Genomic DNA, 57,671 nt, shown 5'->3' with positions numbered 1-57,671 from the left:
ACAAAAAGATAAATAATTATCGCCTCAGCTATTTCAGACAATCTAAATTCTGATCACTTTTTCACTTGTCGTTTACAAAAAATATACTGGTCTGACTTGATAGGTTTTAACCGTCCCTCTAATATTACTTGGATCAGATAAAACATTTCTAAATATATTCAATGAATTACGCTAAAAAATAGAAATATCTTTTTGTTCAAATTTACTATCCTTTAGTAATTGATAGAAGTATTTCAATAACTGGATAATGATATGAAACTATTCAACAAGACAAGTATAGCTGTAGCGATAACTTTAGTGAGTGGGCAAGTATTCGCAGCAGGATTTCAGTTTAACTCCCAGTCCGCAACAGGAATTGGGCGAGCTCTATCAGGTGATGCAGCCATTGGGGATAATGCATCAGTTCTCGCACGTAACCCTGCTGCAATGGCTTTATTCAACAAATCAGCATTGTCTGGTGGTTTAACTTATGTTCAAACAGACGTCAGAGTTAAAGATGTCGAGTCTGAAATATCAGGGCAAGTGATTGGTCACTTAGATGATGCGGCAGCAAATAAGTTTGTTCCTAATTTTTATTATATACACCCTGTGAATGATAAATTTGCGTTTGGTATAGCTGCTTTTACTAATTTTGGTACCGGAACAAATACGACTCCTATTACTACTCGATATAATGATGCGTTCATCCGCAAAGATGGTCAAATACATCCTCTTCCATTTGATCTTCTCGGGCAAACTGATGTTGAGACGATTACATTTAATGCAAGTGCTTCATACCGTATCAATGAAAATTTAAGCCTCGGCTTAGGACTTGATAGCATTTATGGTTCAGGAAAACTTGTAAGACAAGGTGTCATAGGTAACTTACCTAAAGATGTGGGTGCCGATATCACAACACCACTGTCTGCCGCTTACGTTGATGCCGATGGTTGGGGATTCGGTGGTATCGTTGGCCTATTGTATGAATTTAATAAAGATAACCGTATTGGTATTAGTTATCGTAAAAGCCCAGATATCAAAGTAGATGGTCAATTAGAGAAGCTTGACTCAACAACTCTTCACCAAAAGGTGTTCAATAAACTTGAGATCCCACTTCCTGATATTTTCCAAATTGGTGGTTTCCACCAATTAACAAATCGATTTGCAATTCACTACACAGCTCAGCTAACAACGTGGAAGAACTTTGACCAAATCACGTTAGAAGATGGTGAATTGGCAGGCGCTAAAGTTCCAAATGAGCCGCTAAAAGAATATCACTGGAAAGATTCTTGGTTATATTCTGTTGGTGCAACCTATATGTTGAATGATCAGTGGACAGTGAGAGGTGGTTTACTCTATGACAACAAGGGTGTAGATAAGCTCACTTCAATTTCCATCCCTGACTCTAATCGAATTTGGTACTCTGGTGGTGTTAGCTACAAGCTAGACAATCACAACACCATCGATTTAGGCGTTGCGCTAGTAAGGGGTCAAAATACTCGTGTAGATGAAGCAAGCTTATTAACGGGTAATACCGTGGCTCATACACACGGAAATGCGATTTATTACGGACTTCAGTACAACTATCAATTCTAAATAGTCGCAAATCAAAAAACCGCCTGCAATGGCGGTTTTTTATTTTAAGTGAATCGCCTTAGGAAAATTACAAGAAGTTGCATAAACCAAAACATTTGCGGATAGAAAGTCATATGCTTGGTTTTTGATGAACTTATTTCTCGCAGCGTCTCTGCGAATGAGTTCATTCAATTCATGAGGGATTTCATCCTCAAAATAAACATCATCTATTTGCTGTAAAATAGGTAACACCGATATTGGAAGCTTCAAAATATCTTGTGCTGACTGAATGTAGTATATGTTGGTGACCGTTGGCTCTAATACATCATTACTTTGATCGAGAGTTTGCTGAAAAACATTTGGAGTTATTTCGCTATATTCAAAACCATTTCGATTAAAAAATTGATACCAAAATTGTCTTAAACCAATCCCCTTATTCAGCGTTTTTTTTAACGAGCTTCGAGTACTTGCGGCAAATTCGATTAATTGAGAAACGGACTGGGGCAACCAAGATTCAATCTTAGTTCTGATCAATCCTGCAATTACGGGGGCGGCCCCACTACTGCTGATAGCAATTTGTAGTTTCCCTCTATCTACAATCGCAGGAGTAATGAAAGAGCAGTTTTCTGGACTATCGACAACATTGACCCAAATATTCTTTTGAGTGGCTAAAGTCGCATACTGCTGATTAATGCTGCGATCTGCTGTAGCTAAATAAAGCAGCTGAATCTCTGCAATGTCGTCTTCATTGACAAGCCGATGTTCCAATTGGATTTGCTGTGTTTTTACTAACTCAGCAACCTCATCGCATACTTTATCCGCAATTACGGTTATCTTGGCTTCAGTCCTTACCAGTAAAGCAAGCTTACGTGCTGCGACTTCTCCTGCACCAATAACCAATACATTTACGTCTTTAGTATCAACAAATATAGGAAAATACTGCATTTAATTTATTCCGGGGCTTCTGTGCCACATTGCCAGCATAGTTCAAAATTAGACTCGTTTTTCTCGCCACACTCTCTACAACACCATGATTCACCTTGCTGTTGCATCGAATCTAATATATTTCTGGCATGATCAATCTTGTTTTTTCTCACCCAAACTTCGGCATATGAAGCATCCAATCCAAACTCACCAGTAGCGCCGAGCAGTGCTTCCCCTTTTAATTCAACCTCAATATCTTGAGTTTCTAATAACCCTTTCCATGCATGTATTTCAATTAACGTCCCTTTAGCAAGTAGACACTTGTCTGACATGCGGCTCTCCAACTTGCTGAATAGAAGAAAAATATAATAACTTGAATGGAGGGAAATAGAAGTAGAAATTAGATTAAAAACAAAAGAAGCTGCCAATGGCAGCTTCTAGGGACAAATCTAAATGATTAGATTATAGCTCTTCAGCATTTCCAGCTAGGTAGCTTGCAACGCCTTCAGGGCTTGCTTGCATGCCTTTTTCACCTTTGTTCCAACCCGCTGGGCAAACTTCACCGTGCTCTTCGTGGAATTGTAGTGCATCGATCATACGTAACATTTCATCTACGTTACGGCCTAGTGGAAGATCGTTAACCACTTGATGACGAACCATACCTTCTTTATCTACTAAGAATGAACCACGGAAAGCTACACCAGCTTCTGGATGCTCAACATCATATGCTTGGCAAATTTCGTGTTTAACGTCTGCAACCAAAGTGTATTTAACTGGACCAATACCGCCTTCGTTGATTGGAGTATTACGCCAAGCGTTGTGAGTGAACTGAGAATCGATAGAAACACCGATAACTTCAACACCACGCTTAGTGAACTCTTCCATACGGTGATCAAATGCGATCAACTCAGATGGACATACGAAAGTGAAATCAAGTGGGTAAAAGAAAATTACTGCTGGCTTACCTTTGATCGCTTCAGCTAAATCAAAGTTATCAACAATTTCACCGTTACCAAGAACAGCAGCAGCTTTAAAGTTAGGGGCTTTACGACCTACTAATACGCTCATTTTAGATCTCCATCTAAAGTTAATCATAATGCTAGTTATCAATGCCTTCATACGAAGTCATTTGCTAGCAAGTTCAAATTAACAAGCATTATATGAGCTTGATCACATCAAGCAACCTATTTCCCTGTATTTCGCTCAAGTTTTACAAAATTGATTGGCGACTCGACAAAAAATCAACAAAATTCGGCCTTTACACATACAAAAAACACGGGCATAAATAATAGCGTCATATAAATCGGAAAATAAAAATAATGAATTCAGTGGTTATTGCAGTCAGCTTAATGATGCTACTCAGCTTGTTTAGAGTCAGTGTTGTTATTTCTCTTACGGTAAGTGCGGTTGTTGCCGGCCTATTGGGTAATTTAGATATCAGCACAACCATTAATGCTTTTAATAATGGTTTGGGCGGTGGAGCTAAAATCGCACTCAGTTATGCCTTACTCGGTGCATTTGCAGTCGCTTTATCGCACTCTGGTGTAGCTGATTGGCTTTCAAGTAAAATTGTTACAAAGTTAGGTAAAGATGCTGACGATAACAATTTATTTTTCATTAAGTGGTTGATGATATTCAGTATTCTTTGTATGGCGATAGGCTCACAAAATATCTTACCAATTCATATCGCTTTTATTCCAATTATGATCCCACCTCTTTTAGGTGTGATAACAAAGCTGCACATTGATAGAAGACTCATTGCCTGTGTAATTACTTTTGGCCTTGTAACAACGTATATGATTTTACCCATAGGCTTTGGTGGTATTTTCTTAGATGATATTTTGCTAACGAACCTGAACAACAATGGACTGAACGCCGTTCGCTCCCAAGTGCCACAAGCTATGTTTATTCCTGCCATGGGGATGATTTTAGGCTTGCTCGTTGCTGTATTTATTAGTTACAGAAAACCAAGAGTTTATAAACAAGCTCAAGAAACGGCTGCTACGGTTACAGAAATAAGCAAAAAAAATATCCTTGTCGCTGTTATAGCAATAGTAGCAATGTTAAGTGTTCAATTGACGACTGAATCCATGATCTTTGGCTCACTCGTGGGTTTCATTGTATTCAGTCTCTCTGGGGTGTTAAAAAAGGTAACCGATCAAGATATTTTCACTCAAGGCGTGAAAATGATGGCTAACATTGGATTCATTATGATTGCTGCAGCTGGCTTTGCCGCCGTTATCAAGCAAACGGGTGAGATTAATTCGTTAGTACAATCTATTGATGCGATGATCGGTGATAATAAAGCCCTTGCAGCCATGTTGATGCTGGTCGTTGGTTTGTTAATAACCATGGGAATTGGCTCTTCATTTTCAACGGTTCCGATTATTGCAGCTATTTACGTGCCATTAGCTCTGCAATTTGGTTTTTCTGTGCCCGCTACCATTGCACTGGTCGGCACCGCTGGAGCTTTAGGTGATGCTGGCTCACCAGCCTCTGATTCTACCCTTGGCCCTACAGCAGGTTTAAATGTAGATGGTCAGCACGACCATATGCGAGACAGCGTTATTCCAACCTTTATTCACTACAATATTCCGCTACTTATTTTTGGCTGGATAGCCGCAATGACGCTCTGAGCGTAAATAAAAGAACTAAGTATCAATAGGGCCTATTTGAGTTTAGATAGGCCTTAATTTCAACGTCAATGTTAACTTTTATTTCCCACAATAATGAACTCACATCACCTATGAGCACTAAGCGGAAAGATACTGACAGTTTTAGCCCAGGTACTCACTTATTCAAAGTAATTAATTATATAATTATAAATTTTTAGAAGAGGATAAAGCTAAGATTTAACGTCTCTCTGTCATTCAAAAAAGACACTAAAAAAATGAAGTAGATATTAATGTTTTTTTATATTCATCGCTTATTTGGGTTCTAGTTTATAAACTCATGTTCAACGTTCTCTCGCATGGTAAAGCTCATGGCAATTAAACCAGAATCAACGCCTGACTTGTGTTATTTATATGACCCTGAGCGTGGGCTTAGTGAAGTCCCAAAATCTGGAATATGCTCTCAATTAAAAGAATCATGGAGCACATTTGAATTTACCAATAAACATGATAACAAGTTGCGCTCGTATAAAATTAGGAAGATTCCAAACGCACAAAGCGAAAGTGGCTATGTCTCAGAGGTTAAAATTACGACAGCAGCTTTTGAAACTTTTAAAGGAACCCCACTTGAGTGGCTTTGTGGGGATAGCGATAAAGAAAGTAAAGCCCTGAATATCCAGCTTTCAGAAGAACTAAAAGGCCACAAAGAATATAAAAAAGATTATCGTCCCCCAGAACCAAAATATAACCCTTCCAAACTCACAGACCTCGCACAAATAAAATTTTCTCATTCAATTGAGAATTTAAACTCTATGGAGTTAACTCAAGAAGAATTAATTGAGTTAAGTAAATTAGTTTCTGAAAAGTTATCCTCATTTCTTTTAGCAATAAACACTCCACCTCATTCTGTATCATACGAATCACACAAAAAAGTATTTAAGCCGTTCGATAGAGTATATCAGCGCATATATTGTTCAACTCTCACTTTAAATGAATTAACAGAATTCCTTAAAGAGAACCTCTCATTATTACCCAAAAAAGATTCAAGCAATGGTTTATCAGATAAGCATATCGATTGGATTTATAAAAAATTTATGGCTGAGTTTTGCGTTCCGCTCAAAGAAGCGAGTATGTCTGAAGATGTGAAAACTGGAGATTATGGTTCAGCGTTGAAAGCTATATCTTACTATTGCGGTCTGCAGACAGAACTTTCACAAAAGCTCCTCGCTGGAGCAAAAAACACTTAACTCTAATGTCGTGCTATGAATAGTATTTTTTCTTCCATAAATGTGTAATTGCTGACCTCAAAAAAGTTCATCGAACTCAACAGAGAGGAAACTGTAGCCGTTGGAAAGTCACGCACTTGCTACTTGAGTTCAGGTATAACGTTATCACTCTTTAGCAACAGCTTTGTTTAGGTCATCCAGATACGAGTTAGCCAATTGTTCCAAATCAAAAAAGAGCTTATTGACCACACTCTGAGATGGCGTGGCTAAAAGCCTTGGTGTGGTTATCATCAAGTTCCAGCTTTAAAATATCCTTCTCACTTAGATTACATTTAAATATTGATTAACTTGTCGATGAGTGCTTCAAAAGCTATTTTTAGAAATAGTCTAATCCAATTACGGTCTAAATAGTGACTCTATATTTATCTGAATCTCCAACAGCATCCTGGAGTGGCGAAACTATTGGGATAATGGTTCTTGAATGCCATTATCCTTTTATTAAAGGTAATGTCGCTAATGCTAGGACTTTCCCCTATCCAGTCCGCTATGCCTTAGTTCAAGGTGCTGATGTTCAACGGCTACTGTATCAAGCCGATCCGACTTTAATCGATCCCTTTATCAAAGCTGCGAAGGTATTAGAACAAGAAGGTGTAAAAGCCATCACGGGGGCTTGTGGGTTTATGGCACTATTTCAAAAACAACTACAAAACGCAGTGAATATTCCAGTTTTTGCTTCTAGTCTACTACAACTCCCATTTATGCATTCAATAACCAACAAGAGAGTAGGTATTGTTACCGCTGATAGCCGTTGCCTAAAGCCGAAACACTTCGAAAGCGTTGGTGTAGCCCCTAGTGTGCCTATTGCGACTATAGGTATGGAAAATGAGCCAGCATTTGTTGACTGCATACTTGAAGGCGGAACGGTATTAGATGACGAAAGAATTAGAACGGCTGTCGTATCAAATGCCATGACATTAACTCAACAACACAAGGATCTTGGCTCAATCTTATTAGAGTGTAGCGACTTACCTCCCTATGCTAAAGATGTTCAAGAAGCCACCGGATTACCCGTCTTCGATTTTATTACTATGATTGATTTTGTACAGAGTAGTTTAATGAAGAGACATTTCTAAATTGCCAAAAATAGAAAAGGAGGCTCATGCCTCCTTAATAAATTGTTACTTAGTACCAAAAATCTTATCACCTGCATCACCAAGGCCGGGCAGAATGTAACCTTGCTCATTCAGGCAATCATCAATGGATGCTGTGTATAACTCAACATCTGGATGCGTTTTCTTTAGCGCTTCAATGCCTTCAGGTGCAGCAACTAGCACTAAAGCTTTAATGTGCTTACAGCCACGTTCTTTAAGCAGGTCGAGTGTCGCAATTAAAGAGCCACCTGTTGCCAACATTGGATCAACTACCAATGCTAAACGCTCATCAAGATCACTGGCTAGCTTTTCAAAATAAGGCACTGGCTCTAATGTCTCTTCGTCACGGTAAATACCCACTACAGAAATACGTGCACTTGGCATGTGTTCAAGCACACCATCCATCATGCCTAAACCAGCACGAAGAATCGGTACTACTGTGATTTTTTTACCCTTAATTTGGTCAACTTTAACAGGACCGTTCCAACCTTCAATGGTTACTTCTTCAGTCTCTAAATCAGCCGTCGCTTCATAAGTTAACAGGCTACCAACTTCGGCTGCTAATTCACGAAAACGCTTAGTACTGATGTCACCCTCACGCATCAATCCAATTTTGTGGCTAACTAGTGGGTGTTTTACTTCAACGACTTTCATAGAGTACTCCTGGATTTCTTTTTTGTCGGAAAAAGGCAAATTGCACGGATAATACCGAATTTATCCCGTTAAAAAAACAGATAGTTTCACAAATCCACCGAATCGTGACATAGATCGCTAAGCACCTGAATCGAATGACGATTAAACCACCAGTCAAAGCAAAATTAACGTTGATCGTTCGCTTTCGGCAAAGCCAATAAACTGATAGAATTGCGCCCGAAAAATTCAATGTGCGAAGACATTGTTCTTTGTGCAATATATTAAAAATAATAAGTACCTTAAAGTACTTTGGTACCCAAAGAGGAACCTCTGTGACCACTCCTACCTCTCTGAGCTATAAAGACGCTGGTGTAGACATCGACGCAGGCAATGCACTAGTTGATAACATCAAATCTGCCGTAAAACGTACTCATCGCCCTGAAGTTATGGGTAACTTAGGAGGCTTTGGCGCATTATGCGAATTGCCGACTAAATATAAGCAACCTGTTTTGGTTTCGGGTACAGATGGTGTAGGTACTAAGCTTCGCTTAGCCATTGATTATGCTAAACACGATACTGTTGGTATCGATTTAGTAGCAATGTGTGTAAACGACTTGATTGTTCAAGGTGCTGAACCTTTATTTTTCCTCGACTATTACGCGACAGGCAAACTGGATGTAGATACTGCAACATCTGTTGTAAATGGTATTGCTGAAGGTTGTCATCAATCAGGTTGTGCACTCATTGGCGGCGAAACAGCTGAAATGCCGGGTATGTATGAAGGTGAAGACTACGATCTAGCAGGCTTCTGTGTTGGTGTTGTTGAAAAAGCGAACATTATTGATGGCACGAAAGTTAAAGCGGGTGACGCTTTAATCGCATTACCGTCAAGTGGCCCACACTCAAACGGTTATTCACTTATCCGTAAAGTGTTAGAAGTAAGCCATGCTGATCCACAACAAGACCTTGCTGGTAAGCCGCTGATTAATCACCTTCTTGAACCGACAAAGATTTACGTTAAATCTTTGCTGAAACTTACAGAGCAAGTTGATGTTCATGCGATGGCACACATTACTGGTGGCGGATTCTGGGAAAACATTCCACGTGTATTACCGAGCAACGCTAAAGCGGTTGTTGATGGTGCATCTTGGGAGTGGCCGGTCGTCTTCAATTGGCTTAAAGAGAATGGAAACATCACTGAGCACGAAATGTATCGCACCTTTAACTGTGGTGTCGGTATGATCGTTGCTCTGCCATCAGACAAAGTCGATGCGGCACTTTCTCTTTTAAATGCTGAAGGTGAAAACGCATGGCTGATCGGCACGATTGCTGAGCGCAATGGTGACGAAGAACAAGTGGAGATCGGTTAATGGAGTCGGCTAAGGCTTGCCGTATTTTAGTTTTAGTTTCAGGTAGCGGCAGTAATTTACAAGCCGTTATCGATAGCTGTGATGACCACCTTTTAGGTGACGTTGTCGGCGTTATCAGTAACAAACCAACAGCGTATGGGTTAACTCGTGCCCACCAGCACGAAATTGACACCAGTTGTGTGATTGCACGAAAAGATGAATCACGTTCAGATTACGATACTCGTTTAAAGCGTGCCATTGATAAATACCAACCTGACCTAATTGTATTAGCAGGTTTTATGCGTATTCTCACTGATGAGTTGGTTAATCACTATTTAGGAAAGATGGTAAACATTCATCCATCGCTGTTACCTAAATATACCGGATTAAACACTCACCAACGTGCAATTGATGCTGGAGACAGTGAACATGGCGCAAGTGTTCATTTTGTTATTCCAGAATTGGATGCTGGCCCTGTTATTTTACAGGCTAAAGTTCCTGTCTATGACGGTGATAACGTGGAAGAGTTAGCACAACGAGTGCATGAGCAAGAACATGCTATCTACCCACTCGTTGTAAAGTGGTTTAGCCAAGGCCGATTAAAAATGGAATCTAATCAGTGCTATCTTGATGGGCAAGCTTTAGGCCCTAATGGTTACGCTTCGGATTAAATGATAACCAAACCCAACGACTTTAAAAAAGAGGCTTCGGCCTCTTTCTTTTTCAAAAAAGTAGCTGAAGGTTAGTTTCTTCAGAGTTGTGTCGTCCAGATATGGTGCAGTACAAGGCGCAATGTAGGGCGCATAGCCGTAGCTATGTAACCGAAATTGCAACGCCGTAGAGTGCTATATGTGGGCGTCAGAAAATGTTAGAAATCTAATATTCAGCTACTTACAAAAAAGGAGAAATAATGAGAACTCCAATCCTTATTAGCGCTGTAGCCATGCTGACAGCTTGTGCCGCTACAAAACAACCCGTCCAGCACAATACCAATGTTTCACTAATTACCGCTTCACAATTCAACGAAACTCAGTTTCGAAAAGACATTAAAGTCTTGTCATCTGATGAGTTTGAGGGACGTGCACCTGCAACTGAGGGCGGGAAAAAAACCATAGCTTACCTCACTCAATCTTTTAAAGACATGGGATTAGTAGGTGCCAACAATGGTAGCTACTTACAAGCTGTGCCAATGGTGAGTTACACCACCAATGAAGATACTGCTAAAGTTACCTTAGGCAATATGCCACTAACTTACCGCAAAGATGTGGTAGTAAATACTCGCATTAATGAAAAACACATTTCAATTAAAGACGCCCCGCTTGTTTTTGTTGGTTACGGCATCAATGCGCCAGAGCATAATTGGAATGATTACGCAGGCCTAGATATGAAAGGCAAAGTAGCCATCATCATGGTTAATGACCCTGGCTTTGCTCGCCCTGATGCTGGTGTATTCAATGGTAAAGCCATGACGTATTACGGCCGTTGGGATTACAAGTTTATTGAAGCATCAAAGCAAGGCGCAGTTGGCGCTATCATCATCCATGATACTGAACCAGCGTCGTACCCTTGGTCTGTAGTAGAAAATAGCTGGACTGGCCCACAACAAGATTTAGTTCAAAAAACGACAACTGATAACAATAAAGTTAAAGTCGAAGGTTGGATCACTAAAACTACTGCAGAGCAGCTATTTAAAAAATCTAAGTTAGCCTTAGCTAAATTGATGAAGCAAGCAGCGTTAAAGCCTATTCACGCCAACCTAAACCAATCTGCCAGTTTTGAGTTAGATAACAGCATCGACTATGCCGATAGCCACAACGTAATTGCTACCTTGCCAGGTACCAGCCAGAAAGATGAGCAATTACTGTTTGTTGCCCATTGGGATCACATTGGTAAAGACGAAACGAAAGAAGGCGACCAAATCTATAATGGTGCTTTAGATAATGCTTCTGGCACTGCTGGTATTATGGAAATCGCACGTATCTTTGCAGAAAAAGCCGCTAAAGGTGAAAAGCTTACTCGCTCACTGACTTTTGTTGCTGCAACTGGTGAAGAACAAGGCTTATTAGGTTCTCGTTATTACGCTGAACACCCACTTTATCCGCTTGATAAAACCGTAGCGGTCTTCAACTTAGACAGTACCAATATCTATGGAAAAACCAAAGACTATACCATTGTTGGTAAAGGTAAGTCTCAACTTGAGAACTACTTAGCAGATGCTGCGAAGAAACAAAACCGAATAGTGAAATCAGAAAAGTATCCTGAAGCCGGTGGTTTTTTCCGCTCTGATCACTTTAGCTTTGCCAAATACGGCGTACCAGCAGTATTCGCAGGTGGTGGCAGTGAACCAATTGATGCTGCAACAGCGCAGTACAAAAAGAAAATGCAGGAAATTCGCCGTGGTTGTTACCACAGCGTTTGTGATGAATATCGTGAAGATTGGAATCTAGACGGTGCGATTCAAGATTTGGCTATCTATGCTGATGCTGCCAGAGTCTTAGGTAACTCTAAAGACTGGCCTGGATATTTTAAGGGTACTGAGTTTTATCAATTGCGACCTGCTAAATAGATAAATTTCATTATATGAAGAAGGAGCTTTTAGCTCCTTTTTTATTAGGTTATTAATTAGTTATTAAAAAAGGTTAACTAGGATAGAAAATACATTTTGATAGAATTAATTTCTCATTAGTTATCATTGTGGAAGAGGAGTAATCCAATGTTTCCTAGATCTAGTCCGATTCCTATTCCGAATCAATACAGCAATGATGAGCATTCGAGTCGAAAAGGAATAACTAAACCTCCAAACTCACCTAATTGTGAAATGGCTACAGAGCTGCCTAAAGAAAATCTAACTCAACTCCAAGCAGCAATAAACTCACTTAGTTTTAGTATGAGTAAATCTAATTTTCAAGAAAAAAAATATAACGTGTCCACACCAGACAAAGCGGAATCTCCAGCTCACTCAACAATAGCTGAAAATGGAAGCCCTTTTATTTCTTCATCATCAGCTACTGATTTTTGGCTTCAAAATCGCCACTCTGATTGGATAACTGATGAATCAATGGATACAAGCTCAACAAAAAAATTTACTGATGAAGGAACCAAACAATCAGGGAGAAAAAGGTCAAGAAGCTGCATGGAACCAAATACTGAAGTTCAAACACAAGCAGTAAATCCCTTCGGAGAAACCAATGGAGGTTACGTATATAAAAGAATGTGCTCTGAAGAAGACACCGGAGGTTTATTTGGATTCCATTCGAGGTCAATTCGCTCATGCTCAGATCCACAGGTGGGTTTTAACCTTCAAGCGGAAAATAAAATGGATCAGAGCTAAATAAATTAAAAAGCAGTGTTCAAAAAAGACACTTGAACTATTCTTATAGGAGCTCACTTAATATAAACAGATATGACTGGAAAGACTCCCCCAACTGGCTTTGTCCTACAAGACGTTCCACTTACTCAGACTCCCCTTGGAGACTCAAAGACAGTACCTGATTACATTCACCCTAGAGACTCTGGCGAGGTAACATCAACAACACCTGATGTATTCAAAGACTATGTTATTGCTCAAGCAGAACTCCCATTATCTAATCAGGAAGATGATGCATCAACTCGACTGTGTTTATTCCAAAGCAGTGCACCAAAAGACATAAAATCTGCTGATAAAAAATTCAAGACTAAACTATTGGCAACAGAAGATAGATTAAGAGCCTTTCATATTATAAAAGAGCATAACGAGCATCGCCACACTCTCTTCAGTCACAAAAAAGACTATCACTATATAGACACACCAACACAGCTTGGATGTTATTTAAACCAAACAGGCTTAACGATTAATAAAATTCAACTTAACCCAAAAAGTATTCTTCAAAGAATTAATGATGATGTAAAACGTGCTAATGCAGATACAAAATCTGATTTCGAGATGGACTTTAAAAGAGGTTGTAGAAAATCAACATTTCATTTCGTTGACAACAAAATAACAACCGACACAAATGAACTAGAACGTTATTTTGGTGAACAGTTCAGATTTATTTATCCAGTTATATACCAACGAACCATAGGAACACTAGCTGAAGTAGCAAAAGAAATGAAACCCGAAATATCTTTTGCGTGCCCTACTTCACCAGTAACGGTCTATCACCATAAAAAGCTAGATAATGGGGCAGCAATGATAAAACTAAAATCTAGCCTAGATATATATTTAGCTTCGACTCCTGAGCAACAAAGCTTACAAATTGAAGCCATGAAAGCCGATCGTCAAAATTTACAATATCTATCATTTGAGTTAGAGCTTGAATTGAGTGATGGAAAATATAAAGTGATTAACGCTCAGGTATCTTATATTAGCCAAAGCCTAGCTAGATAACTCTTGTACTATTTGTAAACAATTACCTCTTAATGCATCTAACTCAATATTTGATAAATTCACTTTACTGAGTAATGTACTTTTTAATGCCAAAGCGCTCTCTCGAATCTCTTTACCTGAAACGGAAAGCTTGATCACCTTCTTACGCTCATCTTGGCTGTCTTTTTCACGACTAAGAAGCAATTTCAATTCAAGACGTTTTACTATCGGTGTTAACGTGCCTAAATCCAGCCCTGTTTGCTCCGATAGTCTCGTTAGACTTATTTCATCTTCACACCACAATGCTTGCATTACTAAATATTGAGGGAAAGTTAAGTCATACTCTTCAAGCAATGGTTTATAAGCTCGAATAATCGCATTGTTTGCAGAGTAAACAGCAAAACACACATTATCAGAGAGTTGAGGTTGGTCTTTTAAATTCATATCACACTTTTAAAATACTTTGCGCACAAAGTATTTGTTTTTGATTTTTTTCAGGCGTATAGTTTACCACAATTAATTAGCGCGCAAAGTAATTTCAATTGAGAGATAAATAAATATGAAAGCACATCAAATTATTCTTAAATCACGCCCAGAAGGTATGCCAACTTCAAATAACTTTGACTTAACCTCAGTTGAATTACCAGCTCTACAAGATAATGAAGTTTTAGTTAAAAATCTTTGGATGTCAGTCGATCCATACATGCGCGGTCGAATGATTGATCGTAAAAGTTATATCGCCCCATTTCAAATAGGCGAAGCTTTAGAAGGTGGTGCAATTGGTGAAGTCATTGAGTCAAATAATTCTGCTTTGCCAGTAGGAACTAAAGTAAGCCATATGCTCGGTTGGAGAAGTCACTTTGCTTCATCAGCAGAAGGTTTGACGCCTCTTCCTGAAACAGCCATTGATGCTTCTCACTTTCTTGGTGTAATGGGTATGCCGGGAATGACGGCTTGGGTTGGTCTAAATCGCATTGCAAAACTAAAGCAAGGTGAAACATTATTCGTGTCCGCTGCATCAGGTGCGGTGGGTAGCATCGTCTGTCAGTTAGGTAAGATGATGGGGGCTAGAGTAATTGGTTCAGTTGGGAGCGATGAAAAAGCTGAAACATTAAAAGCACTAGATGTAGATGCTGTTATCAATTACAAGACTTGCGGTGATTTAAATCAAGCTTTAGCTGATGCTGCACCTGAAGGTATTGATGTTTATTTTGAGAATGTTGGCGGTGAACACTTATTTGCAGCACTAAATAACATAAAAGACTATGGTCGAATTGCTGTTTGCGGCATGATTGCTCAATACAACGATACGACACCAACACCTGGACCAAATAACTTAGCTCAAATCATCATGAAAAAGTTACGTGTTGAAGGGTTTATCGTATTCGATCACTGGGAACATTATGGTGAATTTGCACAAGAAATGGGGCAATATTTAGCTGCAGGTAAAATTAAAGCAGAACAAACTGTCTATGAAGGATTGGAGAAAGCACCTGAAGCCTTTATCGGATTGTTTGAAGGCAAAAATAAAGGAAAGATGGTGGTAAAGCTTGCATAGGCTAACGTTAAATTAGTTAACGTAATCCCTCTCTATGCTGATGGTCTACTCTTTCTCTTCGTAAAAAAGGTGAAATTAGGCCACCCACAAATTGATTTATTTCACCGGAAGCGGTTTCTAATTGCTGTCTGACATTCGTTGTTTCATAAAGTATAGGTGTATCACCAAATACGCCATGGTTAACAATTTGAGGTTGTATTACAGGGGGAGCAATTCGGTTATCTCTAAGCTGTAATTCGCCAGCAGGTATTTGACTACTAGGATATGCTTGCTGCTGATTAATAAAGCGTAAATTTGCTACTTCATTCGCAATATTTGCACAATTAGGGTAGTAATCCCCATGCCTGTTTTCTGCTATTTGATTTACAATGGCTAATGGAAGCTCCCGGAAACAACGAGCTTTCAGCTCTGAAGAAACGTCGGAGCTATTAATAAATGCCTGTAATCGTTCTCTATCAACGGAAAAAGTATTGCCGCTCTCTCTTGCGCCAATGAAAGTTTTAAAGTCATTATATATTCCTTGTTGTTTGGCTTTTCCGCCCAAATGATTTCTACGACCATCCATTGCACTCAAATACTTTAACGTAGAAGGAATATTTGAATGTTTCAAAAGTGAAGTATGAAACGCCACTTTTTGACTGTCATTGGCACCTTGAAATGAATCATACAAACGAAGCATATTTTGATAATTAAATTCAATATTATTTGATGATAACGAATCTGTTATATAAGAATGTTGAGCAGCATGGTTATGTTCAAGCAGTGCATTACCATACTGAGTGAGTGACTCCCCATAGGACTCACGAACAGTTTGTGATTGTTTATGTAAACTCTCATTACTCAAAGATATCTCATTCAATTCGGGAAGAAGTTTTAAGAATACAGCGGGGTGTTCCCTTGTATAATTTCTTACTTCTTTAGAATTTAAATGCCCAAGTTTATTTAACAACGTTGTGAAGCCAGCTTCGTGCTTATGAGTACGAGCAATCTCAGAAAATGTAACACCTGCTAAATGCTTCACTGAACCTCTCATATCTGGACTACCTGAATTTAGTTTATTGAGCGCATCGATTGCTAAATTGTCATTATAATAAGCAACCCCTGCCATTAGGTCTGAATATCTAGCTTGAGCATCGGAGTTTACAGCTGAATTATAAGGACTATCACTCGAACCGTATCCGTTTTTCACAGCACACTCAATACAACTTGCCACAAACTGGCTTGGGTCACCTTTAACTTTTTGAGAAAGCGGTTTAGGAAGCTGATTTGGATTTTGAGCACACCAAACCAAGAGTTTGGAACCTTCTTGAGGAGGTAAATCTGCAACTAAACCAATCACAGCTTCGGGAGTATTAAACTGTGTCATCAATCGTTTAATGTTGCAAATTTGGGCAGTATTTTGATTTTCAGCGCCGTCAGTATTTAAATGATTAAAATCACTTTTAAGATAATTTCTTGCAATGGCTGTATATACTTTTTTACCTTCGCTTCTAAATAAAGCCGAACGTGGAGAAACCCTATATTTACCTATCGTTTTACCCCAAAACTTTATATGTTTTTCAACTACTAACCCATTCTCGGATTTTGCTACCGAATAAGTCTTAGTGGTCTTTTTTCCTCTTTGGGTCGTGGTAAGTTCAAATTCATCAGCTTTGACAAACTTTCCATCAATGGCAGAAGAGCTTCCTGAAGCCACAGGTACAGTATTTCTAGCTTGCACTGTGCTCATATTCTCCTCGACATTAACTGTTTGTTTTAAATAAATTCTAGTTGTTTTCCAAAAGTACGGTTATCAGGTAATCACCTTAATAAACCTTAATTATAGTTTATTCCCTATTAATCAACTCCAAGCTTCACAACATCATTCAAACACTTACTGATTCAACTGTATTTAGCGAAGATTAAAGGTATAATGCCCGCCGTTATTATCCCTCGGAGTTTTCCATTGCAATTTACCGAACTTTCTTTAGATAAACGTCTACAGCAATCCATTGATCATATGGGCTTTAATCAAGCTACAGAGATTCAAGAGTTAGCAATACCTGTTGCTCTGACTGGGCGTGATTTAATGGCATCTTCAAAAACAGGTTCGGGGAAAACACTGGCATTTCTATTGCCTGCAATGCAACGCATCATTTCGACTCGGTCTTTAAGTAAAAAAGATCCTAGAGTATTGATTTTATTGCCAACAAGAGAACTTGCGAATCAAGTGTATAGCCAACTTCGTTTACTTGTGGCCAACACTCAGTACAAAGCGGTGAGCATTTTAGGTGGTGAAAACTTCAATGATCAAGCTAAGGCGTTAGCGAAAGATCCGCATTTTATTGTAGGGACACCTGGGCGAGTCGCCGACCATTTACTGCAAAACCACTTATACTTAAATGGGTTAGAAATGCTCATCTTAGATGAGGCAGATCGAATGTTAGATCTCGGCTTTGCTGCACAACTTAAGATGATAAATAAAGCCGCTGATCATCGCCGCCGCCAAACATTGATGTTTTCAGCAACGCTTCAACATGATGAAGTAAATGAGTTAGCAGATGAGCTACTAAACAATCCAGAACATATTGTCGTTGATGCTGCTTATTCAGAGCATAAAGACATCGAGCAAAAGGTTTATCTATGTGATCATTTAGATCATAAAGAAACCTTACTCGAACAGATATTAAAACAAGAACAACAAAAACAAATTATTATCTTTACTGCAACGAGAAACGACACTCAGCGCCTTGCAGAAAAGTTAGAAAAAGACGGATTTAATACTGTCGCATTAAGCGGAAACTTAATGCAGAGTGCTCGTAACCGAATCATGGATGAATTTAGCCGTGGCCAGCAACAAATATTAGTGACTACCGACGTCGCTTCTCGTGGTTTAGATTTATTAAACGTTTCACTTGTGATTAACTTCGATTTACCAAAAATGAGCGAAGAATACGTTCATCGAATTGGTCGAACTGGGCGAGCAGGAGCTAAAGGTCTCGCAGTTTCACTTGTTGGCCCGAAAGATTGGAATAGTTTTGTTGCCATTCAGAAGTTCTTACGTAAAACCTTTACGCTCACAACAATTGAAGGCTTCGTTGGTAAGTTTAAAGGATTAAAACCTAAACCGAAAAAGACATCGAAACCGACGGCTAAGACAAACAAAACACAGAATAAACGCAAGCCTATGGCGAAAAACCCAAAGCCTGCACAGAAACGTGATAAACGTTTCCACAACGCAATTGATATTGGTGACGCACCTATGCGCCGTAAACCTGCCGCTATGCTACCAATTGACACAGATGACGAATAGGAAAACAGATGAAAGTTTGTGGTATTGAATTAACAGGTGGTGATGCCATCTTAACAATGGTGAGCTTTGAAGGTGATACCTTTACGGTGCCTGAATGTCGTAAGCGCTCGTTTAGCGTATCAAAATCAGCTGAGCAAGAAAGTATTGTAGATTTTCAATTTGCTTTCCAAAAGCTAATGGAAGATTACCACGTCGATAAAGTTGTTATTATCGAACGTCACCAAAAAGGTAAGCATATGGGTACTGCTACTGGCTTTAAGTTAGAAGCCGCTATCCAACTTTCAGGTTTACCTGTAGAGCTGATTTCAACGCTTACCATTAAAGAGCAGCTAAAGCGTAACCCACCGCATGTAGACTTTGACGCATTGGAACTAAAGAGATTTCAAAAGCCTGCATTCGAAGCAGCTTATGCTTATCAAACGTTGACGATTTACAACAAGTAAATCTACCTTTAGAGCTTAATTCAAAAATTAAGCTCTTTACTCTTCCTTCATTAAATTGATTTGTCTCTCAAATCACTAAATTAAATATTGACTGAAAACGATTTTCATTTAGAATTTAATTCACGCATACCGTTTTTAAGTTTTCAAATGTCTGAATTGAAAAAATACCTAAAAAAAGTTTGTAAAAAACAGGCTCAAAAAGCTGTTTCTCAACTCAATATTTCAGACAAAAATAAAGCAAAAAAACACGCCAAGCACCTTGCGAAAAAGACCTACAAATTTTTAAAAAAAGAACTTGTTAAAAATCCGAAAAAGAAAATTAAAAACCAAGTGAAAATAGAGCTTAAAAACTTGATTGGGCAAAGTATCAGTCAAAATGACGCCATATATAATTTACAAGTTGCGACCCCTAAGATTGAACTCATTCCAACAATAAGCTTAACTCACCCCTTGAAAAGCAAACCATGTAGTGGCTGCCCTGCACTAAAACAAGGCTTATGCAAGTGCGCAGAAAAAGCTCAACAAAGACAAGTTGCAGTTTAATTCGACGCTATAGGTTCTTTAATTTCAATGCCTGACCAAGGCAGTATTTTCAAAGAAGTGTACATTTTTATCGTTAAAATGAGTGAAGATACAATTAAAGATATACAAGTGGAAATGGCCGCTCCTTCGATTTCAAAAATTGGAATCAGAATCGCATTTAACACCCCATTAAGAACAATAGAAAACACCAATACTGCCATAACAATCTTTTCATGACCCGAGTACTGAAGCCAAACCGCTGGTAACCCCAAAACTGAATGCAATATGGTTCCAACAATTAAGTATATAAGTGTTCGATAAGCCAGTTCAGTGTCGTGCCCAAACAGCGCTAAAATTAGGTGGCCAAACACGGCCGTTACACCACCAATTAACATGACAGAAACGAGCATGATTTTCATAAACTTCCAATTGAGTGCCGCAATAGATGCATAGCCATCTTTAATCGCATTCACCGCCATTGGAGTGAGAAGAGCGTAGACGGCAACCCTTGCTGTTCCTGTGGCCATCATGATCGTTTGAGCTGCAGCAAAGTGTCCGACCGCAATTTCACCCGACATATATTCGATCATGTAAATGTCGATTTGGCGCATCATGGTTTGCATTACAAGCACAATCATTAAGGGGATCGACACTTTTAACCAAGTGGCAGGCTTTGATTCAACTTTTGGTTTCCCGAAAGACATTAACCCCAATGAGCGGCTTTTAAAAAACAACCAGATAAGAATTGAAAGTTCAACGACGAGAGCAACAGCAATGGCAATTTGACCGTTTAAACTGCCAAAAAAGTAATAATAACTCACGCACAAAAACGTAATTAAAATAGGGTTTATTATTCGTGGCGCAATAAACGCCAAATCCAAACGCTTGAATACTTGAAAGATACCGCATATAAGACTTGAAGCAGCAAGGATAGGAATAATCCATGTTGCAAGTAAAACGGGATGATATCCTTTTCCATCAAACAACTTAAAATCAGCTTCATTTCCCCAAAAGACAAAACCTGAAATAAGCACAGAAACAACTAAGGCTAATACAAAATAGAAACGCACAAAGTTCCCAATCCTTTCAGCGTCTTTTTCTTTAATGTGCTCCACAAGAAATTTTGAAACGGCGTTTGCTCCACCCATAATCGCGATGATTGCACCGAGCTTGAAAAACGCTTCAGCAACTTTGTAATTCCCGTAATCCATTGGGCCTAATATTCTTGCCAATACCACGTTCATTCCGTACAGCAAGAAATAACCACCAATAAAAATTGTCATCATAAACATTGAGTGACGAGTCAAATTTACCGATTGTACTGACATTAAAAAAGCCCTTCTGAAACTGCGTTACTTAAACAGTATAGAAGAGCTTTTTCAGCTTTGAAGGGCAGGTTGTTAAGCGAGGTTCATCAGCATTTTTCTCTTTCTAATCACCTCTGCCAACTCTTGCTTATCTTTATTGTTTAGCTTATCTACTAAAGGGATTTTTGCCGTTAATGGATTGACAGCTTTGCCATTTATTTGAAATTCATAATGTAAATGAGGCCCTGTAGTCCGTCCTGTATTGCCGCTTAATGCGATGATCTGACCACGCTTCACTTTCTGCCCTACTTTCACCAATGCCTTAGATAGGTGTAAATAACGCGTTGAGTACTTGTCATTATGCTCTACAACAATATATTTACCGGCGAATGGATGGTTAGTCACTAATCTCACAATACCGTCGCCAGGTGCAATAACTTTTGTACCTATAGGAACAGCAAAATCAACGCCATTATGTGGCGAAATCCGCCCTGTCACGGGGTGTTTCCTATGCGGGTTAAATCTAGAACTCAAACGAGCTTTATGTTGTAAAGGCAATCGTTGGAATGCGGTCTGCATGCCTCGCCCTTGATCATCGTAAAAATTACCATCCTTGTACTGAAATAAGCTAAAGCTGCCTCTGTTTGTTTCAAAGAACACGCCTTCTATTTTTCCTATTCCTGTCGCATCTCCATCGATAAACTGTTCATTAACTAAAACTTTGAACTTATCACCTTTTCGAACATCGCGTTTAAAGTTAATTTTCGTCGTCAATAAATCTGAAACCCTTGCAATTTGCTTAGGTGTTAAACCCACTTTTTTAGCACTTAAATAAAAAGATCCAACTACTTCACCTGATAATACTCTTGGCTGCCAAAAGCCATGTTCATAAAGTTCATTGACTTGATATGAACCATCTATATACCTCGAATACACAACTTTTTTGGCTTTATTAAATATAAGCTCTAATTTTTGTAATTGACCTTGCTCGTCGATCCAGAATTCAATTTGATTTCCAGGCTCTAATGTATCCAATGCTAATACATTGAGGTCAGCAGCAAGTATCTTGTGCATTTCAGCTCTTGAAACACCCGCTTTCATGAACAGCTCACTCAGTGTGTCACCATTAGCAATCATGAAATCAAATTGAGGCTTAACGGTTGCTGGTTTTTCTAGCTCATTCGATAACCCTGCTTCTTGAACTATAGAGTCAGTGTGTAAATTAAGAGGGACTTGTCCAGATATCTCTTTTTCTGCTCTTGGCCATAAAACCAACCCTGCCACAATTACTACGGAAAGAAGAAAAAGATTTCTATAGAAATGACGATTTTTGCGATAGCTTGATTCAAAAAATGATGCACTTTTCTTAATAATGGATACCGAATACAACATTACCTCCTCGCAGTATTTTAATGCGTTCCCTCTATCTCAGAGACAAAAGCGAGCCTGTTTATATCAAATAAAAGCAAACTCGCATAATTAATTCTGATTAAATTACACACAAAATCGGACCAGTGTCTAAAAAGTGAAATTTAGAACCAATGTTGGGAACTATCTCAACATAGCCTTAACTTTACCTGACTTCCTACAGATGTTTTTTGAATATCAATACGTTGCTGAATTTGTTCTTTCATTTCGGTTACGTGAGAAATTACACCAATCATTCGTCCAGCAGACTGGAGATCAACTAAGGTGCGGATTGCTAGTTCCAGTGAGTCTTGATCTAGGCTACCAAAGCCTTCATCAATGAATAACGTATCAAGCTTAATGCCACCAGCATAAGCCTGAACAACCTCAGATAGGGCTAGAGCAAGCGATAATGCAGCCATAAAGCTTTCACCGCCACTCAGCGTCGCAACATCACGCACTTTAGACGTGTATGCATCTTCAACTTCCAACTCAAGGCCTGAAGCTTTATTTCCTTTGGCTTTGTCTTCTTTTCTCAGTAAGCGATAGCGACCTTTACTCATCATATGTAAGCGTCGACTGGCATCTAATAGCACATCGTCTAACAACACACTTAATACAAATCGGTTTAAGCTGATTCGGTTACCTGTTTGACCATTAGCCACATCAGAGAGAGTACCAATAACAGCATATTCATCCTCTAAGGTTTTGGTTGTTTTATCTAACTCGATTAACTGCTGCTTAACCTGTTGTAGCTGAGTCACTTGAGTCTGTAATTCCTGCCACATTTGCTCCGCTTTTTTATAACTCTGTTGCTGCAGTAATTGCTGTTGCTCTAATGCTTCAATATCAGGGACATGCTTCTCCGCTAATCGCGTTTTTAATTCATCCAATTTAGATTGATTGATAGAACATTGCTGTTGATATTGCTGAGCCTCAACTTCTAATGATTGCAGGACTGGCTTATCGAGGTTTGCACTTAGTAGTGCATTCTCGTCAGTGAACCCAACACTGCTCAAATTTTCATTGAATGCTTTAATCGTGTTATCTCGATTTTCAATAGCCACCTTTTCTTGCTTTGATGCTGAAACGAGAGAAGCCTCATTAGCCGCAACAACTTGAGATGATTGGTTATGCGCTTCTCTTATTTGGCTTATCTGTTTAGCACTAAACTCAATCTTATTTCGCAGCTCCTGCTGTTTTGTATTCAATGAGTTCAAGTCTGTAATGTCATTGCTCAATCGCTTTTCAATTTCTGCAATTTGAGACCGCAAGGTTACTGTGTGCGGCGTGAGTTCATCGAAACGCTTACGAATGGATTGCCTCTCTGTATTCAACTGCGTTTCTTGTTGCTCAGTTCTCTGATACTCATTTTGTAATTGATTAACTTGTTGTATTGCTTTGGTGGCCTGCTCTAGCTGCGTTTGAACGTATTCAATTTGTTGCTGATTTTCTGCAACAGTTCGATTCGCATTTTCACCGAGCTCTAACTTAACATTCTGAACTTCAACGTCTAAATTCAGCAATAACTGCTTTAAATGCTTATACGAAGATCGAGCTTCATTTAACGCTGTTAACGCCGCATTTTCAGCTAATTGCGCTTGCTCAAGATCTTGTTCCGTAGGTGGTGTTATTGTTGCGACAACGGGATTTGGATGCTCAACACTTCCGCAAACGGGGCAAGGCTGATTGAGCTGTAATTGTTGAGCTAAAACTGAAGCTTGAGATTGATGCCAATCGATACGAAGTTTGGTATGTTGCTCCACTTTAGATTCGTAAATCGTTTTAAGGTTCTGCCCGCCTTCTTTAGCTTGCAACAATTGTTGATTTAATTTTGCTGTTTCAGTTTGTTTATGCGCTAGGGTTGTTAACTTTTCATCCAATTGTTGTAATTGAAATATCTGCGCTTGAGATTCATGCTGCTTTTCAGCTTGCATACGCAACTCAGGAAGTTGCTGTTGAATCTGTTGCTTTGTGGATTGCAAAGTTTGGAGTCGACATTCACTTTCCGCCAATTTTTGCTCAATTGACTCAAGCTCTTTTTCAGCACCAACTAAGTTTACTAAGACTTGTTTTTTTTCAGCTAAAATTGGTGCAAGCTCATTAAGAACAACTAAGTGCTGTTCAAATGATTTTTGCTCTGATTCTAAGTTCTCGAGTTTCGATAAATCATCACTCGTCTTAGCATGAGTTTGTTTCGAATTTTCGAGTGCCTTTTGGGCTTGTTCAACCCCTATCTTAGATTGTTCAAATTCGTTACTTCGTTGTTGCTTGGAAACATAAAGTGGCATTACCTCAGCAGCCAATTTGGCTTGAGATATTTGCAAAACTTTTGCATCAATGACACTTTTGTTTTGCTCTAAAGACTGTTGAATCTGTTTTTGATTTTCAAACTCGGTAAATTGCTGTTTGAGTAATTTATCTTGTTGAAGCTTTTGGGTCAGCTGTAGTAATTGCGCATGCTCATCCGATTTAACTTGCCCAGCACTTTCAAGCAAAGGGCTGAACTCTGACAAAGACGCACTCAGTTCATCATCAGAACTTAATGAGACAGATTGAAGGATACCTTCTCGTTTATTTCGTTGCGCTTGTACTTGCTGGCGAACTTCACTTGATTGCTGTCTTAGCTTATCTTCGATTCGACGGTAAATTTGAGTTTGAAACAGTTGCCCGAAAATCTTTTCTCTCGACTTTGAATCGGCCATTAGCAAATCACGAAATTTGCCCTGAGGTAGCACCATGACCTGCCTGAACTGATCAACATCTAAACCTAGAATATCCTCAATAAATGCAGTCGCTTCTGATACTTTCGTCTCAACCAGTAGAGTTTCATTGCCGTCAGTATCTATTCGAAAGAGTTGAGCTTCTGGCTTTTGTTGAGTGTATCCGTCACCTCGGCTTTTTTTTCTTGCTTGTTCAGGGACACGTCTGATTCGATATTGATATTCACCTAATGAGAACTCAAATGTCACCTCAGTTAATATCGATTCAGCAGCCATATCACAACGCATTTGGCTCCCTTCACGCTCATTACCTGTCGTTCGACCATAAAGCGCAAAGCAGATACCGTCTAATATTGTTGTTTTACCAGCACCTGTAGCCCCATTAATTAAAAACAATGCGTTTTGTGAAAAATCTGAAAACCGGATTATTTGAGTATCAGCAAATGGACCAAAGGCTGACAGAGTTAAGCTTATTGGTCTCATTTCTCATCCTCGTTTCGATGTAGATCTTCGAGGAGATTTGATAAACGACGTTGTTGTAATTCATTAAGCTCATCGCCTGTCGTTTGTTCAAAGAAACTGGTAAACATATCCATTTCATTTTGTTTGATATGTTCACGTTTAATCTCAGTTTGTCTCACATCAGACATTAACCCAGTTCGTTCAATATGTAATACATTTGGGTATACGCTTCTGAGTTTGCCCATTACATCTAAAATGGCTTGTTTATCTAACAAACGAACCAGTAAGTAGTCATCACTCTCTGTATCAGATGTCCCAGCTTCTAATATATCGGCGAGATAACCTTCTATTACCCTGACATTTCGCCTTGCAGTCAGTGGTAATAAGCTTATTTCAGGTGATTTTGAATCAGATTGAAATTCAACCAACGTAATAGACTTGTTTTGTTTTACTTCACTGAAAGAGTATTTTAGCGGTGAGCCAGAATAACGAATGTGTTCAGCGCCCTTATATTGCGGGCCATGTAAATGCCCAAGTGCCACGTAGTCAAAATGCTTAAATATCTCAGGGTTGATTTTATCTGCCCCGCCAATACTTAATGGACGTTCAGATTCGGACTCACTTCCACCATCTAAAAAACAATGACTGATAACCACTTTAGGTAAACCCTCACTGTCATCCTCTGTCACTTGCTGCAATATGGCCTTCATCGCTGTTTCGTGACTTATTACCTCAACATCAAATACATGGCTGACCCTTGAAGGTTCAGCGTAAGGAATAGGATAAAAAATGGCATTACCACTTTTACCCGTCAATTCTACTTTTTGAATATGTTCAGTCAGAGGTCCAATAATATGTAAACCACTTTCTGACATTTGTTGAGAGGCAAAAGCTAATCGCTCATAGCCATCATGGTTACCCGCAATCATGATCACTTGAATCTTTAGTTCATGCACCAACTTTTGTAAAACCTCATCAAGTAGAGTTATAGCAGCTGCTGGCGGAACTGAGCGATCATAAATGTCTCCAGCAACGACGACAACATCAACGTGATGGCGTTGAGCTAGCTCTACGATTTGCTTTAACACAAAAGCTTGATCATCAAGTAAAGATTGGTTGTGAAGCTGGCGTCCAATATGCCAATCAGAGGTATGTATGAATTTCATAATCCTAAATATATCAGTTGGGAATGTTCATAAGTGAAGAATAAACTGCTGGTAGTAAGTCTTAAATTTTGAACGTAATTAGTATTTTATTACTTTCAAAGTTCGCAAAAAAAACAGTAAGAATACTAACAAGCATATGGGCATTAAGTATATACATTCGTTTGTGTATTCAAAAATCTTATACACTCATAACAACGTGGGTGGTCGCTTAATACTGGGTTGTCAAACTGACTGTTTAAGACATCTGATCCATTAATAATTTGACGCTCATTGCCAAGGACATCACAACAACCAGCGGCCGAATGATTTGACTGCCTTTACTGATCACTAAACGTGAGCCAATATTAGCGCCTATTATGCCGCCAATCATCATCACGAAACCAACGAGCCAATACACATGTCCACTCAAAATAAACACACCTAATGCTGCAATATTAGTCGAAAAGTTAAGCAACTTAGCATGGGCTGTCGCTTTGGCGAGTCCATAACCATATAAAGTAACAAAAGCTAGAGCAAAGAAACTGCCCGTACCCGGTCCAAAAAAACCATCATAAAATCCAACTGAAAGCGCAGCGGTAAAAGCAAATAGAGTAGGAGTCAGTAACTGTTGACTCTCGCTATCATTGAGCTTTTTAGAGAATAAAAAGTAACAACCGATTCCGAGCATCAAAAAAGGAAGAAGAAGCATCAGTAGTTCAGTATCAATTAACTGAACACAGTACGCACCAACTGCCGCACCAACAAAAGAACACAGCACTGATAGCCACATTTTTTTGAGCTTAATCACACCATGACGAACAAAGTACAGTGTTGCGGAAAAACTGCCTGCGCACGCTTGTAATTTGTTGGTACCGAGTGCCGCAACAGGCGGAACACCTGCCCACATTAATGCTGGAATAGTAAGTAGACCACCACCGCCAGCAATTGAATCAATAAACCCTGCGACTGTCGCTGTAGCAAAAAGCAGTAACGCAATTTGTAGAGTAAGTTCAAATTCCATAATTTTTCTAGATAATAAAAAGCCACCATAGTGGTGGCTTAAGAAAAGTAGTTACAATGATACGGAAATCATAGGTTAATGAGAACAACCTTCACCGCATTCATGATCGTCTGCAAAATCATCATCACCTTCTTGATTCTGCATAACACCCCAACCATCAGTAATACCGTCATAGTCTTCCGCAAAGCTATTCAATTCAGCCTCTTGTGCAACAATGGTTTCATACTCAGGAACCATATTTAAGGTCACAATGATCTCATGTTTTGCTGTTTCTTCATTGAACATCAGTTCAACTTCACCAGCAGATTCTGAATTAACTAAATCTTCAAGCGCAGTTTCAGCGTCTCTTTGCTCATCAAAGACTAAGAAGAAATCTACATCCATCGGTTGACTCAAATCCATGCCTGACTCAGCCATGGCTAATAACATCTTACCGTTATCATCGTCAGGTAATGACATTAACTCTTCTCCGTGCCCAACGACAACAGCTGATTCACCGTTAAACGTAACCAGATCACCAGATACAAGCTTTTTACGTTTGCGAGTCTCTACTTCACCATTAACCGTTACCAAACCTTCAGCAATCACTTGCTTAGCTTCCGCACCAGCACTGATCATGCCTTGAATTTTAAGAACCTTATAAAGCTCAATGAATTCGTCGCCTTCTCGCAACTCAATTTGTTCAATATCTGACATAGTTTACGCTATAAAAAACCGAAAACAGGATTATACCTTCATTCACTTGATTTCACGACTCAATAAACCAAAAACGCAATCATCGACCCAACGCTCACCATTTTGTACGTGCTCTCTCAGCACCCCTTCTTGATGAAATCCCGTCTTTTGCAGTACCCGTTGTGAACCGATATTTTCAACGTCGCAATAAGCAATGAACTTCCGAATGCCGTACTTATGTATGCCCCATTGAGTAATCTGCTGCAGTGCTTCTGTCGCAAAACCTTTACCTTGAGCCCTTGGGTGCATCATATATCCAACTTCCGCATCCTTGTATACTTCATCTATACATCGAAAACCTGAGTAACCAACAAAATTTCCATCTCGATCCTCTAACACTAACGCTAACCACTCATTAAGCTCGAAGTCCCATGGTTTCTTTCTCTGCTCGAACGTTTGTCGGATTTCATATTCTGCTTGAGGGGGTCTAATAAATCGACATACCTCAACACTTGAATTCATTTCAAAAAATATCGGCCAGTCAGAGTCTGAAAGTGAACGCAAAGTAAGATTTTTGGATTCTAGATTTATCATTTTCTTCCTTGGATAAAAAAAGCGACCAACGGTCGCCTTATCTTTGATAACTCATTGATTATTGCTGAGAAGCAATCCAATGGTCAATCTTTTGTTCCATAACTGCCATAGGTAATGAACCTGTAGTCAAAATTTGATCATGGAAGTCTTTAAGATCAAACTTATCACCAAGGGCTTTTTCAGCTTTTTCACGCAATTCGATTATCTTTAACTGACCTATTTTATAAGAAAGTGCCTGACCTGGGATTGCCATATAACGTTCAACTTCAGCAGTAATGTCAGATTCCGCCATTGGCGAATTATCTTTCATGTACTGAATGGCTTGTTCACGGCTCCAGCCTTTAGCATGAAGACCTGTATCCACAACTAAACGCATAGCACGAAGCATTTCATCAGACAGCTTACCAAAATATTGATAAGGATCAGTAAATAGACCCATCTCAATACCTAAGTATTCAGCGTAAAGCGCCCAACCTTCTTCAAATGCAGTGTAACCACTAAAACGTTGGAACTGCGGAACACCTTTTAATTCCTGTTTAATCGCAATCTGGAAATGATGTCCTGGCGCCGCTTCATGCAACGACAATGTGGTCATGCCCCACTTTGGCTGTGCCTTTAAATTATAAGTATTAATATAGAAAATACCTGGGCGAGATCCATCAACCGCAGGTGATTGATATGAAGCACCTGCTGCTGACTTTTCACGGAAAGCTTCAACTGGCTTAACGATGTAGTCTGCGACTGGCATAACATTAAAATATTTAGGCAGCTCTTTATTAATCTTAGTTTTTAAGTCCATATAGCCATCAACTAAACCTTGACGATCTTCAAAGAAGTATTGAGGCTCTGATGACAAAGAAGCAAAGAACGCTTTAAGATCACCTTTAAATCCAACTTGTTCACGAACTTTATCCATTTCTGACAAAATACGAGAAACTTCACTTAACCCAATTTCATGAATTTCATCAACTGGCATTTTTGTCGTAGTGTGGTAATTCGCATAATGTTGATACCATGCTTTACCATTTGGTAATCCCCACCAACCATGAGTTGCACGAGACTTTGGTAGATATGTCGTCTCAAAGTAACCTTTCAAATTCGAGATTGCTGGCAGCAACTTATCTGAAATCATGACTTTGTATTTAGCGGTTAATGCCGCTTTATCTGCATCAGAAAAACTTTCAGGGAAATTGTTAACAGGGGAATAGAAAATACTCTCTTCTGGCTTTTCAACTAACTGCGATTGCAGTTGTGGAATGATTTTTTCAACGAGCACTCGAGGTAAAACAACTTTACTCTCGATCCCCTCATCCATACGCTGTTGAGCTAGCTTAGTCCATTGAATAAATCCGGTTAAACGAGATAGCCAATTTTCGTAATCTTTTACCGTTTTAAACGGCTGAGCACTTTCACCGGTACCTAACTGAATCATAGTGATCACTGTATTATAGAATTGGTTCATCGGTAACCAACGATCTGGGTACTTCTCACCAATCAACTCCATATTTCGGTCATAGGCAAATAGGTCATAGCTAAATTGCAATGATGGAGATAGGTCTTCACGGTTAATCTTACGTACTTTATCTAAGTAAGATTGATTCAAATTGTGGCGAGCTTTCAAATATTCTTCTGTTAAATCGCCACCAAATTGATCATTGTAATCATTAACGCCTACAAACGTAGCCATTAAAGGGTTTAACTCAATTTGATCATTAAAAAATTGGTCAACCAATTTTAAATATCTAATGTCTGCCCGTTCTTTCATTGAAACAGTAGATTCCTTAGCTGCAGGTTTACTCGTTTTTGATTCTGGTGCAGCTGAATCATCACAACCTGTCAGCGAAAGTGCTGCACTCATTGCGATCATTAGTAGCGACTTTTTCATTATTTTATCCTTATTTTTAAACAAGCAGTTTTAGGGAAATGCTTTTATATCAAGGTCTACAGATGATTTTTCAAAATTGTCATCTATACTTTAACTCGGTGTCAAATCACAAACATAAGATTGTACTGGTTATTTGAGTGCTTTTGTAGGAGTAAAGCATGTTGTACTCATGGAGAAAACCGAGTTATAAAGATCCTGTTACAGGCGTTTATAACCAAATCTATTTTGTCGAGACGTTTAATCGACAATGGCAAAAGCATTTATCCAAACAGCAAGGTTTAGCGATCTTATACATCTGCCCTGTTTTAGATGAAACCGCCAACCCGAAGCCTGTTTTACAATCATTTTCTAAAAAGTTAAAACAAAAGCTAGTTAGACAAGATGATCTTATCGCAAGAAATGACCGAGGCATATTCACAGTCGGAATATTTGCAGTTGATGACTATGGAATGAAAGCAGTGCTTACACGACTTAAAGATGCCATTGAAGAAGAGAAAGAAGAAGCTAATACTCTATTTCATCAAAGGTTTGATTGCAGAATTGCAGCTGGACATTGTTTACCAACACCAAGCAAATCATCCGACGGTTTAATTGCTAAAGTAGAAAGTGCGGCTTCAAAACTGTGTAAAAAGACGGGGCAACATTTAGACATCATATATTGGGAATAAAAAGCCTCCAGCTTTGAACAATATTTTTGTCTTTATATCTAGAGGCCGTTCACAATTAGTCATTTTGATTTGTTACTGCCTCTAGTTTTACACATCAACAGACATAAAAAATGCCAGTCACTGACTGGCATTTTTCATCAAGACGTTAACTTATTGTAAGCCAGTCTCTTCATCTAAATCTGTCGAATACTTAATTTCAGCATGTGCTTTTAAGTAGGCAACAAGTGAAGTGTAATCTTGGTTACTGTATTGATTAACCAATTGCTGCTGTAGAGAAGCAATCACATTGTCATCAATACCTTCAGCCGCATTCACTTTATCTAGCACAACGACAGCAAAGCCATCAGTAAGACCAACAGTATCAACTGAAGGTACACTTTTTGGCGCTGGCATTTGGAATGCTTTAGTAACGATTGCAGAGTTCAGTTCACGGTCAAAACGATGAAGTTTTGCTTTAGCTGTTAATTCAACTTCAGACTTATCAGCTTTGATACTTGCAGCTAATTCTTTTGCTTTAGCTTCCGCTTTTGCATTCGCTTTTTCTTGTGCAATTCGAGCAACGATATCAGATTTAACTTCATCAAAAGTCTTTGTGCCTGCTACCTTATGCTCATTGACACGAAGTACAACTGAATGGCTGTCATCAATATCAACAACTTCACTGTTCATACCATCTTGCAATACTTGATCAGAAAACGCAGCTTTAATAACTTCAGGGTTATTTAGCTCTGTAGGTACAGTGTTACGAGAGAACAATGCAGTGTGCTTAACTTCACCATCAACCGCTTTAGCTGTATCAGTAAGAGAATCTGGTTGCTCATAACTGGTATTTGCTAACTGTTCTTTCTGCTCGTAGTACTCTTCATCAGCTTGCTTCTTCTTAAGATCTTGAATGATTTCTTGCTTAACTTTAGCAAATTCAATCGTCGTCGAAGGCTGAACATCTAACAGTTTGATCAAATGGAAGCCAAACTCACTTTCAACAACATCTGAAACTTGACCTTTTTTCAGCTCAAACATCGCTTTGTCGAACGCTGGATCCATAACGCCATGTTCATACCAATCAAGCTTACCGCCTTCTTTAGCAGAAAACGTATCTTCTGAATCTTTTTCAGCCAACTTGGCAAAGTCAGCACCGTTATCTAATTCTTTCTTAATTTCTTCAATTTTGGCTTTAGCTTTCGCTTTATCATCACCAAATTGAACTAAGATGTGAGCTGGTAGACGTTTCTCTTGAGACTGATACTCAGCTTTATGTTCATCATAGTAAGCCTGTGCATCAGCATCAGTTACGTGAACATTTTTAGCTAAATCTGCAGAATTAAGCTCAACGTAATTGACACTGATCATTTCAGGTCGAATGAACTGATCTTGATGAGTGTCATAATATTCTTTTGCTTGTTCGTCAGAAACCTTGATGTCAGCTTTAAATGGCTCTGCATTAACAATTGCATATTTAATGTCACGGCTCTGGCCTTGTAACTCTGCAATTTGCTTTGCTTCACCTTTTAGGGCGAACTCGCTCCCTAAAGTACCTTCGATGAGTTGACGACGAGTCATGTCGTTACGCATTGTGTTTCTGAAAGCAACTGGCTGGTAACCTAATTGACGAAGCAACGCTTGGTAGCGATCATTGTCAAATTTACCATCAGTTTGGAATGCTGGCTCAGTGAAAATAGCTTTCTTTACTTGCTCGTCAGAAACCGTAAGTCCTAACTTTTTAGCCGCTTGATCTACAAGTTTTTGAGCGACTAGACGGTCTAATACTTGTTGTCTAACTGTTTGCAGGTAACCATCATTAGCAGACAGAGTATCGAACATTTCTCCTAACTGCTGTTGTAAGCGATTACGCTCACTTTGATAAGCCTGTTCAAGTTCTGCTTTACTGATATCTTCGCCGTTAACTGTCGCAGCAGGCACAGCTGTTGACGAACCTAGGTAACTACTAATACCAGCAAAGGCGAAAGATAAGATCACAAGAACCAAGATGCTTTTAGCAACCCAGCTTTGTGAACCATCACGAATCTTTTCTAACATCAGATTTCTCGCTTTTTGCGTTAAACTAGAACAAGCAGTTGAGCGTTACATTTGCTTTTCTAGATCTCAAATAAAAAGGCGCAACAAATGTGCGCCTTAAGTCGGTGTTTGGAGTAAACTCCAGAGCCCTTCTCGTAAAAAGCACTGCGAAGCAGTGCTTAAACACGTGAACCTATAAAGGCTACAAACTGTTCTTAGTTAACAGCGTCTTTCAGAGCTTTACCAGCTTTGAATGCAGGCACTTTAGCTGCTGCAATTTTGATTTCCGCACCCGTTTGTGGGTTACGGCCAGTACGAGCAGCGCGCTCACGTACTTCAAAAGTACCAAAACCAACTAGAGAAATTTTGTCACCGCTTTTTAGCGTGTCAGTCACAGCTGCGATGAAAGAGTCTAATGCGCGGCCAGCAGCTGCTTTAGTGATGTCTGCATCAGACGCAATTTTCTCGATTAGTTCAGATTTGTTCATGTCATCCCCTTGAATGTAATATTTTTAGCACCGCAACCAAGTCCTTCTCTTTACGCGGCTTGCGGAGGCTTTTATAACAAGCTTAAAACCAAAGTTCAAGCTAACTATTAAAACCAATGAAAAATAATTGGATTTAGCTCTACACCAGCGCTTCCGCGGGTTTTGGTGCTGATTCTCCACTTCCCTAGGCTACCACAGGTCTCTGTTTTGTTAAGCCCTTTTTTCATGTTTTTTAAGCAAATAACACTATTTTTTTGCTTTTTTTGGATTTTTGACCACTTCAAAGCCTTTAATTGGTCTTTCTAACGCCAATTCAAGTACTTCGTCTACCCAACGAACTGGGTGAATTTCCAAATCAGCCACAACATTTTGTGGGATTTCTTCTAAATCACGCTCGTTTTCTTTAGGTATCAGAACTCGCTTTATGCCACCACGATGTGCTGCAAGTAACTTTTCTTTTAGGCCACCAATCGGTAATACTTCACCACGCAGGGTAATTTCACCGGTCATTGCCACATCGGCACATACAGGGTTACCCGTTAAACTCGATACCAATGTAGTACACATTGCTGCACCAGCTGAAGGACCATCTTTCGGTGTCGCTCCTTCTGGCACATGAACGTGAATATCACGTTTTTCATGGAAGTCTGGGTTAATACCTAACTCTTCCGCACGAGCACGAACTACAGTCATTGCTGCCTGAATCGACTCTTGCATGACATCACCAAGTGAACCTGTGTAAGACAGCTTACCTTTACCAGGGACCGATGTTGCTTCAATGGTCAAGAGATCACCACCAACTTGGGTATAGGCTAAACCTGTTACCTGACCAATTTGGTTTTTCGACTCAGCTTTACCATAATCGAAGCGTTGGACACCAAGGAATGACTTAATGTTCCCTTCATCCACCTTAACTTTTTTAACGGACTTATCCAGCAAGATTTGCTTAACTACTTTGCGGCAAACTTTAGATAACTCACGTTCAAGTGCACGAACACCTGCTTCACGAGTGTAGTAACGAATAATGCTGATTACAGCACTTTCATCCACTTCAATTTCAGACGTTTTTAACCCGTTGCGCTCAATTTGTTTAGGCAATAAATGTTGTGTTGCGATGTTCAGTTTTTCGTCTTCGGTATAACCAGACAAACGAATCACTTCCATACGGTCTAATAAAGGGCCTGGAATATCCATCGAGTTAGACGTTGCAACAAACATAACATCTGATAAGTCGTAATCGATTTCTAAGTAATGGTCGTTGAATGTTGCGTTTTGTTCAGGATCTAACACTTCTAGTAGTGCAGATGCAGGGTCGCCTCGCATATCAGAACTCATCTTATCGATTTCGTCTAATAAGAATAATGGGTTCTTAACGCCAACTTTAGCCATCTTTTGAATGACTTTACCCGGCATTGAGCCAATGTATGTTCTTCTGTGACCACGGATTTCAGCTTCATCACGTACACCACCTAAAGCAACGCGTATATATTTACGCCCCGTCGCTTTAGCGATTGATTGACCTAATGAAGTTTTACCTACACCTGGAGGCCCCACTAAGCACAAAATCGGGCCTTTCAATAATTTTACTCGACTTTGAACTGCTAGATACTCAAGAATGCGTTCTTTTACTTTCTCTAGACCGTAATGATCAGTGTCTAATACTTCTTCGGCTTTGGACAGATCACGCTTGATTTTTGAACGCTTCTTCCAAGGTACTGATGTCATCCAATCAATGTAGCTGCGAACAACTGTCGCCTCTGCTGACATCGGTGACATCATTTTTAACTTGTTCAATTCAGCTAAAGTTTTATCTTTAGCTTCTGATGGCATTTGAGCTTCTTCAACTTTCTTACCAAGCACTTCAAATTCGTCTTGGCCTTCGTCTAAATCACCGAGTTCTTTTTGAATGGCTTTCATTTGCTCATTCAAGTAATACTCACGCTGACTCTTTTCCATCTGCTTTTTAACACGAGAACGAATACGTTTTTCAACTTGTAATAAGTCGATTTCCGCTTCCATCATGCTCATTAGGTATTCAAGGCGCTCTGATACATTAAACATCTCAAGCACTGACTGCTTGTCGCCAAGCTTAAGCGGCATATGTGCAGCCATTGTATCTGCAAGACGAGCCGCCTCTTCAATACCAGAAAGCGAAGTTAATACTTCAGGCGGAATCTTTTTATTCAGCTTGATGTAACCTTCAAATTGGCCAATGGCGCTACGTACAAGTACTTCTTCTTCTTTGCTGTCTAGCTCACCAGAATCTTTATGGCCAGCTACCGCAACAAAGTACTCATCTTCTTGGGTAAACTTTTCTATGACTGCACGCTTTCCACCTTCAACCAATACTTTTACTGTGCCGTCGGGTAATTTAAGCAGTTGCAGAATTGAAGCAACGGTACCAACATCGAAAATGTCATCTGTAGTCGGTTCGTCAAGATCGGCGTCGCGCTGGGCAACAAGGATAATCTGTTTATCCTGCTCCATTGCTGCTTCTAGACAACGAATTGATTTTTCGCGGCCTATGAACAACGGAATAACCATGTGAGGGTAAACTACCACATCTCTCAGTGGTAATACGGGAAGTTCGATATGCGCTTCACTCTCTTGGGTCATATTGCAATTCCGTATGATGAAATGAGTTATTAAGAGTATATTGGGATTGAAATTGCCGTTTCAATACCAGATTGCTAAAAAAGCTGATTGCTAAGAGCTGTTACGTTAAATTTTAAGCGATGATATTCAAGTTTCATTAAACATGGACAAGGTATCCTGCCATTTCACTCTACAGTGTAGGCTTTGGAATTGAAAATGAAAACACTACTTCTTGGTATCAGCTTAATTTTTAGTCTATTGAGTTTCCCTTCTCATGCATTTGAATCATGGCGCAGCTATATAGATGGCCGTGTTGATGGTCTAACTTATTATTTAGTTAAAGAAACGTACCACAAACTTAAATATAAATACCCTAACATCGACAAAAATGCGACAGCTTATGATTTAGGTTGTCGCTCTGGAAATGAAGACACATATCTCATTGAAAAAGGTTGGAACGTAAGTTGTATCAATCCAACTACTCGCCCTATAAATATTATGACTCAGAGAGCAAAGGGTTTTCCAGGCCACTTTACTTTTCAACAAGGGCCTCTTTCTAAATTAACAATGAAAGGAAAATATAACTTTGTGTATGCAGTTCGTTCACTGCCATTTGAAAAGGAGGGTGACATGCTAGGTATTTTTCAAACCATTCATGACCACTTAAAGCCTAATGGTGTTTTTGCCTTCACAATGAATGGCCCTGACGCTTCGTTTAATAAAGATGGCAGTACATTTGGTCTTACACCTCAGGAGCTTAAAAATCTAATTAGCGAATCTGATTTTAAAGTCGAAACATTGTTACATAGAAAATATCAGCAAAAAGACTTTTTAGGAGATCTCGAAAAGTGGGATGTCTATGATGTTGTAGTAAGTCTTCGTTAGAACTTATAACAAAAAGCCCAAGACTCAATGCTTGGGCTTTTTATACAAGAATTAAAAATTACTTCTTACGCCATGTTGTACCATTAGCGCCATCTTCAAGAACAACCCCAAGCGCATTTAATCCATCACGTGCTTTATCTGCTGCTGCCCAATCTTTTTCAGTACGAGCACGATTGCGCTCAGCAATTAATGCTTCAATCTCAGCAACTTCATCTTGATTACCTTCTCCTTGGAAGAAAGCTTCAGGTGTCTGCTTTAACAAACCAAGCACATCAGTAAGTTGCTTTAATTTTGCACCTAGGGCATTAGCAGAAGCTACATCTGAACCTTTCAAACGATTGATTTCACGTACCATATCAAACAATATTGAGTAAGCTTCTGGTGTATTAAAGTCATCGTCCATCGCTTCATTAAACTTAGCGACAAATGCCTCAGCTTCTGCAGGTTCAACGCTCAAATCTAAATCTTTAATCGCTGTGTATAAACGTTCAACAGCCGCACGAGCCTGATTCAAATTGTCTTCAGAGTAGTTGATTTGACTGCGATAATGTCCAGACAATAAGAAGTAACGAATCGTTTCAGCATCATAATGAGCAAGAACATCACGAATCGTAAAAAAGTTATCCAATGACTTCGACATTTTCTCTTTGTCGATCATCACCATGCCAGAATGCATCCAATAATTTACGTATGAAGTATCATTTGCGCAGCAAGACTGAGCAATCTCATTTTCATGATGTGGGAACTGAAGATCTGAACCGCCACCATGAATATCAAAATGATTACCTAAGTTTTTGCTGTTCATTGCTGAACATTCAATGTGCCATCCTGGACGTCCTGGTCCCCATGGTGAATCCCATGTTGGTTCACCTGGCTTAGACATTTTCCAAAGAACAAAATCCATTGGGTTTTCTTTAGCGTCTTCAACTTCAACGCGAGCACCGGCTTTAAGTTGCTCTAAATCTTGGCCTGATAAACGACCGTAATCAGCAAAAGATTCCACACGAAACAGTACGTCGCCATTTTCAGCCACATAGGCATGTTCTTTTTCAATTAAACGCTCAATCATTTCGACCATATCAGGGATATGTTCAGTCGCTCTTGGCTCGATATCTGGACGAATCATATTTAAAGCATCAAAATCAGCGTGCATTTCGCCAATTAAGCGCTCTGTTAAGTCATCGCAAGACTCTTTATTTTCATTAGCACGTTTAATAATTTTATCGTCAACATCAGTGATATTGCGATGGTAATCTAAATTGTAGCCACTAAAGCGCAAATAACGTGCAATCATATCGAATGAAACAAAAGTACGGCCATGACCAATGTGACAGAGATCGTAAATAGTTACCCCACACACGTACATGCCAACTTTGTCAGCACGAATCGGTTTAAATTCCTCTTTTTTGCGGGTTAAGCTGTTGTATATTTTCAACATTATCGATCTCTTTATTTTAATGGTCATACATATATTGGAGTCAATTATTGTGAAACTCCAAATCCATGAGCCCGAAAGTTTATCATGTGTGCAGACTTAGTGAATACTTCTCTTTATAGAATTTAGTAGTTAAGTTAAAATTAAGCCTTTATAACTTGATTACAGTATCCAAATGATCACATTACATACCAACTTTGGTGACATTAAAATCACTCTAGACTTTGAAAATGCACCAAAAACGGCTGAAAACTTCATGAAGTACGCAAAAGAAGGTTTCTTCGAAGGTACAGTTTTCCATCGTGTAATCGATGGCTTTATGGTCCAAGGTGGTGGTTTCACTGCTGATATGGAACAAAAGCAAGGTCACGAAGCGATTGAAAATGAAGCGAACAACGGCTTATCAAACAAAATCGGGACTCTTGCAATGGCTCGCACTCAAGCGCCACACTCTGCAAGTTCTCAGTTCTTCATTAACATCAGTGATAACACCTTCTTAGATTTCAAATCAGAAACACTACAAGGCTGGGGTTATTGTGTGTTTGGTGAAGTTACTGAAGGCATGGATGTTGTTGAGAAAATTAAAGGCGTTGCAACTGGCCGCAGTGGTATGCATCAAGACGTGCCGTTAGAGCCTGTTTTAATTGAAAAAGTAACGATCGAAGGCTAAATTCTTTAGATGACGACTTTATTTATTGGAGATCTTCACTTAAGTGATGATCTCCCTTATATCACCAAAGCTTTTTACCATTTTTTAGAGACTCAAGCTCATAAAGCTGAGGCTCTGTATATTCTTGGTGATCTCTTTGAAATTTGGTTAGGCGATGACGTAGCAGACGATTTGGCACTTGAAGTCGCCGAAAAGTTGAAAGCAACATCACGTTATACTCCCATCTATTTCATTAACGGAAATCGTGATTTTCTATTGAGCCATCAATATGCAAAATTATCTGGGATGAAGATACTACCAGAGGTTCACACCATTAACCTTTATGGTAAAAAAACGGTGCTCCTTCATGGTGATACATTGTGCACATTAGATGAGGAATACCAAAAATTCCGTAAGCTAAGAAACAACCCAGCCATACGTTGGATTTATACGACGATGCCAAGTGGTGTTCGACGACTAATCGCTAAAAATGTTCGTGGTAAAAGTAAAAAAGCAAATAAATCCAAGAGCATGAAAATTATGGATGTTACACCATCAGCCGTAAAACAGTTAATGCTTGAAACTAACACCACGCAGATGATTCATGGCCATACTCACAGACCAGGCTTTAGCAATGTTGTTGAAGGAAAAGAGCGCATTGTCGTTGGTGATTGGTACGATGAAGGCAGCGTGTTAGAAGTTTCGCCTGATGGAGCGATGTTAACGACACTGCCGTTTTGATATTTTTTATGATTCTTTCTTGTATTGAGGAAGCGGCTCCATATATACCCCTAGTTCTAGCTGACTAGCTAAATTCTCTAGCGCTTTTCTCGATTCTTCCATATACACAATTGAATCTTTTATTGTTTTAGCTCTATCCCACTTTTTCTCAACTCCAGCGCTGACAGCGTCTTCTCTAGTAGCCATAGTATGGACATCCCTTTCTGTTAAATCGGGCTTTTGTGGTAGCTCTCTCGATAAAATTCTACTCGCATAATGCAAGCTCTGAATTTGTTTTTGTGCAACCTCATCCACTGATTCAATACTAAATACATGATTCATCTGTTTAGTAAATGTACCTAACTTTGTAAAGTCTTTCGTAAATAAATCAAACTTTGGTTTCTTTTTATCTTCAGGATCGACTCTATAGGTAGTTAGAGCTAATGAATCATCACAATATTTTCGAACTTCTGCACTCATACTCGGAGCTTTAGCTTCCGCTTGAGTGAACTGATTCATGGACCTCAATGGAATTGAAAGACTAGCTGAAAAAGACTGCTCTAAATCTCTTTCAGTAGCAGCTTCTTTTAAAGGCTTTACAAGCGTACCACCTTTCGCATTTGGTAAGACTGAAGCTCCCCCAACTAACCCACTTTGTTTCGTTTTTTGGTTTTCTGCCGATTGTTCTTGATGAATCAATTCCACATCTTGTTCTAACTGACGAACATTTACTCCATGTGTAAACCATACACTATTTTTTAAATGGCTAGTAACATCAGCTCCCATTTTAAAATCATCATCACATTCTATATATGCATAATAACGTAATCCACTTGCACACTGTTCAGCCGTTAAATCTGGTTCAAGAGGATTTTTCTTGTTATTCGCATCCATTGAAACTTCGTTGAGCTTATTTAGTATAATCCAGTTTAACTCTGTCGGCTTTTCATCAGCTTGAGCTCTTTTGAATATCGTTTTCCCTGAATAACTTTCACTCATGTATTTTTTTCCATTTGCCCCAGAAACAACCTCAAATGAAACTTCTTTCGTAAATAGTTTATTTGCAGGAAATGGTACTAAGCCTTCTTGATATGCCTCGTTCCAATTCTCAAGAAAAGTTTGATCACTAATACTAGTATCCATAAATTGGTTGTTTAGCTCTTTGTATTTACTCATAACTTCTTTACTATGAGTCGACTTAGAGAGTTTATTTTCTGTGGGCTCAGAAACTGAACAAAAAGAAGTGTGAGCTAGTTGTTGCCTTACGCCTTCAACAGCCATAATTAAACCTCATATATAAATTTAAATTCATATAAGAGGTTAATGCTGTTTTATTATTCACTCTAATTAATTATTTTTAATGTAAAAACACAATATTTTTAGAAAAAAATATCGGTAATTTAACTGGTTATATTATTTGCAATTAGATAGTCGCTACCATAAATAACAGTGCGAGTACCACTTTGATTTTACATATAAACTTTCTGATTTAAATTACTTCAGGTAAATCAAAACTATATAAACAAATACCTAACTCTTTGGCCTTGCATTCTAAAACCGGGATAAGTTCTTTTAAATAAACCTGTGTATGAAGAAGACCTATAAACTTTTCAGTATTAGCACCTGGAAAAAACTCTTTTAATAATTCAGTACTGCTCTTTATGGTTTCAGCAGTCGATACGTCACCTTGTACATTAACATTTAGATCTTTGAAGTCTTGCCTAGCAGGAATATCTCTTTCTAAAACTTTACAAGCCATATGTAATTGAAATAAATCTCTAGCATATTCTTCACTGTAATTTTTTTCAGCTAAAACTTTTTCTACATTACTTGCAAAACCTGATGTTTTAAATGAGTCGGAAAACAAGGAATAAGATGGTGCGTTACGGATGCTTGGATCAAATTTATATGTGGAGTCCAGTAATGCACCTCTTTCGGTGTCAAGGCATAGCTCCGTTTCCATATTCATTTCAGGAGCAATCAATTTAGCTGACGTTCTTGGAACACTTGATTGACATGAATCTTGTAAGGAAGTCATAAGCGATGACGATGTGTCGCACGATAATAGAAAATCATCCCTTTCCCTAGATGGTTGACAAAAATCAATTTGACCTGAACCACATATCATTTGTCTGGGATTGATCTGACTGCTTAATTCAACTTGCTTCTTATTAATTTCTCTTAAGTCACTTAACACATTATAATAGTTTAACTCTCCACTTCGAAAAATTGTTGTTTGATTATTTAAATCTTCAAGGGCGTCCATCCAAAGTCTAGGACCCTCACCTGTTTCAACATGGGCTAAATAATGTAAACAAAGCAAAGCTTGGGTTATATTTTGACTTCGATTAAGTGTAGTTTTATTTAAACTTTGTGTTAACCCATAGAGCTTCCCTTGGACTGAAAACTGAAAAGGAGCAGCAGAGTGTGGGGCAGTAAGAGTCGCTTTTTTATAAGTATCTCCATCTAACATATCTTTAGCATCCAAAGGTACTAATTGAAGATGTCTTGCATTCTCATATTCTTTTCTAAATTCACCTTCTGTAGTTTTAGGTTCTAACCATAGATTATTTAATATCCCGTAATTTTCTTCGATATGTGGATCAAAGGGGGGAATACCTTTACATTCAATAACAGGTTCAAAGCCTGCAAGTGGGATTTTTAAATTAAAACAATCAGGCAATGGTGGCATTGATGAAGGTTCAGCTAATGAAGCTGTAGATTGTCTCACTGCTAGAACTGAACTCGAAGTCGGATACATACCACTTCCCGTAAACGAAGTACTTCTTAATAATTCAGTTTGCGTTCGTCTATGCGCCCCCTCATGAGATCTCGAAGCTCCATCAGGCAGAGACTGAAAACCCATCTGCTGCATTGAATACTCTAAGGGTACCCCTCCTCCTGTAGCCATTTCGTTCACCTTAAATAAAATTAATGAGATTTTAAAAAAGGTTAACCCTCATGATTTAGTAAGCCTAATTAATTAAAATTAACAATTATTGATAGGTAAACTAATCATTAACAGAATATGGAATTGAAAAGCCCAGTTCCCGCTACAAGGAGCTATAAACTTAGTGGCCTGAGATTTTTATAGGTCAGAAAAATATTCTAATGTAGAAACTCAAAAAGTCTTATTAACCAGTTTAAGATTAAATTAACGTTAAACAGGAACTCCACTATGAAACTTAAAGTCAAAGTCATTTGATGAAATAAGCTCTGCTTCAATTTCTCCAAAGCGTTGTACTCTTTCTGAGATATCTTCTCCTGCAATTTCTTCTGCAAGAGATAAATAATCTTGGTAATGTCGAGCTTCACTTCGCAATAATGAAACGTAAAAGTCACCTAGCCGCTTATCAACATGCGGAGCCAGAGCTGCAAAGCGTTCACACGAACGAGCTTCAATGTAAGCACCTATAATCAGCTTATCAATTAACGTATCAGGCTCGTAACTGGTAACGTTTCGAATCATGCCTTTAGCATAACGGCTTGACGTAATGTTTTCATAAGGAACGTTAAACTCTTCCATCAACTCTAACACTTGATAAAAATGGTGTAGCTCTTCTTTTATTAGTAATACCATTTTATCAATCAAGTCTTGTCCATACGGAGTACCTGATTTCGGTAGCATAGATTTAGTTAGGGTATTATGCTTCACTAGCTCACGCCAATCACCCTCTTTACGATAGGCAAAAGCCTCAAAGGGCTTTAGCCACTCTAAAAGAGCATTACCACTTTCTTTATCTACTGCATATTTGCGAATTAAGTACATAGCACTTTGGGCGGCCTTCAACTCACATATTAGGTGGTCTAATAAAATTACCGGTAAATTTTCAGGCTTTATCGCTTCATCAATCCACGCTTGCGGTGTTTCACATTTCAAAAATGATTTAATTGGGGCTAACAACTCTTGCAATTCTTTATCCTAGCTTGCCATTCAACGCTGCGAAATAGTAACACAATCGCCCATGAATAAGTGCCCTATAGGCAGTGTCAATTCAACACACACAACCAAAGCTTGAGTGTCATTTAAACATGCACAAAAAATTAACTTCTTGACTAGCCGCCTGTTTTGTTTAATAAATAAACTATATCAAATAAAAACTGATATAGAACTTGTCAGGCTGACAAGTCGTAGTGGTAGTAAAGACGTGCGATTGTCTAAACCATTATTTACTGGGAGTTGGTTAAGGCAATTGATGGCCATATTCGATGTAGTAGGTGCACAAACATTGGCACCGGAAATCAGTGAATAATGAAAAAGGATAATTATAATGATCTTGAACCACCTCATGGGTTTATACACTCACCCGAAAAAAGAGTGGCACACTATTGAACAAAACCATGAGTCACTCACGAGTAGCTTAAGTCATGTAATCTTCGTCGCATTGATACCTGCGATCTGTGCCTATATTGGAGCCGCTCATATTGGTTGGAACCCAGCAGTTGACGGTGATAAATTATTCTTAACCGATCAAAGCGCAGTATTGATGTCCGTCGGTATGTATTTTGGTTTAATTGCAGGTGTATTCGCACTTGCTTATCTTGCATTTTGGATGGCAAGAACATTTGATGCCAAGCCTAGTTTTACGCAAACCCTAGAACTCGCTTCTTACACTGCAACACCATTATTTATGGTTGGTCTTTCAGCACTCTATCCTGAGCTTTGGTTTATGATGGTGGTGGCTCTGGTCGGAATTACTTATTCAGTTTACTTACTGTATACAGGCGTACCTATCATCATGAATATTCCCGAAGAAAAAGGTTTTATCTATGCAAGCTCGGTAGTAACTTGCGGCCTTTGCTTACTTGTTGCATTAATGGCAGCGAGTGTAATTTTATGGAGTAATGGTTTTGGGCCTGAAATAGCCAATTTTTAGCTCTAATTGAAAGTAATTTAGTGACAAAAATGCCAGTCCATTGACTGGCATTTTTAATATTAACTGAGTCTAAATCTAACCTGCAAAAGTGTCTCTTAATGCTACGGTTAAGTTAAATACTAAATTATCTGCTGATGAGTCTTTATTATCAGCACAGTAATAACCTTCACGTTCAAACTGATAAGCCTTTTCAACTTCAGCACTAACTAGGCTCGGCTCAACGACACCTTGCTTAATGACTAGTGAATCAGGGTTGATGATGTCATCAATCGATTCTGCTGCAGCAGGATTCGCATCTGTAAAAAGACTGTCGTAAACACGGAATTCAGCTGGTTTAGCATGAGTTGCTTCAACCCAATGAATAACACCTTTCACTTTACGACCATCAGCTGGATTTTTACCCAGTGTTTCAGGATCATAAGTACAGTAAACGGTCGTTACGTTTCCATCTACGTCTTTGTCACAACGTTCAGCTTTAATCACATAAGCATTACGCAGGCGGACTTCTTTATCAAGCACCAAGCGTTTGTACTTTTTGTTGGCTTCTTCACGAAAGTCAGCTGCATCGATATAAAGCTCACGACCAAATGGTAATTCACGGACACCTAATTCTTCTTTGTTAGGATGTACAGGCGCATTCAGCATTTCAACTTGTGCTTCATCGTAGTTTTCGATGATAACCTTAATCGGTTCTAACACTGCCATTGCACGCGGTGCATTTTCATTTAAGTCATCACGAATACAGGCGTTGAGCATACCAACTTCAACTAAGTTTTCCATCTTAGTTACGCCAATTCTTTCACAAAACTCACGAATTGAACCCGGTGTATAACCACGTCGACGTAAGCCTGCAATCGTTGGCATGCGAGGATCATCCCAGCCAGATACAAAATTACGCTCAACCAAATCATTTAACTTTCGTTTAGACATCAAAGTGTATTCAATATTTAAACGTGAAAATTCGTATTGATGTGTACGACTTGGTTTATTGAAATCGTCTAAATGATCTAAAATCCAATCATAAACACGGCGGTTATCTTGAAATTCTAGTGTACATAAAGAGTGAGTAATGTTTTCAAGTGCATCCGAAATACAATGTGTAAAATCGTACATTGGATAAATGCACCATTTATCACCCGTTTGATGATGTTCAACAAAGCGCACTCGATAAATAATTGGATCTCGCATACACATGAAAGATGATGCCATATCGATCTTTGCACGTAATGCACACTCGCCTTCTTTAAATTCGCCTTTACGCATTTTTTCAAATAACGCTAAATTTTCTTCAGGCGTAGTATCTCTATAAGGACTGTTTTTTCCAGGTTCTTTTAACGTACCACGATACTCTCGTGTTTCATCCGCATTTAAAAAGCAAACGTACGCTAAGCCTTTATTTATTAACTCAACAGCATAATCATGTAACTGGTCAAAGTAATTTGAAGAATAACGAATATCGCCTTCCCATTGGAAACCTAACCATTTCACGTCTTCCTGAATCGAATTTACATAATCGATGTCTTCTTTTTCAGGGTTAGTATCATCAAAACGTAAGTTACATTTTCCCTGGTAGTCTTTAGCGATACCAAAGTTTAAGCAAATAGATTTTGCATGACCGATATGCAAGAAACCATTTGGTTCTGGTGGGAAACGCGTATGAACTTGACTGTGCTTACCGCTATCAAGATCATTATCTATGATATTACGAATGAAGTTACTCGGACGTACTTCGGTGTCCACATGGTCCATGAAATTCCTCTTTGCGAACTATAAATTGAGACTAAATAACATCGCATGATCCTACAGTTCAGCTGTAGATACAATGCCCCTTTTTAAAATCTTTGATAAAAAAAGCGACCATATGGTCGCTTTTTTCAAATATCGAATAAATTTTAGATTATTCTGCGACAATTCTGACATTTGGAATTATCTGTTGGGCTTTTTTGCCCTTCTTTTTTAGCCATAAATAAAAGACGTACAGTGCAACTATGAAGAAGACAACCCAAGCCACGGATTGAATTGGATGCTCTTTAATCGTCAATAACTGATAACAAATGGTTGCACTACCGTAAGCTAAACCTAACGTCCAAAATGCAGCAAATCTTGCCCATTTAGCCCCAAATTCGCTGACTAAGGCACCAAGCGCAGCTACACAAGGTGTATAAAGTAAGATAAAGAGTAGGTACGAGAACGCCGCAGCTTCTGACCCAAACCCTTTTTGGATCGCCGCATAAGTTGTTGTATCAACTTCTTGCTCTTCTGCAGCTTTATTTAAATCAGTTACATCACCCACATCCATTGACAATGGATCTTCAAACTTAATCCCAAATAAATTTGCAGGAATGGTTTTAGCGGCTTCTGTAAAGCTTTCACTCAACGGTGTTAATTGATCATCACTTGCTGAAGGGCTGTATAAGTTATTCAAAGTACCAACAACCACTTCTTTAGCAAATACGCCAGTAATAATACCAACTGTCGCTTGCCAATTATCTTCTTTCAAGCCTAGTGGTTCAAACACTGGCGTGACTTTTTGGCTGGCAACACTTAATACTGAATTACTGGTATCTTCATTACCAAATGAACCATCAACACCAATTGCGTTAATAAAGTTCAAAATAGTCACTACGATTACTATCGTTTTACCTGCACCAAATAAAAAGCTCTTTGTTCTCTGCCAAGTTCTTCGCATTACAGGCATAAATTTAGGCATTTCGTAGTCAGGAAGCTCCATAACAGCTGTGCTACTTTCACCAGGTAAAACAGTGACACGCAATAATAAACCAGTACCTACAGCAGCAAGAATACCAATGAGATACAAGAGGAACACCATATTCTGACCCGAATGAGGAAAGAATGCGGCTGCAAACAATGCATAAACAGACAAACGAGCGCCACAAGACATAAACGGTGCCATCATACCTGTCACTATACGTTCACGTTCGTTTCCGAGTGTGCGAGTAGCCATAATTGCAGGTACATTACAGCCGAAACCAACAATCATTGGCACGAATGCTTTACCCGGCAATCCAATTTTGCTCATTAGTCCGTCGACGACAAATGCCGCACGAGCCATATAACCAGAACTTTCAAGTAAAGAGAGCACAAGAAACAAGGCTGCAATAACAGGAATAAAGGTAGCAACGGTTTGGATACCTTGGCCCACACCGCCAGCTAATATGGTTACTAACCAAGTAGGCGTGCCGAAATTAGAAAGAAGCGCGCCAAAGTGATCGACAAATAATGCACCCGCTGAAATATCAAAGAAGTCAATAAAAGCACTGCCCACGTTAATACTTAACATGAACATCAAGTACATCATGAATAAGAAAACAGGAATTCCTAGAATTGGATGTAACGCAAACTTGTCAAACTTATCAGTAAAGGTAACCACCTTTTGAGATCTAACCGATTTTGAAATTACTTCATCTATAAACTGATAACGAGCGCTTGCAATGAAAGTTTCAAGATCTTGCCCGCCAGAAGATAAAACTGAAGAATGGCAATCTTGCTTTTTAGTGATGAGTGTAAGTGCATGGCCTCGAGTAGCAGCACCATTCTCAAGTTGTTGAGCTATCTCTCTTTCAACAATTTCATCATATTTAATTGATGAGGTGATTTCTTTAGAACTGTTCTCTAAAGTATCAGCAATGATGGCTTTAACTTTAGCAATGTCTTTTTCATTTTTAGAGCAAACGGCTATAACAGGGCAGCCAAGTCTCGTGCTTAGCTCATCAGTATTTATATCAATATTTCTTTTTAATGCTACATCGTACTTGTTGAGTAAGACAATAACGGGCTCACCAAACTCTAAAAGTTGAGTTGTAAGAAATAAGTGCCGTTCTATATTGCTGGCATCAACAAGGTTGATAATACAATCAACAGTAGTATCCGCTAGGAATTCTTGTGCAATCTTTTCATCAATTGAGCAATCGCAACTTTCATTCGCTGCGGTAAGATCATAAATACCTGGAAGATCGGTAAGATTAATTTTTAAATCATCAAGCTCAAAGCGCCCTGTTTTCTTCTCAACAGTGACACCAGACCAATTACCGACATGTTGATTTGCACCTGTTAATGCATTAAATAAAGTAGATTTTCCAGCATTAGGGTTACCGACGGTAACGCAATTGTACTGCTTACTCATTTAGTCACCTCAATCGCATTAGCTAACTCTGCACGCAAACACAAACGACTACCTCTGACTTCAACTTCTAAGCCACTTCCCATTGGTGCACGTCTGACCATAAGAATTTTTGTCAAAGGTGTAATACCCATTGATAACAACTTACGTTTTATAGATTGGGGCATTTCATCATCCCCGACTCTTGCGACAGTAACGTTGTCACCGGGGTTGAGTTCGCTCAACTTCATTTATTTATTGCCTTGTCACAGGTTTAATCAGAACAACAGGCAAGTTTACCTATTGCGATTTGTGTTTACTTTTAACTGGATCAAGTTCCAGCCTAATCGTTAACGATAATAATTTTCAATTACGATTGCTATTATGTGATAAATAATGAAATTAATAAATAACAAGAAATAAAATGAATCAAAATTAACGATTTTAGTTAAGAAACTGTTCAAACTTTATCTAAAGTTTTCTCCCTAAATGCAGTACAACACTAAATAACACAGTAGGTTATTTCACCAATCAAGCATGATTTAGCCTTTTATTTGTAATTTAGATCACACAACAGAATTAACATCCTTGATGTATTTATTTCTCAGTTTTATAACCTTAAAAACTTAACCATTTCAAAATTAACTTATTGGTGAATATACGCCAAATAGTTTCAATATCTAAAACACAATAATTTTCCGGGAGAAATCAATGCAAGCTAGAGGTGTATTAGCCAAAGCTGTTCGTCTTGCTATGTTCGCAGGCGCTGCTTCTGCGTCTGTCACAGCCACTAATGCTTTTGCAGCAGAAGAAGGTGAGAAGGTAGAACGTATTCAGGTAACTGGTTCAAGAATTAAACGAACGGATCTTGAAACTGCCAACCCAATCACTTCAATCTCTGCTGAAGATCTTTCTAAGCAAGGATTTACAAACGTTCAAGACGCTCTTGAAAATCTTAGCTCAACAACTGGTGCTATTACCACCCAGTCTGTACATGGTTTCACCCCAGCTGCTTCTGCAATTAGCTTGCGTGGTGCAGGCGCAAACAGAACACTAACCTTAATTAATGGTAAGCGCTTAAATCAGTATCCAAAGGCACTCGGTGGTACCAGCAACTTTGTTGATACTGCTAATTTACCAATGGAAGCAGTTGCTCGCATTGAAGTATTGAAATCAGGTGCTTCGGCTATTTATGGCGCAGATGCTGTAGGTGGTGTAGTAAACATCATCTTAAAAAAAGATTTTGAAGGTATTGCACTAAAATATCGTCATGGCGACACAACTCAAGGTGGCGGAATGAATGATAGGTTTGCCTTATCTCTAGGTTCTAGTAACGATAGAGGCAACTTATCTTCCTTCATCGAATTTAGCAGTTCAGAACAACTAAAGGCTACTCAACGTGCTGACTTTGGTTTAGATACGGATAAAGTGCCATACAGTGAATACTCAAGCTACAGCTCATACGGTTCTCGTATCGCTGGCGGCAAGAATACAGGTGGTCAACGCCAACTTACTGCTGACGAATGTACAGCAGGTGAGTTTTTATGGGACGAAGAAAACCTTCGCTGTGGCTATGACCGAACTAAACAGAGAGATTTAGGCCCTAAAAATTATCGTTTTATCAGCACAACAACATTTAATTATGAATTAAACGATGACACTTCCTTCGTTGGTCGTATTGATTTCGCAAAAGCAAAGTCAACGACTCATATCGAGCCTAGCGCTACAAATGATGTAGATGTAATCGTTGATGGCGACGACTTAACCATTAATGTTGATGGTTTGACTAAAACGTATAAAGGCCAAAAGAACGTTGCTCTAGGTGGTGATTTTGCTGACGCTAAAAATGGTGAATACTCATACATTCGTCGTTTGCATGAACTTGGTCAAAGACAAACAGAAACGAATACACAAAACTATTTTGGTAGTTTCGGCTTAGAAGGTATGTTAGCTGATGAGTACAGTTGGGACGCTTCCGTAAATTACGGTAAAACGGATCTTGACCAATTCAACTCAGGTTATACCACGTATCAAAAACTATTTGACTACGTTACTGAAGGTAAATACGGCCAATCTCTACTAGATCCAATCTCAGAAAGTGCTGCATCTGATATGCAATACTCCCCTATTATTCGTGCATCAACAAATCAAACCAACATCCAAGTGAATATCTCGGGTTTTGCATTTGAGTTACCTGCAGGTGATGTCGGTTTTGCCGCAGGTGCTGAGTGGACAGAAATGGAGTATCAGTCGTCTTCAGATTCAGAATCAAGCTCAGGTAACGTTGTTGGTTCAGGTGGCTCATCGGGTGAAGGTAAGCGTCGTTTTTGGGCTGTTTATTCCGAACTAGAAGCGCCACTTTTAGATGAACTCACCATGAATCTAGCACTACGTTACGACAGATACAGTGACTTTGGTGGAAACTTAACGCCTTCAGTCAACTTTGAATACCGTCCAACTGATGAGTTATTGGTGCGTGCTTCTTATAACAAGGTGTTCCGCGCACCAGATATGCAACGAGTGTATGGTGACCCAACAGAAGGGTTTACCCAAGTCATCGATTATAAGCGCTGTGCGGAATTAGGTGGCACGCCAGGTGAAAAAAGTGCTAACAACGAAATCAGCGAAGTATGTAATGAACTACATATTGATTCAACAACAGGTGCGAATAAAGACTTAGACGCAGAAAAAGGCTATTCAGTTAATATTGGTACCGTTTATAGCGACGACGAACTTAATATTTCTGTCGACCTATGGAAGTGGAAGCTTGACGGCATTGTTAGTACGGTAAGTGCGAGTAAAGCGGCCCGTGAATATGAAGATTATGAATTCATGATCACTAGAGATGAAGACGGCAAAATCACTCATATCAACTCGACTGCGCGAAACCTTGCCTTCCAAGAAGTTACAGGTCTTGATTTAGAAGCCGGATATGCTTTCGATTTGAATGATCTCGGTGAGCTAAACATTAAAGTTAACGGCTCTTACCTCATTGACTCACAAAGCCAAGTTGATCCTACTGCTGATGCTTTGGATGACATCGCTGAGGGTGGTTTACCAAAATATAAAGGTAATGTGCAATTCACATGGAAGCTGGAAGATTTCCAAACGACCTTAGGTGCATATCATACGGCTCGCCATAGAGGTATCTCATACAGCCCTGATACACCATATGAAACAGCATCACACACAAAATGGAATTTAACTGGTACTTATTATGTAAGTGAAGACATAGTCATTAAATCAGGTGTCATCAATTTATTTAATAAAGCACCAAACTTCGACCCAACATATAAAAGTTGGCCACATTACGACCGTTCATTATTTAATGCACGTGGTAGAGAGTGGTTCGTAGAAACTGAAGTTAAGTTTTAGTTTTATTTGACGAAATAATTTATTAACTAAAAAAAGCGACCGCTCGGTCGCTTTTTTGTTCTGTATGATAAATGTTAAATTAATTTATATTGTTAAATCTTTGAAATTTGTTTCCTGTTATCTCTTTCTTATAAATGCGAAGCAACTGCCACAGTCAAAAAATTTATATTGTGAACAATAGCTCACTCTACCTAATAAAAACCAAATTATCGCTTAAAATACCATCAAACGATCTTATTTCTTGATTTTTTACCCACCCAACTCAATAAAACAAATAAAAAACAATTAGTAAACATATTAAAAACATTTACACATATTAATTATCATTAAATGTTAATTAAACATGATTAATATGTATAAAAAGCACTTTATTAAACATTTATTTAACTTTATCAAGTGATTGTTTATATATTTGTTAATTTTTAACATATTCAAAACCACGTTTAATAAGATATACAAAGTTGAAGCCATATTAGTTATATGTTTATATCCGGTTATGCGAACAATATTTATGTTTTATTAACTTATTTAACTTTTTTCATAAATAAGCAGTTCTCATAAATAAAAATAAAAAACATAAAAAATTAATCACACATTAAAACAGTGATTGATAGGGAGTAATATAATGAAAGCTCAAGATGTATTAACTAAAGCTGTACGCTTAGCATTGTTTGCTGGCGCTTCTTCAGCTGCATTGACGTCAACTGTTACAATGGCAGAAGAAGGTGCAGAAAAAGTAGAACGTATTGCTGTAACAGGCTCTCGTATTCAACGTACTGATATGGAAACAGCTAACCCTGTTGCTGTATTTACTGCCGCTGATATCGAAAAAACGGGTTTTTCTACTGTAGCAGAATTTCTTCGTACAACTGCATCATCAGGTGGATTCAATGAATCATCTACATTAAGCCAAGCAGCTGGCGCATCACGTGTTGGTTTGAAAGGCTTTAGCTCGTCATACACACTAATTCTTCTTAACGGTCGAAGACTGCCTAAGAACTCTGCTGGCGGCGTATTCACTGACGTTAACCAACTACCAATTTCAGCAGTGCAACGTATTGATGTTTTACCTGACGGCGCATCTGCTATTTATGGCTCTGATGCAGTAGCTGGTGTAATTAACATTATTACCAAAAAAGATTTCGAAGGCGTTGATATTAAAGCACGTTATGGTGCAGCTGTAGAGCACATGGATGCAGACGAGAAAAGTCTCTCTATCGTAGCTGGTGCATCAAACGAGACAACTAACATCTTATTCAGCATTGAGCATTTTGATCGTTCTCCTGTTCAAGCTGTAGATCGTGAATTTGGTCGTACTGCTTTAATCGAAGGCCACCGAGGTGGTGACGGTCGCTCAACTTGGGGGATCCCAGGTTCACTTTATCTAGGTTCACTTTCTAAGAAAGACGCAAATGGTAATGTGATTAAGGACGCTGACGGCAATGTCGTTCCTGCAGCACCAATTACAGATGCAAATGATGGTTATGCACCTTGGTCTGATTGCCCGACTGAAAACCATGCATCTAACGGTCGTTGTTATTATGATTTTGCTCCACTGTACCAACTACAACCAAAATCAGATCGTCAATCACTCTTCACTCAGATCACTCACCAAGCATCTGATGACTTAATTCTTGATGGCCAATTCCGTTATACACGTGCTTACACATTGACTTCAAACGCTCCAGCGCCTGGTTCTGTTGAAGTAACGGATAGCCCATACCTATACGACTTTATTCGTAATGACCGTTTCAAAGATGACCCAGAGACAGCTGAAGCTGTAATTCAAGAGCTTAAAGATGGCAATGCTGAAGCTTATGTAGGTCGTCGTTATGTTGACTTCCCTAACCGTGAAAAAGATAACACAAACGAAACATTTGAAGCCGTTATCGGCGCAGAATACTCAATTAATGATGAGTGGGTTGCTGATTTTGATTTAGGTTTCTCTCGCCTAACAAACCGTCAAATTGGTAATGCTGGTCAATTGCTTCGTGCTGATGTTGAAAAGAAATTCGCAGATGGTACTTTAAACCCTTTCATCATCAACGATTGTAGCTCTGAAGAACTTGCACAGGTTTGTAAAGACCTTCAATCTTCAATCCACAGAACTGGTGAGTTCGAGATGTTATTCTCGTCTCTTAACTTCTCTGGTTTCACTGATTTCTCACTACCTGGTGGTGAAGTTGGTATTGCAACTGGTTTAGATTACCGTAAAGAGACATACCGTGACCGTGCTGATACAGCATCAATCAATGGTGATGTTATCGGTGGTGCTGGTTCAAATGGTGGTGGTGAAGCGACTAATAAAGCTGCTTATGTAGAGCTATCTCTTCCTATTATTGAGAACCTTGAGCTGAACGTAGCAGGTCGTTACGATGTTGCTGATTGGGGTGTTTCTGATGCTTCAGAGTTCACCTATTCAGCTAAAGTTTCATATCGTCCAATCGATACTTTATTATTACGTGCATCTTACGGTACTGGCTTCAAAATGCCTGACCTAGATGATTTGTATACTGCTGAGTCTTTTGGTGTGAACAAAGCTGTAGATACTAAGCTATGTCTTGCTAACGGCGGTGAAGACTGTAAGAAGGTTGAACTGAACTCTAAGAGTGGTGGTAACCCTGAGCTACAGCCTGAAACATCTAAATCATTCAACGTTGGTGTTGTTTATGAAGTTACTGACGAACTGTCTTTCTCTATCGACTATTGGTCACTAGAAATTGAAGACGTAATTGGTAGTTTAGCTATTCAAGAAATCTTAGATGCTGAAGCTAAAGGTGAGTTAACACATCTTGTAAAACGTAACGCAGCTGGTCGTTTAGATGATTCTGCAAACAAAGATGTTTTTGTTCAATCAAACCTACAGAACCTAACTGAGCAAAGTGCAACTGGTATCAACTACGATATTCAGTACGCAAGTGAGTTTAGCTTTGGTACATTGAGAGCAAACCTAAGTGCTGAGCAGTTCTTAAGCTTTAAGACACAATCTTCAGCAGTACAGCCTTTATGTGATTGGGTTGCCGATGACGCTTACCGTAAAATTCGTTTCAACGGTGGTGTAGCGCTAGAAAGTGGTGATTTAACGACTTCTGTCAACTTACGTTTCCTTCCTGGTTACAACGATTATGACTCACGCGACACAGCAAACAAGAGCTGTGATCTAGTTGGTCACTATGATGTAGACAGAAAGAACAACGACCTAGGTGATGCACAAGACGTTGCTTCTTATATCCAATTTGACGTAACTACTGCTTACAATATCTCTGATACACAAAAAGTGTCAGTTGGTATTCGTAACTTGTTCGACAAGCAACCAGTATTTAGTACTCCTAATGATTGGCCTTTCTACGACCAAGGTACTTACGACAACATCGGTCGTTTCGTATACTTACAATATGACGTGAAGCTATAATATTAGCTGACTATTGAATGAAGCCTCGCAACTCTTGCGGGGCTTTTTTATAACTAAAACATTGATGAACTAAAATTAACTCCCCTTCTCATCTTACTCTGCGATAATTCGACAAATTGCTTCGAATCACTAATTATCTTATGGGTGAAGTAAATTCAGCGTCTAGCTTTAGAGTTTCATTTACTGACAATAACCAAGTCATTGATGTTGACGATCAAGATAAATCCGCATTTTCAAAAACATGTAACAGCTTTAATGGAGCTTGGCAAAAAGTAACGTTCACGAACGGTAACAAAACTCGCCGTTATGCCGTTAAGTTGGTGAATGACGATGTTGTAGTTGCTGACGCTAATAAGCATCTTAGGCGTTTTAAAAGCCTCTTTTGTTGCTTTTTTAGAGATCAATCACTCTTTAAAAATGTTGCAGAAAAAGTCACAGAGGCAAGAAGAGCTCATGGTTTATCATCAAATCCACCTCAAACAACACCAAGTTTAACACCGACCTTACATTCAACAACACCTGCAGGAGTTTCCCCCTCTTACGATATTAAACCAGAAAGGAACCCTGAAATTTCTAAGGTAGATGCTAAGACACTCACACCAAAAGCAGAGATAGAGCAAAAAGCTATCACTAGTGCGTCACAAATTGCTCCTGTAGCAAAGGAGTTCTGCAAAACAAAGAACCCTGTCTTCGTTTTTGATCTCGACGATACTTTGTATGTAAAAGTGGTTCATGGAGACAGTTACCAAGTAGAAATGGTTGAAAACGATATTAATGATCAGATATTGAGAATTAAGAAAGAATTCCCAGATGCACAGTTTATCGCTATTACCACTAGCGGCATGCCGAAAACTCAAGAAAAAGCAAAACAAAGTAAATTAGATCTGACTCAATTTAATACTATTCATACTATATACACTGGTTTTGGCAAGGGTGGGAATAATTCTCGTCAAGTTAAATATGAACATGAAGGAGCAACATACCTCAATGAAAACCTTTATCTACCATCTCAAACAATAGATGAAGGTTGCGTTGTTTACGACAAAGGGAGCCGCTATTTAACATGTTGTAAACATTTAGGTATCGATCCAACAAACACTGAAGTAATATTTGTTGATGATCAACAACGAGAGCTAGAGTCTATGGCAGTAATGGCCAATGAAAAAAATATTCGGCTTCTTAATTTACATTATAAAGGCGCAGCACTTAAACATGCTGACAGCTTAAAGATTGATAGTCAGAGGAATGCAGGTTTAAACGAAATCGACAAGGCCAAAGCTCTGAGAGATGCTGGCAGGGACGTAATAGAGTATGCAAACTTAAAAGCTGAGTCAGGTAACACCATAGACTTTTTGGAACTCGAAAAGTACTTAGGCATGATAGAAGCACATATCGCTAACCTAGATAAAGACGACCAACCATCAACAATCGAAGCTACTAATGAATTTATCTTAACTTATAAAGATCAGTTAGAAGGACGTGAAACAATTGAAGAGTACAAATTGAGAAAATTAGATAAGTAACAAGAAATGTTACTTTTAACAGCTTTTAAAATTTGGTATCTGAAACAGATTCCAAAAAAATTGGTATCCCCTAGGGGATT

Annotated in this window: 45 protein-coding genes and 1 pseudogene; 21 read left to right on the top strand and 25 right to left on the bottom strand. The window is 38.9% G+C overall.

Going from position 1 to position 57,671, the window contains the following annotated elements:
* Positions 1–252 precede the first annotated feature (252 nt).
* A complete protein-coding gene (locus AC1EU2_RS15010) occupies positions 253–1,575 on the top strand; it encodes an OmpP1/FadL family transporter (protein ID WP_480299099.1) in 1,323 nt (440 codons plus the stop codon).
* A 39-nt stretch (positions 1,576–1,614) separates the two neighbouring features.
* Here the strand turns inward: AC1EU2_RS15010 and AC1EU2_RS15005 are convergent, their stop codons facing one another.
* From AC1EU2_RS15005 to AC1EU2_RS14995, 3 genes are all read right to left on the bottom strand, one after another.
* A complete protein-coding gene (locus tag AC1EU2_RS15005; RefSeq protein ID WP_480299098.1) occupies positions 1,615–2,499 on the bottom strand; it encodes a precorrin-2 dehydrogenase/sirohydrochlorin ferrochelatase family protein in 885 nt (294 codons plus the stop codon).
* A 5-nt stretch (positions 2,500–2,504) separates the two neighbouring features.
* Positions 2,505–2,810 (bottom strand): putative signal transducing protein, encoded by a 306-nt coding sequence (locus tag AC1EU2_RS15000; RefSeq protein WP_480299097.1) that lies wholly within the window; start codon positions 2,808–2,810, stop codon positions 2,505–2,507.
* A gap of 130 nt (positions 2,811–2,940) precedes the next feature.
* Positions 2,941–3,546 carry a peroxiredoxin gene (locus tag AC1EU2_RS14995; protein ID WP_129946318.1) on the bottom strand — a complete coding sequence of 202 codons (606 nt, stop codon included), beginning with the start codon at positions 3,544–3,546 and terminating at the stop codon, positions 2,941–2,943.
* A 251-nt stretch (positions 3,547–3,797) separates the two neighbouring features.
* Here AC1EU2_RS14995 and AC1EU2_RS14990 point away from each other — a divergent pair, with 251 nt between their 5' ends.
* From AC1EU2_RS14990 to AC1EU2_RS14980, 3 genes are all read left to right on the top strand, one after another.
* Complete coding sequence (locus AC1EU2_RS14990) at positions 3,798–5,114, top strand: Na+/H+ antiporter family protein (protein ID WP_480299096.1); 1,317 nt, start codon at positions 3,798–3,800, stop codon at positions 5,112–5,114.
* A gap of 347 nt (positions 5,115–5,461) precedes the next feature.
* Positions 5,462–6,337, top strand: coding sequence for a hypothetical protein (locus tag AC1EU2_RS14985; protein ID WP_480299095.1), 876 nt, complete (start codon positions 5,462–5,464; stop codon positions 6,335–6,337).
* Between the two features lie 389 nt (positions 6,338–6,726).
* Positions 6,727–7,449 (top strand): aspartate/glutamate racemase family protein, encoded by a 723-nt coding sequence (locus AC1EU2_RS14980; RefSeq protein ID WP_480299094.1) that lies wholly within the window; start codon positions 6,727–6,729, stop codon positions 7,447–7,449.
* 45 nt (positions 7,450–7,494) lie between these two features.
* On the opposite strand, the gene upp is transcribed toward AC1EU2_RS14980, so the two are convergent.
* A complete protein-coding gene (gene upp / locus AC1EU2_RS14975; RefSeq protein WP_480299093.1) occupies positions 7,495–8,121 on the bottom strand; it encodes a uracil phosphoribosyltransferase in 627 nt (208 codons plus the stop codon).
* A gap of 311 nt (positions 8,122–8,432) precedes the next feature.
* On the opposite strand from upp, the gene purM reads away from it, so the two are divergent.
* The 5 genes from purM (at position 8,433) to AC1EU2_RS14950 (ending at position 13,815) form a co-directional block, all read left to right on the top strand.
* Complete coding sequence (purM, locus tag AC1EU2_RS14970; RefSeq protein ID WP_480299092.1) at positions 8,433–9,470, top strand: phosphoribosylformylglycinamidine cyclo-ligase; 1,038 nt, start codon at positions 8,433–8,435, stop codon at positions 9,468–9,470.
* Positions 9,470–10,120, top strand: coding sequence for a phosphoribosylglycinamide formyltransferase (gene purN / locus AC1EU2_RS14965; protein ID WP_480299091.1), 651 nt, complete (start codon positions 9,470–9,472; stop codon positions 10,118–10,120). Before purM ends, purN begins: the two co-directional genes overlap by 1 nt.
* A gap of 239 nt (positions 10,121–10,359) precedes the next feature.
* Entirely contained in the window at positions 10,360–12,015 is a 1,656-nt protein-coding gene (locus tag AC1EU2_RS14960) for a M28 family metallopeptidase (RefSeq protein WP_480299090.1), read from the top strand.
* A gap of 147 nt (positions 12,016–12,162) precedes the next feature.
* Positions 12,163–12,780: a hypothetical protein gene (locus AC1EU2_RS14955; protein WP_480299089.1), complete on the top strand. Its 618-nt coding sequence runs from the start codon at positions 12,163–12,165 to the stop codon at positions 12,778–12,780.
* 72 nt (positions 12,781–12,852) lie between these two features.
* Positions 12,853–13,815: a hypothetical protein gene (locus AC1EU2_RS14950; RefSeq protein ID WP_480299088.1), complete on the top strand. Its 963-nt coding sequence runs from the start codon at positions 12,853–12,855 to the stop codon at positions 13,813–13,815.
* Here the strand turns inward: AC1EU2_RS14950 and AC1EU2_RS14945 are convergent.
* Positions 13,804–14,238, bottom strand: coding sequence for a MarR family winged helix-turn-helix transcriptional regulator (locus tag AC1EU2_RS14945; RefSeq protein WP_480299087.1), 435 nt, complete (start codon positions 14,236–14,238; stop codon positions 13,804–13,806). The two genes, AC1EU2_RS14950 and AC1EU2_RS14945, sit on opposite strands and share 12 nt — an antisense overlap.
* A 115-nt stretch (positions 14,239–14,353) precedes the next feature.
* Here AC1EU2_RS14945 and AC1EU2_RS14940 point away from each other — a divergent pair, with 115 nt between their 5' ends.
* Positions 14,354–15,352 carry an NADP-dependent oxidoreductase gene (locus AC1EU2_RS14940; protein WP_480299086.1) on the top strand — a complete coding sequence of 333 codons (999 nt, stop codon included), beginning with the start codon at positions 14,354–14,356 and terminating at the stop codon, positions 15,350–15,352.
* A gap of 16 nt (positions 15,353–15,368) precedes the next feature.
* Here AC1EU2_RS14940 and AC1EU2_RS14935 read toward each other — a convergent pair whose 3' ends face one another.
* Positions 15,369–17,081, bottom strand: a complete 1,713-nt coding sequence (locus tag AC1EU2_RS14935; protein ID WP_480299085.1) for a hypothetical protein — start codon at positions 17,079–17,081, stop codon at positions 15,369–15,371.
* A 216-nt stretch (positions 17,082–17,297) separates the two neighbouring features.
* Here AC1EU2_RS14935 and AC1EU2_RS14930 point away from each other — a divergent pair, with 216 nt between their 5' ends.
* The 3 genes from AC1EU2_RS14930 (at position 17,298) to AC1EU2_RS14920 (ending at position 19,630) form a co-directional block, all read left to right on the top strand.
* A complete protein-coding gene (locus tag AC1EU2_RS14930) occupies positions 17,298–18,644 on the top strand; it encodes a DEAD/DEAH box helicase (RefSeq protein ID WP_480299084.1) in 1,347 nt (448 codons plus the stop codon).
* Positions 18,645–18,652: 8 nt separating this feature from the next.
* Positions 18,653–19,087 (top strand): DUF3010 family protein, encoded by a 435-nt coding sequence (locus AC1EU2_RS14925; protein ID WP_480299083.1) that lies wholly within the window; start codon positions 18,653–18,655, stop codon positions 19,085–19,087.
* Positions 19,088–19,234: 147 nt separating this feature from the next.
* Positions 19,235–19,630 (top strand): hypothetical protein, encoded by a 396-nt coding sequence (locus AC1EU2_RS14920; protein ID WP_480299082.1) that lies wholly within the window; start codon positions 19,235–19,237, stop codon positions 19,628–19,630.
* Here AC1EU2_RS14920 and AC1EU2_RS14915 read toward each other — a convergent pair.
* The 9 genes and pseudogenes from AC1EU2_RS14915 to AC1EU2_RS14875 form a co-directional block, all read right to left on the bottom strand.
* Entirely contained in the window at positions 19,627–20,937 is a 1,311-nt protein-coding gene (locus AC1EU2_RS14915) for an oligosaccharide flippase family protein (protein WP_480299081.1), read from the bottom strand. The two genes, AC1EU2_RS14920 and AC1EU2_RS14915, sit on opposite strands and share 4 nt — an antisense overlap.
* 72 nt (positions 20,938–21,009) lie before the next feature.
* Positions 21,010–22,308, bottom strand: coding sequence for a peptidoglycan DD-metalloendopeptidase family protein (locus AC1EU2_RS14910; protein WP_480299080.1), 1,299 nt, complete (start codon positions 22,306–22,308; stop codon positions 21,010–21,012).
* A gap of 164 nt (positions 22,309–22,472) precedes the next feature.
* On the bottom strand, positions 22,473–25,529 hold the full coding sequence (locus AC1EU2_RS14905; protein ID WP_480299079.1) for an SbcC/MukB-like Walker B domain-containing protein: 3,057 nt from the start codon (positions 25,527–25,529) through the stop codon (positions 22,473–22,475).
* Complete coding sequence (locus AC1EU2_RS14900) at positions 25,526–26,674, bottom strand: exonuclease SbcCD subunit D (RefSeq protein ID WP_480299078.1); 1,149 nt, start codon at positions 26,672–26,674, stop codon at positions 25,526–25,528. The genes AC1EU2_RS14905 and AC1EU2_RS14900 overlap by 4 nt, the downstream gene beginning before the upstream one ends.
* Before the next feature lie 235 nt (positions 26,675–26,909).
* Positions 26,910–27,674 carry a TSUP family transporter gene (locus AC1EU2_RS14895; RefSeq protein WP_480299077.1) on the bottom strand — a complete coding sequence of 255 codons (765 nt, stop codon included), beginning with the start codon at positions 27,672–27,674 and terminating at the stop codon, positions 26,910–26,912.
* Between the two features lie 75 nt (positions 27,675–27,749).
* Entirely contained in the window at positions 27,750–28,133 is a 384-nt protein-coding gene (locus AC1EU2_RS14890) for a ribonuclease E inhibitor RraB (protein ID WP_480299162.1), read from the bottom strand.
* A gap of 18 nt (positions 28,134–28,151) precedes the next feature.
* Positions 28,152–28,370: pseudogene (locus AC1EU2_RS14885) on the bottom strand (RNA-binding S4 domain-containing protein); the annotation flags it as partial.
* Between the two features lie 42 nt (positions 28,371–28,412).
* The gene (locus AC1EU2_RS14880; RefSeq protein ID WP_480299076.1) at positions 28,413–28,943 is read right to left on the bottom strand and encodes a GNAT family N-acetyltransferase; all 531 of its coding nucleotides are present in this window, start codon (positions 28,941–28,943) and stop codon (positions 28,413–28,415) included.
* Between the two features lie 58 nt (positions 28,944–29,001).
* Positions 29,002–30,828: a DUF885 domain-containing protein gene (locus AC1EU2_RS14875; RefSeq protein ID WP_480299075.1), complete on the bottom strand. Its 1,827-nt coding sequence runs from the start codon at positions 30,826–30,828 to the stop codon at positions 29,002–29,004.
* 158 nt (positions 30,829–30,986) lie between these two features.
* Between AC1EU2_RS14875 and AC1EU2_RS14870 the strand changes: the two genes are divergently transcribed.
* Positions 30,987–31,496 carry a nucleotidyl cyclase domain-containing protein gene (locus tag AC1EU2_RS14870; protein ID WP_480299074.1) on the top strand — a complete coding sequence of 170 codons (510 nt, stop codon included), beginning with the start codon at positions 30,987–30,989 and terminating at the stop codon, positions 31,494–31,496.
* Between the two features lie 150 nt (positions 31,497–31,646).
* Here the strand turns inward: AC1EU2_RS14870 and AC1EU2_RS14865 are convergent, their stop codons facing one another.
* The 3 genes from AC1EU2_RS14865 to lon form a co-directional block, all read right to left on the bottom strand.
* Entirely contained in the window at positions 31,647–33,533 is a 1,887-nt protein-coding gene (locus AC1EU2_RS14865) for a SurA N-terminal domain-containing protein (protein ID WP_480299073.1), read from the bottom strand.
* A 194-nt stretch (positions 33,534–33,727) separates the two neighbouring features.
* Entirely contained in the window at positions 33,728–34,000 is a 273-nt protein-coding gene (gene hupB, locus AC1EU2_RS14860; RefSeq protein WP_121839368.1) for a nucleoid-associated protein HU-beta, read from the bottom strand.
* Positions 34,001–34,246: 246 nt separating this feature from the next.
* Positions 34,247–36,616, bottom strand: coding sequence for an endopeptidase La (gene lon, locus AC1EU2_RS14855; protein ID WP_480299072.1), 2,370 nt, complete (start codon positions 36,614–36,616; stop codon positions 34,247–34,249).
* Positions 36,617–36,811: 195 nt separating this feature from the next.
* On the opposite strand from lon, the gene AC1EU2_RS14850 reads away from it, so the two are divergent.
* Positions 36,812–37,480 (top strand): methyltransferase domain-containing protein, encoded by a 669-nt coding sequence (locus tag AC1EU2_RS14850; RefSeq protein WP_480299071.1) that lies wholly within the window; start codon positions 36,812–36,814, stop codon positions 37,478–37,480.
* A 58-nt stretch (positions 37,481–37,538) separates the two neighbouring features.
* Here the strand turns inward: AC1EU2_RS14850 and cysS are convergent, their stop codons facing one another.
* The gene (gene cysS / locus AC1EU2_RS14845; protein WP_480299070.1) at positions 37,539–38,918 is read right to left on the bottom strand and encodes a cysteine--tRNA ligase; all 1,380 of its coding nucleotides are present in this window, start codon (positions 38,916–38,918) and stop codon (positions 37,539–37,541) included.
* 172 nt (positions 38,919–39,090) lie between these two features.
* On the opposite strand from cysS, the gene AC1EU2_RS14840 reads away from it, so the two are divergent.
* Positions 39,091–39,585, top strand: coding sequence for a peptidylprolyl isomerase (locus tag AC1EU2_RS14840; RefSeq protein WP_480299069.1), 495 nt, complete (start codon positions 39,091–39,093; stop codon positions 39,583–39,585).
* A gap of 9 nt (positions 39,586–39,594) precedes the next feature.
* Positions 39,595–40,305, top strand: a complete 711-nt coding sequence (locus tag AC1EU2_RS14835; protein ID WP_480299068.1) for a UDP-2,3-diacylglucosamine diphosphatase — start codon at positions 39,595–39,597, stop codon at positions 40,303–40,305.
* 6 nt (positions 40,306–40,311) lie between these two features.
* Here AC1EU2_RS14835 and AC1EU2_RS14830 read toward each other — a convergent pair whose 3' ends face one another.
* The 3 genes from AC1EU2_RS14830 to miaE form a co-directional block, all read right to left on the bottom strand.
* Positions 40,312–41,460 carry a hypothetical protein gene (locus AC1EU2_RS14830; protein ID WP_480299067.1) on the bottom strand — a complete coding sequence of 383 codons (1,149 nt, stop codon included), beginning with the start codon at positions 41,458–41,460 and terminating at the stop codon, positions 40,312–40,314.
* Positions 41,461–41,773: 313 nt separating this feature from the next.
* Positions 41,774–43,195, bottom strand: coding sequence for a hypothetical protein (locus AC1EU2_RS14825; protein WP_480299066.1), 1,422 nt, complete (start codon positions 43,193–43,195; stop codon positions 41,774–41,776).
* A gap of 249 nt (positions 43,196–43,444) precedes the next feature.
* Positions 43,445–44,197, bottom strand: a complete 753-nt coding sequence (miaE, locus tag AC1EU2_RS14820; RefSeq protein ID WP_480299065.1) for a tRNA isopentenyl-2-thiomethyl-A-37 hydroxylase MiaE — start codon at positions 44,195–44,197, stop codon at positions 43,445–43,447.
* Between the two features lie 358 nt (positions 44,198–44,555).
* Here miaE and AC1EU2_RS14815 point away from each other — a divergent pair, with 358 nt between their 5' ends.
* The gene (locus tag AC1EU2_RS14815; protein WP_480299064.1) at positions 44,556–45,161 is read left to right on the top strand and encodes a Yip1 family protein; all 606 of its coding nucleotides are present in this window, start codon (positions 44,556–44,558) and stop codon (positions 45,159–45,161) included.
* A 75-nt stretch (positions 45,162–45,236) separates the two neighbouring features.
* On the opposite strand, the gene glnS is transcribed toward AC1EU2_RS14815, so the two are convergent.
* From glnS to AC1EU2_RS14800, 3 genes are all read right to left on the bottom strand, one after another.
* Positions 45,237–46,910, bottom strand: coding sequence for a glutamine--tRNA ligase (gene glnS, locus AC1EU2_RS14810; protein WP_480299063.1), 1,674 nt, complete (start codon positions 46,908–46,910; stop codon positions 45,237–45,239).
* A gap of 148 nt (positions 46,911–47,058) precedes the next feature.
* Complete coding sequence (feoB, locus tag AC1EU2_RS14805; RefSeq protein ID WP_480299062.1) at positions 47,059–49,305, bottom strand: Fe(2+) transporter permease subunit FeoB; 2,247 nt, start codon at positions 49,303–49,305, stop codon at positions 47,059–47,061.
* Positions 49,302–49,532, bottom strand: coding sequence for a FeoA family protein (locus AC1EU2_RS14800; RefSeq protein ID WP_480299061.1), 231 nt, complete (start codon positions 49,530–49,532; stop codon positions 49,302–49,304). Before AC1EU2_RS14800 ends, feoB begins: the two co-directional genes overlap by 4 nt.
* A gap of 460 nt (positions 49,533–49,992) precedes the next feature.
* On the opposite strand from AC1EU2_RS14800, the gene AC1EU2_RS14795 reads away from it, so the two are divergent.
* The 3 genes from AC1EU2_RS14795 to AC1EU2_RS14785 all read left to right on the top strand — a co-directional run bounded on the left by AC1EU2_RS14795 (position 49,993) and on the right by AC1EU2_RS14785 (position 57,591).
* Positions 49,993–52,656 (top strand): TonB-dependent receptor plug domain-containing protein, encoded by a 2,664-nt coding sequence (locus AC1EU2_RS14795; RefSeq protein ID WP_480299060.1) that lies wholly within the window; start codon positions 49,993–49,995, stop codon positions 52,654–52,656.
* A gap of 625 nt (positions 52,657–53,281) precedes the next feature.
* Positions 53,282–56,068 carry a TonB-dependent receptor plug domain-containing protein gene (locus AC1EU2_RS14790; protein ID WP_480299059.1) on the top strand — a complete coding sequence of 929 codons (2,787 nt, stop codon included), beginning with the start codon at positions 53,282–53,284 and terminating at the stop codon, positions 56,066–56,068.
* Positions 56,069–56,208: 140 nt separating this feature from the next.
* A complete protein-coding gene (locus AC1EU2_RS14785; protein WP_480299058.1) occupies positions 56,209–57,591 on the top strand; it encodes a hypothetical protein in 1,383 nt (460 codons plus the stop codon).
* Positions 57,592–57,671: the final 80 nt, after the last annotated feature.

The organism is Parashewanella sp. 2304DJ23-3, from assembly GCF_056591695.1.
This window is presented reverse-complemented; position numbering and strand designations above follow the sequence as displayed.

Bases quoted from the DNA above. Each gene is read 5' to 3' on its own strand.
- AC1EU2_RS14985 (WP_480299095.1), top strand. From the start codon at position 5,462: ATGGCAATTAAACCAGAATCAACGCCTGACTTGTGTTATTTATATGAC.
- cysS (WP_480299070.1), bottom strand. From the start codon at position 38,918: ATGTTGAAAATATACAACAGCTTAACCCGCAAAAAAGAGGAATTTAAA.
- AC1EU2_RS14915 (WP_480299081.1), bottom strand. From the start codon at position 20,937: ATGTCAGTACAATCGGTAAATTTGACTCGTCACTCAATGTTTATGATG.
- AC1EU2_RS14825 (WP_480299066.1), bottom strand. From the start codon at position 43,195: ATGGCTACAGGAGGAGGGGTACCCTTAGAGTATTCAATGCAGCAGATG.
- AC1EU2_RS14850 (WP_480299071.1), top strand. From the start codon at position 36,812: ATGAAAACACTACTTCTTGGTATCAGCTTAATTTTTAGTCTATTGAGT.
- lon (WP_480299072.1), bottom strand. From the start codon at position 36,616: ATGACCCAAGAGAGTGAAGCGCATATCGAACTTCCCGTATTACCACTG.
- AC1EU2_RS14925 (WP_480299083.1), top strand. From the start codon at position 18,653: ATGAAAGTTTGTGGTATTGAATTAACAGGTGGTGATGCCATCTTAACA.
- AC1EU2_RS14830 (WP_480299067.1), bottom strand. From the start codon at position 41,460: ATGAGTAAATACAAAGAGCTAAACAACCAATTTATGGATACTAGTATT.
- AC1EU2_RS14945 (WP_480299087.1), bottom strand. From the start codon at position 14,238: ATGAATTTAAAAGACCAACCTCAACTCTCTGATAATGTGTGTTTTGCT.
- AC1EU2_RS14785 (WP_480299058.1), top strand. From the start codon at position 56,209: ATGGGTGAAGTAAATTCAGCGTCTAGCTTTAGAGTTTCATTTACTGAC.
- AC1EU2_RS14890 (WP_480299162.1), bottom strand. From the start codon at position 28,133: ATGTCATTACCTGACGATGATAACGGTAAGATGTTATTAGCCATGGCT.
- AC1EU2_RS14950 (WP_480299088.1), top strand. From the start codon at position 12,853: ATGACTGGAAAGACTCCCCCAACTGGCTTTGTCCTACAAGACGTTCCA.
- AC1EU2_RS14940 (WP_480299086.1), top strand. From the start codon at position 14,354: ATGAAAGCACATCAAATTATTCTTAAATCACGCCCAGAAGGTATGCCA.
- AC1EU2_RS14995 (WP_129946318.1), bottom strand. From the start codon at position 3,546: ATGAGCGTATTAGTAGGTCGTAAAGCCCCTAACTTTAAAGCTGCTGCT.
- AC1EU2_RS14935 (WP_480299085.1), bottom strand. From the start codon at position 17,081: ATGAGCACAGTGCAAGCTAGAAATACTGTACCTGTGGCTTCAGGAAGC.
- AC1EU2_RS14815 (WP_480299064.1), top strand. From the start codon at position 44,556: ATGATCTTGAACCACCTCATGGGTTTATACACTCACCCGAAAAAAGAG.
- AC1EU2_RS15010 (WP_480299099.1), top strand. From the start codon at position 253: ATGAAACTATTCAACAAGACAAGTATAGCTGTAGCGATAACTTTAGTG.
- AC1EU2_RS14870 (WP_480299074.1), top strand. From the start codon at position 30,987: ATGTTGTACTCATGGAGAAAACCGAGTTATAAAGATCCTGTTACAGGC.
- AC1EU2_RS14795 (WP_480299060.1), top strand. From the start codon at position 49,993: ATGCAAGCTAGAGGTGTATTAGCCAAAGCTGTTCGTCTTGCTATGTTC.
- AC1EU2_RS14905 (WP_480299079.1), bottom strand. From the start codon at position 25,529: ATGAGACCAATAAGCTTAACTCTGTCAGCCTTTGGTCCATTTGCTGAT.
- AC1EU2_RS14990 (WP_480299096.1), top strand. From the start codon at position 3,798: ATGAATTCAGTGGTTATTGCAGTCAGCTTAATGATGCTACTCAGCTTG.
- AC1EU2_RS14895 (WP_480299077.1), bottom strand. From the start codon at position 27,674: ATGGAATTTGAACTTACTCTACAAATTGCGTTACTGCTTTTTGCTACA.
- purN (WP_480299091.1), top strand. From the start codon at position 9,470: ATGGAGTCGGCTAAGGCTTGCCGTATTTTAGTTTTAGTTTCAGGTAGC.
- AC1EU2_RS14900 (WP_480299078.1), bottom strand. From the start codon at position 26,674: ATGAAATTCATACATACCTCTGATTGGCATATTGGACGCCAGCTTCAC.
- AC1EU2_RS14920 (WP_480299082.1), top strand. From the start codon at position 19,235: ATGTCTGAATTGAAAAAATACCTAAAAAAAGTTTGTAAAAAACAGGCT.
- AC1EU2_RS14910 (WP_480299080.1), bottom strand. From the start codon at position 22,308: ATGTTGTATTCGGTATCCATTATTAAGAAAAGTGCATCATTTTTTGAA.
- AC1EU2_RS14875 (WP_480299075.1), bottom strand. From the start codon at position 30,828: ATGAAAAAGTCGCTACTAATGATCGCAATGAGTGCAGCACTTTCGCTG.
- AC1EU2_RS14835 (WP_480299068.1), top strand. From the start codon at position 39,595: ATGACGACTTTATTTATTGGAGATCTTCACTTAAGTGATGATCTCCCT.
- upp (WP_480299093.1), bottom strand. From the start codon at position 8,121: ATGAAAGTCGTTGAAGTAAAACACCCACTAGTTAGCCACAAAATTGGA.
- feoB (WP_480299062.1), bottom strand. From the start codon at position 49,305: ATGAGTAAGCAGTACAATTGCGTTACCGTCGGTAACCCTAATGCTGGA.
- AC1EU2_RS15005 (WP_480299098.1), bottom strand. From the start codon at position 2,499: ATGCAGTATTTTCCTATATTTGTTGATACTAAAGACGTAAATGTATTG.
- hupB (WP_121839368.1), bottom strand. From the start codon at position 34,000: ATGAACAAATCTGAACTAATCGAGAAAATTGCGTCTGATGCAGACATC.
- AC1EU2_RS14865 (WP_480299073.1), bottom strand. From the start codon at position 33,533: ATGTTAGAAAAGATTCGTGATGGTTCACAAAGCTGGGTTGCTAAAAGC.
- AC1EU2_RS14790 (WP_480299059.1), top strand. From the start codon at position 53,282: ATGAAAGCTCAAGATGTATTAACTAAAGCTGTACGCTTAGCATTGTTT.
- AC1EU2_RS15000 (WP_480299097.1), bottom strand. From the start codon at position 2,810: ATGTCAGACAAGTGTCTACTTGCTAAAGGGACGTTAATTGAAATACAT.
- AC1EU2_RS14840 (WP_480299069.1), top strand. From the start codon at position 39,091: ATGATCACATTACATACCAACTTTGGTGACATTAAAATCACTCTAGAC.
- AC1EU2_RS14955 (WP_480299089.1), top strand. From the start codon at position 12,163: ATGTTTCCTAGATCTAGTCCGATTCCTATTCCGAATCAATACAGCAAT.
- AC1EU2_RS14880 (WP_480299076.1), bottom strand. From the start codon at position 28,943: ATGATAAATCTAGAATCCAAAAATCTTACTTTGCGTTCACTTTCAGAC.
- glnS (WP_480299063.1), bottom strand. From the start codon at position 46,910: ATGGACCATGTGGACACCGAAGTACGTCCGAGTAACTTCATTCGTAAT.
- AC1EU2_RS14800 (WP_480299061.1), bottom strand. From the start codon at position 49,532: ATGAAGTTGAGCGAACTCAACCCCGGTGACAACGTTACTGTCGCAAGA.
- AC1EU2_RS14960 (WP_480299090.1), top strand. From the start codon at position 10,360: ATGAGAACTCCAATCCTTATTAGCGCTGTAGCCATGCTGACAGCTTGT.